48 protein-coding genes and 1 riboswitch (1 of these 49 running past the window's edge) are annotated in these 57,671 nt (G+C 40.8%); of the genes, 16 read left to right on the top strand and 32 right to left on the bottom strand.

Features of this window, described 5'->3' with window-relative positions; genetic code table 11:
- Nucleotides 1-931, top strand: partial view of a tRNA epoxyqueuosine(34) reductase QueG gene (gene queG, locus NQT69_RS13015; protein WP_256828119.1) — the 3' portion only. 203 nt of this gene lie to the left of the window's left edge; the window shows 931 of its 1,134 coding nt (coding positions 204-1,134); its start codon lies beyond the left edge, outside the window; it ends in the stop codon at nucleotides 929-931.
- Here queG and NQT69_RS13010 read toward each other — a convergent pair whose 3' ends face one another.
- The 3 genes from NQT69_RS13010 to NQT69_RS13000 form a co-directional block, all read right to left on the bottom strand.
- A complete protein-coding gene (locus NQT69_RS13010; RefSeq protein WP_256828118.1) occupies nucleotides 932-2,062 on the bottom strand; it encodes a response regulator in 1,131 nt (376 codons plus the stop codon).
- A 90-nt stretch (nucleotides 2,063-2,152) separates the two neighbouring features.
- Nucleotides 2,153-4,063, bottom strand: a complete 1,911-nt coding sequence (locus NQT69_RS13005; protein WP_256828311.1) for a sensor histidine kinase — start codon at nucleotides 4,061-4,063, stop codon at nucleotides 2,153-2,155.
- Nucleotides 4,064-4,179: 116 nt separating this feature from the next.
- A complete protein-coding gene (locus tag NQT69_RS13000) occupies nucleotides 4,180-4,668 on the bottom strand; it encodes a GNAT family N-acetyltransferase (RefSeq protein ID WP_256828117.1) in 489 nt (162 codons plus the stop codon).
- 105 nt (nucleotides 4,669-4,773) lie between these two features.
- Between NQT69_RS13000 and NQT69_RS12995 the strand changes: the two genes are divergently transcribed.
- Nucleotides 4,774-5,349 carry a glutathione peroxidase gene (locus NQT69_RS12995; protein ID WP_256828116.1) on the top strand — a complete coding sequence of 192 codons (576 nt, stop codon included), beginning with the start codon at nucleotides 4,774-4,776 and terminating at the stop codon, nucleotides 5,347-5,349.
- 86 nt (nucleotides 5,350-5,435) lie between these two features.
- Entirely contained in the window at nucleotides 5,436-5,717 is a 282-nt protein-coding gene (locus NQT69_RS12990; protein WP_256828115.1) for a peptidylprolyl isomerase, read from the top strand.
- 206 nt (nucleotides 5,718-5,923) lie between these two features.
- Here NQT69_RS12990 and tkt read toward each other — a convergent pair whose 3' ends face one another.
- Complete coding sequence (gene tkt / locus NQT69_RS12985; protein WP_256828114.1) at nucleotides 5,924-7,915, bottom strand: transketolase; 1,992 nt, start codon at nucleotides 7,913-7,915, stop codon at nucleotides 5,924-5,926.
- A gap of 276 nt (nucleotides 7,916-8,191) precedes the next feature.
- Between tkt and metK the strand changes: the two genes are divergently transcribed.
- Nucleotides 8,192-9,343 carry a methionine adenosyltransferase gene (metK, locus tag NQT69_RS12980; protein WP_256828113.1) on the top strand — a complete coding sequence of 384 codons (1,152 nt, stop codon included), beginning with the start codon at nucleotides 8,192-8,194 and terminating at the stop codon, nucleotides 9,341-9,343.
- A 161-nt stretch (nucleotides 9,344-9,504) separates the two neighbouring features.
- Here metK and NQT69_RS12975 read toward each other — a convergent pair whose 3' ends face one another.
- Nucleotides 9,505-10,164 (bottom strand): START domain-containing protein, encoded by a 660-nt coding sequence (locus tag NQT69_RS12975; protein ID WP_256828112.1) that lies wholly within the window; start codon nucleotides 10,162-10,164, stop codon nucleotides 9,505-9,507.
- Nucleotides 10,165-10,196: 32 nt separating this feature from the next.
- Complete coding sequence (locus NQT69_RS12970) at nucleotides 10,197-11,717, bottom strand: CYTH and CHAD domain-containing protein (RefSeq protein ID WP_256828111.1); 1,521 nt, start codon at nucleotides 11,715-11,717, stop codon at nucleotides 10,197-10,199.
- A gap of 208 nt (nucleotides 11,718-11,925) precedes the next feature.
- Here NQT69_RS12970 and NQT69_RS12965 point away from each other — a divergent pair, with 208 nt between their 5' ends.
- A complete protein-coding gene (locus tag NQT69_RS12965; protein ID WP_256828110.1) occupies nucleotides 11,926-12,525 on the top strand; it encodes a TIGR04211 family SH3 domain-containing protein in 600 nt (199 codons plus the stop codon).
- Nucleotides 12,526-12,584: 59 nt separating this feature from the next.
- Here the strand turns inward: NQT69_RS12965 and NQT69_RS12960 are convergent, their stop codons facing one another.
- A complete protein-coding gene (locus NQT69_RS12960) occupies nucleotides 12,585-13,064 on the bottom strand; it encodes a winged helix-turn-helix transcriptional regulator (protein ID WP_256828109.1) in 480 nt (159 codons plus the stop codon).
- A gap of 170 nt (nucleotides 13,065-13,234) precedes the next feature.
- Here NQT69_RS12960 and putA point away from each other — a divergent pair, with 170 nt between their 5' ends.
- A complete protein-coding gene (gene putA, locus NQT69_RS12955) occupies nucleotides 13,235-17,038 on the top strand; it encodes a bifunctional proline dehydrogenase/L-glutamate gamma-semialdehyde dehydrogenase PutA (RefSeq protein WP_256828108.1) in 3,804 nt (1,267 codons plus the stop codon).
- A gap of 193 nt (nucleotides 17,039-17,231) precedes the next feature.
- On the opposite strand, the gene NQT69_RS12950 is transcribed toward putA, so the two are convergent.
- Together NQT69_RS12950 and NQT69_RS12945 are read right to left on the bottom strand one after the other, a co-directional pair.
- A complete protein-coding gene (locus NQT69_RS12950; RefSeq protein ID WP_256828107.1) occupies nucleotides 17,232-18,260 on the bottom strand; it encodes a general secretion pathway protein GspB in 1,029 nt (342 codons plus the stop codon).
- 12 nt (nucleotides 18,261-18,272) lie between these two features.
- Nucleotides 18,273-19,190 carry an ExeA family protein gene (locus NQT69_RS12945; protein ID WP_256828106.1) on the bottom strand — a complete coding sequence of 306 codons (918 nt, stop codon included), beginning with the start codon at nucleotides 19,188-19,190 and terminating at the stop codon, nucleotides 18,273-18,275.
- A gap of 127 nt (nucleotides 19,191-19,317) precedes the next feature.
- Here NQT69_RS12945 and NQT69_RS12940 point away from each other — a divergent pair, with 127 nt between their 5' ends.
- The gene (locus NQT69_RS12940; RefSeq protein WP_256828105.1) at nucleotides 19,318-20,427 is read left to right on the top strand and encodes a tRNA nucleotidyltransferase; all 1,110 of its coding nucleotides are present in this window, start codon (nucleotides 19,318-19,320) and stop codon (nucleotides 20,425-20,427) included.
- Nucleotides 20,428-20,443: 16 nt separating this feature from the next.
- Here NQT69_RS12940 and NQT69_RS12935 read toward each other — a convergent pair whose 3' ends face one another.
- The 4 genes from NQT69_RS12935 to NQT69_RS12920 form a co-directional block, all read right to left on the bottom strand.
- A complete protein-coding gene (locus NQT69_RS12935) occupies nucleotides 20,444-20,953 on the bottom strand; it encodes an Lcl C-terminal domain-containing protein (protein WP_256828104.1) in 510 nt (169 codons plus the stop codon).
- Complete coding sequence (locus tag NQT69_RS12930; RefSeq protein ID WP_256828103.1) at nucleotides 20,950-22,635, bottom strand: Lcl C-terminal domain-containing protein; 1,686 nt, start codon at nucleotides 22,633-22,635, stop codon at nucleotides 20,950-20,952. Before NQT69_RS12930 ends, NQT69_RS12935 begins: the two co-directional genes overlap by 4 nt.
- 95 nt (nucleotides 22,636-22,730) lie before the next feature.
- Nucleotides 22,731-23,063, bottom strand: a complete 333-nt coding sequence (locus tag NQT69_RS12925; protein ID WP_256828102.1) for a hypothetical protein — start codon at nucleotides 23,061-23,063, stop codon at nucleotides 22,731-22,733.
- Nucleotides 23,064-23,095: 32 nt separating this feature from the next.
- The gene (locus tag NQT69_RS12920) at nucleotides 23,096-23,803 is read right to left on the bottom strand and encodes a DUF2982 domain-containing protein (protein WP_256828101.1); all 708 of its coding nucleotides are present in this window, start codon (nucleotides 23,801-23,803) and stop codon (nucleotides 23,096-23,098) included.
- A gap of 242 nt (nucleotides 23,804-24,045) precedes the next feature.
- Between NQT69_RS12920 and NQT69_RS12915 the strand changes: the two genes are divergently transcribed.
- From NQT69_RS12915 to msrA, 3 genes are all read left to right on the top strand, one after another.
- The gene (locus NQT69_RS12915) at nucleotides 24,046-25,098 is read left to right on the top strand and encodes an efflux RND transporter periplasmic adaptor subunit (RefSeq protein WP_256828100.1); all 1,053 of its coding nucleotides are present in this window, start codon (nucleotides 24,046-24,048) and stop codon (nucleotides 25,096-25,098) included.
- Nucleotides 25,099-25,101: 3 nt separating this feature from the next.
- Nucleotides 25,102-28,200 (top strand): efflux RND transporter permease subunit, encoded by a 3,099-nt coding sequence (locus tag NQT69_RS12910; protein WP_256828099.1) that lies wholly within the window; start codon nucleotides 25,102-25,104, stop codon nucleotides 28,198-28,200.
- A gap of 138 nt (nucleotides 28,201-28,338) precedes the next feature.
- The gene (gene msrA, locus NQT69_RS12905) at nucleotides 28,339-28,875 is read left to right on the top strand and encodes a peptide-methionine (S)-S-oxide reductase MsrA (protein ID WP_256828098.1); all 537 of its coding nucleotides are present in this window, start codon (nucleotides 28,339-28,341) and stop codon (nucleotides 28,873-28,875) included.
- Nucleotides 28,876-28,949: 74 nt separating this feature from the next.
- Here the strand turns inward: msrA and NQT69_RS12900 are convergent, their stop codons facing one another.
- From NQT69_RS12900 to rplU, 6 genes are all read right to left on the bottom strand, one after another.
- Nucleotides 28,950-30,785 (bottom strand): TonB-dependent receptor domain-containing protein, encoded by a 1,836-nt coding sequence (locus tag NQT69_RS12900; RefSeq protein WP_256828097.1) that lies wholly within the window; start codon nucleotides 30,783-30,785, stop codon nucleotides 28,950-28,952.
- A gap of 34 nt (nucleotides 30,786-30,819) precedes the next feature.
- Nucleotides 30,820-30,973, bottom strand: a riboswitch (cobalamin riboswitch).
- Between the two features lie 298 nt (nucleotides 30,974-31,271).
- Complete coding sequence (locus NQT69_RS12895; protein WP_087531063.1) at nucleotides 31,272-31,649, bottom strand: DUF3718 domain-containing protein; 378 nt, start codon at nucleotides 31,647-31,649, stop codon at nucleotides 31,272-31,274.
- Nucleotides 31,650-31,728: 79 nt separating this feature from the next.
- The gene (gene folA / locus NQT69_RS12890; RefSeq protein WP_256828096.1) at nucleotides 31,729-32,220 is read right to left on the bottom strand and encodes a type 3 dihydrofolate reductase; all 492 of its coding nucleotides are present in this window, start codon (nucleotides 32,218-32,220) and stop codon (nucleotides 31,729-31,731) included.
- 78 nt (nucleotides 32,221-32,298) lie between these two features.
- Complete coding sequence (gene cgtA, locus NQT69_RS12885; protein ID WP_256828095.1) at nucleotides 32,299-33,453, bottom strand: Obg family GTPase CgtA; 1,155 nt, start codon at nucleotides 33,451-33,453, stop codon at nucleotides 32,299-32,301.
- A 138-nt stretch (nucleotides 33,454-33,591) separates the two neighbouring features.
- Complete coding sequence (gene rpmA / locus NQT69_RS12880) at nucleotides 33,592-33,849, bottom strand: 50S ribosomal protein L27 (protein WP_256828094.1); 258 nt, start codon at nucleotides 33,847-33,849, stop codon at nucleotides 33,592-33,594.
- A gap of 16 nt (nucleotides 33,850-33,865) precedes the next feature.
- Entirely contained in the window at nucleotides 33,866-34,177 is a 312-nt protein-coding gene (rplU, locus tag NQT69_RS12875) for a 50S ribosomal protein L21 (protein ID WP_004587921.1), read from the bottom strand.
- A 410-nt stretch (nucleotides 34,178-34,587) separates the two neighbouring features.
- On the opposite strand from rplU, the gene ispB reads away from it, so the two are divergent.
- Nucleotides 34,588-35,559 carry an octaprenyl diphosphate synthase gene (gene ispB / locus NQT69_RS12870; RefSeq protein ID WP_256828093.1) on the top strand — a complete coding sequence of 324 codons (972 nt, stop codon included), beginning with the start codon at nucleotides 34,588-34,590 and terminating at the stop codon, nucleotides 35,557-35,559.
- A gap of 83 nt (nucleotides 35,560-35,642) precedes the next feature.
- Here ispB and mdh read toward each other — a convergent pair whose 3' ends face one another.
- The gene (mdh, locus tag NQT69_RS12865; RefSeq protein ID WP_256828092.1) at nucleotides 35,643-36,578 is read right to left on the bottom strand and encodes a malate dehydrogenase; all 936 of its coding nucleotides are present in this window, start codon (nucleotides 36,576-36,578) and stop codon (nucleotides 35,643-35,645) included.
- Nucleotides 36,579-36,802: 224 nt separating this feature from the next.
- On the opposite strand from mdh, the gene argR reads away from it, so the two are divergent.
- Complete coding sequence (gene argR / locus NQT69_RS12860; RefSeq protein ID WP_006794541.1) at nucleotides 36,803-37,270, top strand: transcriptional regulator ArgR; 468 nt, start codon at nucleotides 36,803-36,805, stop codon at nucleotides 37,268-37,270.
- Here argR and NQT69_RS12855 read toward each other — a convergent pair.
- The 11 genes from NQT69_RS12855 to ampD all read right to left on the bottom strand — a co-directional run bounded on the left by NQT69_RS12855 (nucleotide 37,267) and on the right by ampD (nucleotide 52,697).
- Nucleotides 37,267-38,166 carry a Dyp-type peroxidase gene (locus NQT69_RS12855; RefSeq protein WP_256828091.1) on the bottom strand — a complete coding sequence of 300 codons (900 nt, stop codon included), beginning with the start codon at nucleotides 38,164-38,166 and terminating at the stop codon, nucleotides 37,267-37,269. The genes argR and NQT69_RS12855 overlap by 4 nt on opposite strands.
- Before the next feature lie 36 nt (nucleotides 38,167-38,202).
- Nucleotides 38,203-39,249 carry an ABC transporter ATP-binding protein gene (locus tag NQT69_RS12850; RefSeq protein ID WP_256828090.1) on the bottom strand — a complete coding sequence of 349 codons (1,047 nt, stop codon included), beginning with the start codon at nucleotides 39,247-39,249 and terminating at the stop codon, nucleotides 38,203-38,205.
- Nucleotides 39,250-40,881: an ABC transporter permease gene (locus tag NQT69_RS12845; RefSeq protein ID WP_256828089.1), complete on the bottom strand. Its 1,632-nt coding sequence runs from the start codon at nucleotides 40,879-40,881 to the stop codon at nucleotides 39,250-39,252.
- Nucleotides 40,881-41,885, bottom strand: a complete 1,005-nt coding sequence (locus NQT69_RS12840) for a Fe(3+) ABC transporter substrate-binding protein (RefSeq protein WP_256828088.1) — start codon at nucleotides 41,883-41,885, stop codon at nucleotides 40,881-40,883. The genes NQT69_RS12845 and NQT69_RS12840 overlap by 1 nt, the downstream gene beginning before the upstream one ends.
- Nucleotides 41,886-42,771: 886 nt before the next feature.
- Nucleotides 42,772-43,461 carry a tRNA-uridine aminocarboxypropyltransferase gene (locus NQT69_RS12835; protein ID WP_256828087.1) on the bottom strand — a complete coding sequence of 230 codons (690 nt, stop codon included), beginning with the start codon at nucleotides 43,459-43,461 and terminating at the stop codon, nucleotides 42,772-42,774.
- Between the two features lie 273 nt (nucleotides 43,462-43,734).
- Nucleotides 43,735-45,162, bottom strand: coding sequence for a dihydrolipoyl dehydrogenase (gene lpdA, locus NQT69_RS12830; RefSeq protein ID WP_256828086.1), 1,428 nt, complete (start codon nucleotides 45,160-45,162; stop codon nucleotides 43,735-43,737).
- 200 nt (nucleotides 45,163-45,362) lie between these two features.
- Entirely contained in the window at nucleotides 45,363-47,258 is a 1,896-nt protein-coding gene (aceF, locus tag NQT69_RS12825) for a pyruvate dehydrogenase complex dihydrolipoyllysine-residue acetyltransferase (protein ID WP_256828085.1), read from the bottom strand.
- An 11-nt stretch (nucleotides 47,259-47,269) separates the two neighbouring features.
- Nucleotides 47,270-49,936 carry a pyruvate dehydrogenase (acetyl-transferring), homodimeric type gene (gene aceE, locus NQT69_RS12820; protein ID WP_256828084.1) on the bottom strand — a complete coding sequence of 889 codons (2,667 nt, stop codon included), beginning with the start codon at nucleotides 49,934-49,936 and terminating at the stop codon, nucleotides 47,270-47,272.
- Between the two features lie 96 nt (nucleotides 49,937-50,032).
- Complete coding sequence (gene pdhR / locus NQT69_RS12815) at nucleotides 50,033-50,782, bottom strand: pyruvate dehydrogenase complex transcriptional repressor PdhR (RefSeq protein ID WP_256828083.1); 750 nt, start codon at nucleotides 50,780-50,782, stop codon at nucleotides 50,033-50,035.
- 493 nt (nucleotides 50,783-51,275) lie between these two features.
- The gene (gene ampE, locus NQT69_RS12810) at nucleotides 51,276-52,127 is read right to left on the bottom strand and encodes a beta-lactamase regulator AmpE (protein ID WP_256828082.1); all 852 of its coding nucleotides are present in this window, start codon (nucleotides 52,125-52,127) and stop codon (nucleotides 51,276-51,278) included.
- A gap of 24 nt (nucleotides 52,128-52,151) precedes the next feature.
- Entirely contained in the window at nucleotides 52,152-52,697 is a 546-nt protein-coding gene (ampD, locus tag NQT69_RS12805; protein ID WP_256828081.1) for a 1,6-anhydro-N-acetylmuramyl-L-alanine amidase AmpD, read from the bottom strand.
- A gap of 673 nt (nucleotides 52,698-53,370) precedes the next feature.
- Between ampD and nadC the strand changes: the two genes are divergently transcribed.
- The 3 genes from nadC to NQT69_RS12790 all read left to right on the top strand — a co-directional run bounded on the left by nadC (nucleotide 53,371) and on the right by NQT69_RS12790 (nucleotide 55,568).
- Nucleotides 53,371-54,216, top strand: a complete 846-nt coding sequence (gene nadC, locus NQT69_RS12800) for a carboxylating nicotinate-nucleotide diphosphorylase (RefSeq protein ID WP_256828080.1) — start codon at nucleotides 53,371-53,373, stop codon at nucleotides 54,214-54,216.
- A 486-nt stretch (nucleotides 54,217-54,702) separates the two neighbouring features.
- Entirely contained in the window at nucleotides 54,703-55,128 is a 426-nt protein-coding gene (locus tag NQT69_RS12795) for a pilin (RefSeq protein WP_256828079.1), read from the top strand.
- 8 nt (nucleotides 55,129-55,136) lie between these two features.
- On the top strand, nucleotides 55,137-55,568 hold the full coding sequence (locus NQT69_RS12790; RefSeq protein WP_256828078.1) for a pilin: 432 nt from the start codon (nucleotides 55,137-55,139) through the stop codon (nucleotides 55,566-55,568).
- Here the strand turns inward: NQT69_RS12790 and NQT69_RS12785 are convergent.
- Nucleotides 55,549-56,157 (bottom strand): fimbrial assembly protein, encoded by a 609-nt coding sequence (locus NQT69_RS12785; protein WP_256828077.1) that lies wholly within the window; start codon nucleotides 56,155-56,157, stop codon nucleotides 55,549-55,551. The two genes, NQT69_RS12790 and NQT69_RS12785, sit on opposite strands and share 20 nt — an antisense overlap.
- A 151-nt stretch (nucleotides 56,158-56,308) precedes the next feature.
- On the opposite strand from NQT69_RS12785, the gene NQT69_RS12780 reads away from it, so the two are divergent.
- Nucleotides 56,309-57,535: a type II secretion system F family protein gene (locus NQT69_RS12780; protein WP_256828076.1), complete on the top strand. Its 1,227-nt coding sequence runs from the start codon at nucleotides 56,309-56,311 to the stop codon at nucleotides 57,533-57,535.
- Nucleotides 57,536-57,671: the final 136 nt, after the last annotated feature.

Raw genomic sequence — 57,671 nt, 5'->3', positions numbered from 1 at the left:
GCTTGTGCCAGGAACCCAGCGGGTTATTTCATTAAAAATGAATTACTTACCACCCGATGCAAGCTTTGCAAAAAACCTCAAAGACACAGATAAAGCCTATATTAGCCGCTACGCCCTTGGCCGTGATTATCATAAGCTGATGCGTAACCGCATCAAAAAACTCGGACAAAAAATAGAGCAGCATATTGGTCAATTTGGCTTTCGCCCATTTGTTGATTCTGCCCCGGTCATGGAGCGCCAACTGGCTGAGCAAGCAGGTCTCGGCTGGCGCGGAAAACATAGTCTATTAATTAATAAAGAAGCTGGCTCTTGGTTTTTCCTTGGTGAACTATTTGTAGATATTCCACTGCCAATAGATAAGCCAAACGAATTTGAAGGTTGCGGGAAATGCGTTGCGTGTCTCACACTTTGCCCTACTGGGGCAATTGTTGAGCCTTACGTGGTTGATGCACGTAAATGTATCTCTTACTTAACCATAGAGCTACAAGGCCCAATTCCAAAGGAGTATAGATCTTTATTAGGTAACCGTATCTATGGCTGCGATGATTGTCAGTTAGTTTGCCCGTGGAATCGATATGGGCAAATCACCGATGAAGCTGACTTTCATCCGCGTAAACAACTCAAAGATAAAGATCTACTCGCGTTATTTTCTTGGGATGAGGCGACATTTTTAAAAAATACCGAAGGCAGTCCAATACGGCGTATAGGCCACCAGCGCTGGCAACGTAATTTAGCCGTCGGCTTAGGTAACGCCCAATTTCAACAAACGATCATTGATGCCCTAACCGATGCACGTGAACATGCAACTGAGCTAGTAAAAGAACATATTGATTGGGCGCTTGAGCAACAGCAAAACAAAAAAGCCCAGCAACTTCGAAAAACGGCTAGGCTCATTCGCATAGTCGAAAAAGGCCTCCCTCGTGATGCTTAGCTATTTATTAACTAGCAGAGATAAGTCTTTTTCTATTTCTTTAAATGCCGCTTTTACACCCTTTACGGACTCTTCACGAGCCACTGAGTTTTGAATTGTTTGATCTACCTTTTGATAAATAAAAACTTCTTGATCTTCATCTAACCCCATACTTGGGATCCGCTCTTCTAGCTCTTCTTGTAAACGTTTAAAAACCGCTTCGTTATTTATTCTATTTTTATCAAGTAAATCAATTAACCCCTGAAACTTTTTATGTAACATTGCCACTACATCAGAAAATTTAGCTTGTTGTAGCTCTAACTGTTGCCGCGTCAATATTGCTCGTAACTGTTGCTCTGTCACACTAACCAAAAAGCAAACGTGATCACGAATACGACCATGCTTATCTGGATCATGATCTGGCATATTTAAAATCAGCATACTAATTAATTCATAGTTAACTAAAATACGGTGAGAAAACTCATGCAAGCGCCCTTTATTTTTGAGCATGTCAAAGAGCTCTATAACAATTGGCGAGCAACTCCCTGTTAAGGCAAAGTGCTGAGGAGGCTCAGGATCTAATCTAAATTCTATGTTACTTTGTAAATCAAAGCTCTGTAAACAGTTAACCAAGGCTTGACCTAAATCTTTTATATTATCGATTAAAGCAATACTCTCAATATAGTTAACTATCTGCCCCATTTCACTGCTGTTAGCCATTGCATTAAAAGCTGTGGAGGTTGCATCTTCAACTTGTTGTTCTAAATTTTCTTTTTCAAGCAATACATCATTCAAATGCACTAATTTAGCTTTTAATTCATCTTGGCTAAATGGTTTGACGATATAATCTTCGGCTCCAACTGCATAGCCTTCCATGCGCTCCTCAACCGTTCCTCTTGCAGATACAAACATAACAATGGTATTAGCAGTATTCGGGTTTGCCTTTAAGTGCTTACACACTTCATAACCATTCATTTTAGGCATACTGACATCGAGTAAAATTACTTGTGGGGCAAACTCTTCAACCATACTTAAACACTCAGGTCCGCCATTCGCGACTTGTAGTTCAAACGGTAGATCCTCTAAGATCTCTTCAATTATTTCAAGGTTAAAAGGTTCATCATCCACAGCTAAAATTCGCGTTAGGGGCATAAGACTGTCATCCAATTTATACATATATTAATAGTTTAGTCGCAATAAACATGCTTACCAGTGATACTAAGTAATTTATTTTTTAACTTCTCAATTTACCGCTGTTTTTATCGGTAATCGAACCTTAATGGTTGTACCACCCAAATCATTGTTATGAGCGGTAATCTCCCCTTTATGCAAAAGCACAAACTCTCTACATAAAGCCAAGCCTAAGCCTGTACCACCAGAACCATTATTGGTTTTACTACTTTGCACAAATTTAGAAAAAACGTGCTCTAGTTCATCTTCTGGAATACCCATTCCACTATCTATTACTTCTATTATCACGTATTCATCAGCGCTAACTAACGTTAGTGTGATACGACTCAGTGGACAGCTGAACTTAAGTGCATTCCCTAATATATTACGTAATAGCTGGTTAATTTGCTCTTCATCACAATAGGTAATCATGGGTGATTTTGGCGGCATATAGATAATTTCAATTTCTTTTTCCATCGCCGTTCCTGCAACATCCTCGATTGCAGTTTTGATAATATTGCTCAGATTGTGTGCTTGAGGATTAAACGGAAACTTTCCAACATCTAATTTAGACAGATCAAGTAAATTATTTAATAACGATAGTAAACGTTCACCACTGGATTCAATTCTGGTTAAGTATTTGAGTAATTTATCAGTAGAAAAATCACCTTTACTAAGCTTGTCTAAACCAAACCGAGCAAAACTTAATATTGAGTGCATAGGCGTTCTTAATTCATGCGACATATTCGCTAAAAACTCTGATTTACTATGATTAGCAGCTTCGGCTAAATCTTTAGCTTGTTCTAGTTGGCAGGTTCTCGCACGCACTTGTTCTTCAAGCATGTCTTTAGCTTCTAATAAAAGCTCTTCTTTTTGTTTTAAATGAGTAACATTTTTAAAAATAACAGCCAAGGCAATTTCACCATGATGGTCAATCTCATTAAATGAGCCCACTAAGGGAATACCAGATCCATCTTTCTGAGGTAAGTATAGGTCGCAGCTAAACTGACGATTTTGATTAAGAGTGGTTATTTTTTCTTTGATCTGAGTAATAGAGGGACCATCTAATAATTCGAACACCGATCGGCCCTGAAAATCTTTTGGCGCCAATGAAAATAAACGCGAACAGGCATCATTAGCTTCAATTATTTTACCACTGCGTTCAAATAACATAATTGCATCAGGAGTATGTTTATAAATGACCCGTAATAAACTATCTTTTTCAATTAACGCATCAACTGTATCTTGCAGTCGCTCAACAAGCTCTGTGTTATGGCGCTTTAATAATTCTGTTTGCCATAATTTATGGAGCGACTGTAATAATACATTTTCATCAAGGGGTTTAACTAAAACATCTTCAACACCTTGGCGAATCGCTTCAATCATAGAGACTTGATTAGGTTTAGAAGTAAAAAGCAAGCACCGGCATTGAGGCTGCGACCGTTTTATTTTTGCAAACACCTCAAGACCTGAGCCATCAGGTAAACTAAAGTCACAGAGCAATAAGTCAAACTGCTGTTTATTTGCCTGTTCTAATGCTTCATTAAAAGAAGTCGCAGACAGGGTGGGAATATGAGCGCCTAACAGGCTTTTTTCTAGCTTTTCGAGTCGCTCTGGCACATGATCCACTAACAGCACAGTAGGGAGTTGTAAAATAAAGTCTGAGCCAAGTTCCAATATGCTTTCAAGTAAGGAGCTTATTTCTTTATTTACAAAAAATGGGTAGATAACAACAGCATTGGGAATGAGCTTATTAAGCGCACTAAAAGCCGCTAACTGCTCATTATTATCAGCTTTTGGAGCCAATAATAAAAAGTTATCCTTACTTACTTGAGCAATTAGAAGTTGGGCTATATCTAACGGGGTTCCATGAGCTATCGCAATTAAATCGTAGCTCTCATAAGACTCTTCTTCATGCAACATTGAAAAATGAGTTAAATCAACTTCGCAGCCTATTAGCTCAAGCAACGCTTTGACTCGCATTGCTAATACACTGCTGCTATCGACAATTAAAATTTTTCGCACACCTTACCCACGCTTTTAAAGTGACCTTTGCAAAGCGTAGTATAAATTTTGAAATTAGCACACGTGCGAGGCTTTTAATCTAAGTGCTTACCTAATATAGTTAAACTATATAAATTACCATCCATAATAGCGACATTGGGCAACTTACCCCACGTCTCAAAATCAAACTTCTCAAACAATTTGATGCTAGGTAGGTTATGACTAAATATAAATGCTAATAACACTTTTATATTCAGTCTCTTTGCCTGCTGTTGAGCAAATAATAAAAGCGCTTTTCCCAATCCCTGCCCTTGTGCCTGCGACGTTATATAAATGCTAATTTCAACCGTACCATCATAAGCGGGACGGCCATAAAAAGACTTATAACTGAGCCAAGCAAGCACTTTCCCATCTTGCTCGTAAACATAGATAGGCCGTTTTTCGGTATGACTTTCAAACCAAGCTTGTTTGTCGGCGACACTTACAGGTTGAGTATCTGCAGTTACCATGCGCCCTGCTATGGTTTCATTATAAATAGCCACTATGGCAGGTAAGTCATTTTTATTGGCTAATCGAGTAATCATAAAATATTAACAGTTGTTGATCAGTAAATTGCATAGTAACGTATCAATAAAATTGACACTACTGCAATTAGCACTAAACAGTGATACAGGTGAAGGAAGAGCGTGATGTTTAAAAAATTAATCCTATCTACGGCAATCTTAGGTAACTGCTTTTTTGCCTATGCAGAGACTGAGAAACAATCAAGCTCAGCGAGCACTCAACGCTGTGATGACTTTACGAATGTAACCCTACGAAAATTGCGCTCGAAAGAGTCTATTAATTTATGCCAATTCAAAGACAAACCTCTGCTCATCGTTAATACTGCAAGCAATTGTGGTTTCACATCACAATTTGAGGGCTTAGAAGCCGTTTATCAAAAATACCAAGCACAAGGCTTGGTTGTGTTGGGCTTTCCATCTGATGACTTCTTCCAAGAGGAAGACGACGAGAAAGAGACAGCCAAAGTTTGCTATGTAAATTATGGCGTGACCTTTCCCATGTTCGCCCCCACTGAAGTGCGAGGCAGTGATGCGAACCCTATTTTTAAATATTTGAACGAGCAAACAAGTTCTCCTAATTGGAACTTTTATAAGTATGTGGTCTCTGCAGACCGTAGCTCTGTTGAACGTTTTAATAGTAGAACAAAGCCTGACTCAGAAAAACTTACAAACGCAATTGAGCAAGCAATTTCAAAGATTTAAATTTATACTGGTACTTTCGATTTAAATTAGACTAGAATAGAAACAAATTTGATTAAAAAAACACCACAATGTAAACGGGAGATTTTATGACAGTGGCAAGCGCACGACACATCTTAGTAGACAGCGAAGCTGAATGTTTAGATTTAAAAAGCAAGATAGAGCAAGGTGAAGATTTTGCTGAACTGGCCAAAGCCCATTCAAATTGCCCTTCAGGTCAAGATGGCGGCGCACTAGGTGAATTTGGCCCAGGTATGATGGTTCCTGAGTTTGATAAGGTTGTTTTTTCTGCGCCAATTAACCAAGTACAAGGCCCTGTGCAAACTCAGTTTGGTTACCACTTGTTAGAAGTAACCAGCCGTACTGAATAATTAAGCACATATAATTTGATAAATTTAATTACATTAGTAACCTTTTAAGCATTTAAGAGGTTACTTTTTATAATTTTCCTAATTTATTTTTCAATAAAATTACATAACCGAAGCCATCTTTAATTTTTTATATTGTTGCTAGGCACATAAAAAAGCCCGCGCTGCGTTTAACACAGTGCGGGCTTTTAAATTTTAACCGTTAAAGATTAAAACAATTCGTTTGCTTTGCTAACGATGTTTTCTACCGTGAAGCCAAAGTGTTCAAATAGCTCGTTAGCAGGGGCTGATTCACCAAAGGTGGTCATGCCGACTACTGAGCCATTTAGGCCTACGTATTTGTACCAGTAGTCAGCAATACCTGCCTCTATTGCTACGCGGCGTGAAACTGCAGCTGGTAGTACACTTTCTTTGTAGGCTGCATCTTGTGCATCAAATACATCAGTAGATGGCATAGACACAACACGTACTTTCTTACCTTGCTTACGTAGTTCAGCCGCTGAGTCTTGTGCTAATTGCACCTCAGAGCCTGTGGCAATTAAGATAAGCTCTGGCTCGCCATCACAGCTAAGTACATAACCGCCTTTTTTCACGTCGCTTAATTGCTGCGCTGAACGAGTTTGTTGAGCAAGACCTTGGCGAGTAAAGATAAGTGACGTTGGGCCGTCTTTGCGTTCAATCGCTTGTTGCCAAGCAATCGCAGACTCAACTTGGTCACACGGGCGCCAGTTAACTAGGTTTGGCGTTAAACGCATGCTAGCAATTTGCTCTACTGGTTGGTGAGTTGGGCCATCTTCACCTAAACCAATTGAATCATGGGTATAGACAAAAATGCTTGGCACTTTCATTAATGCAGCCATACGTACAGCGTTGCGTGCGTATTCCATAAACATTAAGAAAGTCGCACCGTAAGGAATAAAGCCCTTGTGTAGTGCAATACCATTCATAATCGCAGACATACCAAACTCACGCACACCATAATAGATGTAGTTACCGCTGGCATCATTTGCTTCAAGGCCTTTAGAACCTTTCCAGATTGTTAGGTTTGAACCTGCTAAATCCGCAGAGCCACCCATAAATTCAGGTAACAATGGGCCAAATGCATTTAATGCATCTTGCGATGCTTTACGTGATGCTGGATTTGCTGGGTTTGCGTCAAGCTGCTCAATATACGCTTGTGATTTCTCGCTCCAATCAGCAGGTAATTCACCGCTGGTACGGCGTTTAAACTCTGCGGCTAGTTCTGGGTGTGCTGCTGCGTATGCGGCAAATTTTTGATCCCAGCTCGCTTCAAGTTGTTTACCTTTTTCTTTGCCATCCCACTGACTATAAATATCAGCAGGAATGTCAAATGCTTCACCAGTCCAACCAAGGAACTCGCGCGCGGCTTTGATTTCGTCTTCACCCAGTGGAGCACCGTGACAATCGTGACTACCTGATTTATTTGGTGAGCCATAACCAATCACTGTTTTACAACAAATCAAGGTCGGTTTATCAGTGATGCTGCGTGCTTCTTCGATTGCTGCGCGAATTGCGTCTGAATCATGGCCATCAACGCCACTAATTACATGCCAACCGTATGCTTTAAAGCGAGCCGGTGTATCATCGCTAAACCAGCCTTCAACTTCGCCATCAATTGAAATACCGTTGTCATCCCAAAATGCAACTAACTTACCAAGGCCTAATGTACCTGCAAGTGAACATGCTTCATGAGAAATACCTTCCATAAGGCAGCCATCGCCTAAAAATGTATACGTATAGTGATCAACAATATCATGACCTTTGCGGTTAAATTGTGCCGCTAATGCTTTTTCAGCAATCGCCATACCGACCGCATTTGTGATCCCTTGGCCTAATGGACCCGTAGTAGTCTCAATACCGGGTGCATAACCATACTCAGGGTGACCAGGTGTTTTTGAATGCATTTGACGGAAGTTTTTAATTTCCTCAATCGGCAGATCATAACCACTTAAATGCAAAAGAGAATAAATAAGCATCGAACCGTGGCCGTTTGAGAGTATAAATCGATCTCTGTCTACCCACTCTGGATTAGTTGGATTGTGATTAAGATAATCGCGCCATAGCACTTCTGCGATATCAGCCATGCCCATAGGGGCTCCAGGGTGGCCAGATTTGGCCTGTTGTACTGCGTCCATTGATAAGACGCGAATAGCATTTGCAAGTTCTTTGCGAGACGGCATGAATTCTCCTACCTTTAACTGTATTTGCGCTGGTTATTGTGTGTTTAACAAGAACACCCATTCTTACTTATTGTGGGGGCTGTGTGCAATTAAAAACCTGATTAAATTGGGCATTATGAAATTTTTTTAAGAACAAAAAGTTATTAGTAATTTTATTTAGACGTCTAGGCGTAAAAACACTATGCAAGTAACCTTGTTTTAGATAAAATACGCCCCTTAATTTTTTAGCGCTAATACCGACGTTTGTGAAGCGCAATATTTGTGAGCAGAAAGACAATGGCAAAACATTTATTTACTTCTGAATCAGTTTCTGAAGGTCATCCGGATAAAATCGCGGATCAAATCTCTGATGCGGTACTTGATGCCATCTTAGAGCAAGACTCTCATGCCCGTGTTGCGTGTGAAACTTACGTAAAAACCGGTATGGTAATGGTAGGTGGCGAAATCACTACCAGCGCATGGGTTGATATTGAAGAAATCACGCGTAAAACAGTACGTGAAATCGGTTATACACATTCTGATATGGGCTTTGATGCTGATTCGTGTGCAATTTTAAACACTATCGGTAAGCAATCACCAGACATCAACCAAGGTGTTGACCGTACTAGCCCTGAAGAACAAGGCGCTGGTGACCAAGGCTTAATGTTTGGTTACGCATGTAACGAAACTGAAGTGCTAATGCCTGCTCCTATCACTTATTCTCACCGTTTAGTACAGCGTCAAGCGCAAGTACGTAAAAGCGGCGAACTTAACTGGTTACGTCCTGATGCAAAATCTCAAGTAACTTTTGCATATGAAAACGGCAAGCCAGTAGGTATTGATGCAGTCGTACTTTCTACTCAGCACGCTGAAGAAATTTCGCAAAATGACTTAGTAGAAGCTGTGATGGAAACCATCATCAAGCCTGTACTTCCTGCAGAACTTATCTCTAAAGCAACTAAGTTCTTCATCAACCCAACGGGTCGTTTTGTTATCGGTGGCCCTATGGGTGATTGTGGTTTAACTGGCCGTAAAATCATCGTTGATACCTATGGCGGCATGGCCCGTCACGGTGGCGGTGCATTCTCAGGTAAAGATCCATCAAAGGTTGACCGTTCTGCGGCATATGCTGCTCGTTACGTTGCTAAAAACGTAGTAGCAGCTGGCCTTGCTGATAAGTGTGAGCTACAAGTATCTTACGCAATTGGTGTTGCAGAGCCTACGTCAATCAGTGTTGAAACGTTTGGTACAAGTAAGCTTGAAGAGTCACGTTTAATCGAACTTATTCGTGAACATTTCGACTTACGCCCTTACGGCTTAATTCAAATGCTTGACCTTGAACGCCCTATTTATCAACCGACTGCCGTTTATGGTCACTTCGGTCGTGATGAATTCCCATGGGAACGTACAGATAAAGCTGACGCCCTTCGCGCAGCAGCTGGCCTTTAATTCCAGCCTTTGTGTGAATGTAAAAAAGCGCCAATTGGCGCTTTTTTTATGCTTATAAATCGTGTTGTTGTGTCGCGAGTTTACCTATTTATTAAACCTCGACAATGAAAAGCGTATATAAACTCAAGAAAACTCTCCTAAACACAAACACCCACTCTCTTTTAATTGCAATTACCTACCTTACTTATGTTTTCCGCCGGTATGTATGCTTTTTTAATAAGCTGCTGGCGTAACCCGAGCAGTGTTTTTAAAGCACTTTTTAAAGCGACTTTGTTACTGAGCCAGTGCGGAATTGCTCCACCAGGGTCCGCATAAACATCATGAGTAAGGGTTAAACTACGGCTTTGTTGGGTATGTTGTTCTTCTAATAACCAGCGTGCTTGTAAATCTTTGATCCTAATCACTGAGTCAACACTAGCTTTGTAATCGGGGTAAGCGCGAATTGATAACTGCGTTTGAGAAGGACTCAATCGTTGATAGCAAGAATAACTCACCATATCACGGTCAGTCACAGGCCAAGGAGAATTAAATTTTGTGTAAACAATGGTTTCGGAAGCACTGGGTCGAGATAAAACCTCAACAAAAGTGGCGTTTTCTATCCACTTAGGGGCTTGCTTTGTGTCGCTTAGTAACGCCATAAAGTCATCTGCCGTACTACCGAGCACCGTAATAGTGCCACGAACTTCTAAAATGCCGTTGTCATGTTTTTTATAATAAACACTGGCACCGTCTTGCTGTTTCCATAGTTGCCATTGCTTTTCCTGAGCCTGTAGCGAGCAACAACAAAAAACAGCAACAACGACCATAATTTTAGTTAGCATTCACATTCCTTTGCGTTGTCATTAGTAAGTAGCTATTGCCAATAAGGCAGTATTTTCAGTGATGCTTGCCGGCTTTGTTCCATAGCACCGACTAAAAACTCTGACTTTTTCTCAAGCCAATTCTGAATTTTTTCCAGTTCTTCGTCACCTTGTCCAGCACATAACTGCTTCAAATATTCCAACGTACTTAATTCATAAATACCATGAGAAATATCCAACCAAGGGATACGAAACTCGCTGCGCTCTTCTTTATCAAACAGCGCACCTAAGCAATTACCGCTCAGTAAGCTGTTTTCTAAACGTGTACGCAAATTTAAGTAATCTTGACAGCTAACAGCTTGCTGTTCTGGCAATAGTTGATGCAAGTCTTGCCAATCTTTATTAAATAATCGGCTTGCTATGTCTGCCACAGGTCTTTCAGCAGCTTGATATTCAGTTTGGCCCCAACTCTTACGCCATTGCTTATCAACAAGCCAAGTAGTTAAAGCGAGTAATAGTCGGTTATAGCGTGCACTATGAAACAGCTTATTAATATCAGTAATGCTTGGCTGTAACTCTTTTAAGTCATTGATGACTTGAGTCAACTCTGGTGCACTGTTTATTTTTTTATAATACGCATGGCGTTTAGAGGTGTAGGTTTTTAGCTGAATCGCATTTTCGACCCAGGCAAGCTCGCTTAATAACCATTTAAGCTCAACCCTTAGAGGCTCAGTCGTGCTTTTATCAACGATGTCATCAAACAGCCAAAATGTATGGCGAATTAAGCTAATACCATCTGTTACGCGTTTAAGTGTTTTTAAACTTGGTTTATTGAAGTAGCATTGCTCGTGCTTTTGCACAAAACGAATACCAAAACCCATTGCCGCTATTAATGCTTGTTCTTGCGTTGCTTGTTTAGGTAATGACACAAAGCCAATTGATTTGCTGGGTTTTAGTGGTTTTTCATCCGCTAAACGATAACCCCTTGCAGCCTTAGAATATAAACCCAAACGAATATTATTTTGTGCAACCAGTATATCTGCCAAGGCAAATAACTCGTTTCGGCTGCCTTCTATTAATTCGATTTCAAGTTCACATATTGGCTCCATTTGCCCTGAAGCCGAAATTTCGCCTTTATCTAAAACGACTTCAATTTTTGCACCGCTGTCGGTTTCGATTAACCACGTACGGCGGATAAAATTAGTACTAAAAATCGGGTATAAATTAGCTGCAATTGCACTCACTTGCATGCCATGTGGCCAAATACTACTATCAAAAGCACTAATGTCTGGACGGTTACTCTCAAGTGGTAAGTTATACTCAGGACGTTGATGTAAACCTCCCATAACTTCACCAGCAAGCTTAATTGTTTGCTCGCATTGATTATCAGCACAACGCGTTCGAAAACCAATATCAAGCGCTCTGAGCTCACGGCTAGGGGTATCGTAGTATGCATTTTGCAAGCTACGAGAAGGCTTATTTGTAACGGTTTTAGCAAATTGAGTAATTAACGCGGGGATCAGTGGAACAACGGCATCTGACACCAAAAACTTCAGTTCTATCTCAGTATCCATTAGGCTTGAGGATTACCTTTAAAATAAATAAGAGCTCAAAATAAACAAAGCAAAGCTGTAATGCAAATTTTTTAGTGAGATTTCCCCATCTCCAATGTAAAACGATTACAATATCAGCCTTGCTATTAGCGAGCTAAATCCATACTATCTCAATACTTATACGAATAAATTGCCGTAACAATCACGGTTACATTAACAGGGTAGATTGATGTTAAAACATTCTTTATTTGCTTTACTACTAAGTGCGGTTGCTTTTGCAAGCCACGCAGAAGAAGCCAATTCAGCAAGCGATGACAATACGGCTTATATTGTTGATAACCTTTATACGTTTATGCATTCGGGTTCGAGTAAAAACTACCGTATTATTGGTTCAGTCGACGCAGGTACAAAATTAACGCAGTTATCAGCACAAGAGAATGGCTTCATCAAAGTCATTGATGATAAAGAGCGTGAGGGTTGGGTTGAAGCTAAGTTTGTGTCAAAAACAGCGGGTATCCACCAGCAATACCGTACTTTGAGCGAAGAAATGTCATCGATGCAGCAGCAGCTTCGCCAAGCACAAATAGATCTGCCACAACTACAAGAACAAAATCAAATGCTCACTGACCAAAACTCAGTATTATCTGAGGAAATAGCACAGTTAAAAAATACTTTAACCAGCGAGCGTACCCAAAAGCAACAAGCAGGCGCGAAAGAAAAACGCCAACTGCTTACTTATGGCGGTGCCATTGCTTTTATTGGCTTATTTTTAGGTATTATTTTAACAATTGTGTTATCACGTCGTAAGCGCTACGACGGTTGGGCATAAGCGTTTAAATAGAAAAAGCACCTTAGGGTGCTTTTTTATTGGTACATTAAAACAAAAGGTTAATCCAACCTCAAACCTTTATCTTGTTTGATTTTTTCAATCACCATATAAGTATGGTGGGTCCCTACTCCTGGTATATCAACTAAATCGCCCAAAACTTGGCGATACTCATCCATATCAGATACCCGTATTTTCAAAAGATAGTCATAGCCACCCGCTACCATATCGCATTCAACAACCTGATCTATTTTTAAGATATGTTCGCGGAATACTTTAAATACAGCCGTATTCGATGTTACTAATGACACTTGTACATGCGCTAATAAGCTCTGATTAAGCTTTGCTTCGCTAAGCTTAGCAAAATAGCCTTCTATATAACCTTCTTGCTCAAGTCGTTTTACGCGGTCAAGGCAAGGGCTAGGGCTTAAGTTAACCTGCTTTGCCAGGTTAACATTAGATATTCTGCCGTTTTTTTGCAGAACGTCTAAAATTGCTAAATCGATACGATCAAGCATGCGTAATCTATTGGGACTTGTCATAACAGAATTTTATGCGGATAAGTTTAAGGTATGCCCTGTAAATTATCGTAAATCGACAAATTTAACCAGCATATTCTGCTGGAATTTAATTAGAATGCACGCATTAAACAACATGATAATCGAGCAGCAGATTTTTTTAGCTGCATGACTCCACACTATTGAGGTTACTTATGTTATTCAACGGCGACTTGACTACAACGTGTCCAATTCGACAAAAAATCCGTGATTTTTACCGCATCGACGAAAATGCAGTTATTGATCATATTTTACCCCTTGCCGAAGTAGGCGTAAAAGCCCGTAGTCGTGCGTGGGAACGTGCGCGTCAGATAGTTCACAATATTCGTAAAGACCAAGATGGTCAAAGCGGTGTTGATGCGCTTCTAAATGAATTCTCACTTTCGAGTGAAGAAGGTGTGGTACTTATGTGTTTGGCAGAAGCTTTGCTTCGAGTGCCAGATAAAGCGACCCAAGAAACCCTTATTCGCGACAAGTTAGCAAAAGGCGACTGGAGTTCACATTTAGGTAGCAGCGACTCTTTATTTGTTAATGCATCGTCGTGGGGTCTATTGGTTACCGGTAAAATGGTTAACTACACAGACAAAACCAAAGAACAGCAATTTGGTGTATTGAAAAAAACCATTGGTCGTTTAGGTGAGCCAGTAATTCGCAAGTCTGTGAATTTTGCGATGAAGATCATGGGTAAGCAATTCGTTATGGGTCGTACCATCGACGAAGCGATTGAACGTGCAGCAGAAACCGAGCGTAAGGGCTACGTATATTCATACGATATGCTAGGTGAAGGCGCACGCACAATGAAAGACGCTGAGCGCTATTATCAAAGTTATTTAAATGCTATTCACTCGATTGGTAAAGCAGCTAATGGCCGCGGTCCAATTAAGAGCCCTGGTATTTCAGTAAAACTCTCTGCTATTCATCCACGCTATGAGTTCACTCATAAAGAGCGAGTGATGGAGGAGATTGTGCCTAAGCTTAAAGAGCTGGCGCTTGTTGCTAAAAGTTACGATATCGGTTTTACCGTTGACGCTGAAGAAGCGGATCGTTTGGATATCTCTCTTGATGTAATTGAAGCCGTATTCAGTGATGACGACCTTGCTGGCTGGAACGGCTTTGGTTTAGCCGTTCAGGCTTATCAAAAACGTGCTATTTTTGTTATTGAATGGCTCACTGATCTTGCTACCCGTGTAGGCCGAAAATTAATGGTGCGCTTAGTAAAAGGCGCCTACTGGGATACAGAAATCAAAACCACCCAACAAGATGGTTTAGATCATTTCCCAGTATTTACCCGTAAAGCAACGACAGACGTTTCTTACAAAGCATGTGCCATAAAAATGCTTGAAGCCCGTGACGTGCTGTATCCACAATTTGCCACTCATAACGCATACACTGCGGCAACGATTCTAGAAGTTGCAAAAGGCGATCATGATGGATTTGAATTCCAACGCTTACACGGTATGGGCGAATCTTTATTCGACCAAATCGTAACGCAAGAAAAAATTCAATGCCGCGTCTACGCGCCAGTTGGCCAGCATGAAGACTTACTCGCCTATTTAGTACGCCGTTTACTTGAAAATGGGGCTAACTCATCGTTTGTAAATGCTATTGTTGATACCACAAAACCAGTAGAGGCATTACTACCCGATCCAGTTGAAACACTGCAAGGCTTACGTAACAAGTACAACACTCAAATCAAAATGCCTATTGATTTATATGGCGAAGAACGTGCTAACTCAAAAGGCATGGACTTAACCGATATTAATGCAATTACCCCGTTTAAAGAAAACCTAGACGCATGGTTTGAAGAACACAGTATTAGTGAAAGTGATGTGCCTGAAGGCGCGCTTGCGGTTAAAAATCCGGCCAATCACAAAGAAATTATTGGCCATGTTAAACTGCAAAATAGCGATGAAATGCTTACCCTGCTTGCCAATGCTGAAACCGCATTTGAATCTTGGTCACAAACACCAGTTAAAGAGCGTGCTAACTTATTACGTCGTATTGCGGATATTTTAGAACGTCACCATGATGAACTTGTGGCTATCTGTATTAAAGAAGCAGGCAAGATCACTCAAGATGGTATTGATGAAGTACGTGAAGCCGTCGATTTTTGCCGTTACTACGCAGCTCGCGCTGAAGAGTTAAGCGAAGATGAACGCTTTGAAGCCCGTGGCGTTATTTTATGTATCAGCCCATGGAACTTCCCGCTGGCGATTTTCTTAGGTCAAGTGGCAGCAGCAATCGTAACGGGTAATACTGTAATCGCAAAACCAGCTGAGCAAACAAGCTATATTGCTCTTCGCACTATTGAACTAATGCTCTCTGTAGGTCTTCCTGAACATGTTGTGCAACCGGTTATTGCTCGCGGTAGTGAAGTAGGTAAAACAATCGTGCCAGATGAGCGTATCCAAGCGGTTATGTTCACCGGCTCGACCGAAACCGGCACTATTATCTCACAAACACTCGCTGCACGTAACGATATCCAAGTGCCATTAATTGCCGAAACCGGTGGCCAAAACTGCATGATTGTCGACTCTACAGCACTGCCTGAACAAGTGGTTGATGATGTTATTAGCTCTGGCTTCCAAAGTGCCGGTCAACGTTGTTCAGCGCTTCGCGTTTTATTTTTACAAGAAGACATTGCCGATGGCGTTATTGAGATGATCAAAGGTGCACTCAAAGAGTTGCACGTTGGCGATCCTGCACTACTTTCTACTGACATTGGCCCAGTTATCGACGAAAAAGCACTAAAAACCTTAAACGACCATGTGGAGTATTTAAAAGGTAACGCAACACTGCATTATCAATGTGATATTCCGGATAACAGTGAGAATGGCGCTTACTTCTTTGCCCCTCGTTTATACGAAATCAAAGATTTATCAGTACTTAAACGTGAAGTATTTGGTCCTTGTGTACACATTATTCGTTTCAAAGGGACTGAGCTTGATGATGTTATTGATCAAATCAACAACACCGGCTATGGCTTAACCATGGGCATTCACTCTCGCATTGAAGAGCGCTGTGAGTACTTAGCTAAAATGTCGCGTGCCGGTAACGTCTACGTTAACCGTAACATGATTGGTGCAATCGTTGGTGTGCAACCGTTCGGTGGTCGTGGCTTGTCAGGTACTGGTCCAAAAGCCGGTGGCCCGAACTACTTACAACGTTTAGTGAAAGAAAAAGCGTCACCCGATAACGTACAAATGACTAACCTAACGCCAGATGAGCTTGATTTACACCACTACTCAGGTGCGACCGAGCAAGTTGAAAAACTCATGGCTAATTCCATGCGTGATGAAAAAATTTGGCGTGGCACACCATTGAACGACCGAGTTTCAGCGGTACGTCAATTACTTGCAAAAGTCGCTACCGTCGATATTATCGACGAGCTTGCCGACGATTTAGCGTTAACACTTGCCGATGCACGTGCCCAGCTTAACCGCCTAGAAAAGCACATGCGTAAATTTACCACACTGCCTGGGCCAACGGGTGAATCAAATACCTTGCACCTTGAAGCACGTGGCTGTGTAGTATGTTATGCCGATAAGAGTACCTCGTTTAATTTTTGGGCTATCTCAATCATCACAGCACTGGCAGCAGGTAATACCGTTATCACTGTAGCGTCTGAGTTATTCTATGACGAAGCTGTAGCGTTCAAAGACAAGTTTATCTCAACAGGTGTAGCCGAAGGTGTATTCCAAGTAGCTAAACCTAACCAGTTACAAGCTATATTAGCTCACCCTCACCTAGCAGGTGCGGTTGTGGCAGCGCGTTCATCACGCCTTGGTTACTTTAGCCAGCAACTTGCACAGCGCAAAGGTGCAATCTTACCGGTGATAAGTTCAGAGTACTACGATACCTTGATAAAGCGCTTAATCACAGAGAAGACTGTGAGTATTGATACTACGGCCTCAGGTGGTAACACATCACTGATGACCTTAGTTGAAGACGACGAGTAAAGTTAACGACTAACCATTTAAGGGCGCTTTTTAGCGCCCTTTTTTATATAGTTACATTATAGGAAGCTGTAAAGCTCCCAGTGAATAACGTCGGTTTTAAAGCACTCAATAATTATATGAGGAACCTAATGTGATTATTTACCCTCAACTTCTATTTTTATTTCATTTATTTCGATAACGTTAATTACCTAAATTACTCAGGCCAGTCTTGTAGGGCTTTTAAACTAAATTCATAACCATCAAAACTAAGCACACTTTGCTCTGGCGTAATTTCTAACACTTCAAAGTCGCCAAAACTATCGCCTTCATACAACTCGCGATTATTTAGCTTTATCCAGCGTTTTTCTACCGAAGAAGAATATATATGTGCTTGGTATTTGATGTTAGGCAAAATAGCCAGTAACCCATCAGGTAGCAGCTCTATCGGCTGAGCATAAGATGAATTTTTAGTGCCTTGAGTCACTTGATGTGTCTGTGTTTGCTCAGTGTCTTTTATAGCTCGAGCAAAGGCATTTTTAAGTTCACTTGGTACTGTATTTAACTCATCATCAGTCACTGTTGCAGGTTTAGTGGCTGTATTAGGCTCATTGATAGGCTTACCTAACACCTTGTACTTGCTTAAATCGACATTACTTGAGTTGGTACTAATCCCTGCTGGCTGAGTAAATTGTGGTTGTTGATTCGCCATCACTTGGTACTGCGGCACAGGGGGGGCATTATACACTTGTTGATAACCATTTGGCGTTTGTATCAGTATCGGCTGGCTTTGTGGATAGGCTGGTACTGAATTTACAGGTACTTGTACCCATTGATATTGTTGAGTTTGGTTAGGGTTATTTGTTGGCACCATCATTTGTTGAACTGGCTGATTACCTTGCAGCCCTTGCGTGCTAGGTGCTGGCTGTTCAACCGCACTATTATCAACTGGCTCATCATTAGTATCTACACTTGGCTCTTTTACAGCAGAAGTGTTTTCCTGAGCGTCAACACTGAGTTGTTCTTTAATGTTATCTACTGAGTTTTTTTCAGATTGTAACCACTTCCCAATCGCAAACCCCGCTATTAGCGTCAGCGCTAAAGCAAGAATAATACCTAATGACATAGCAATAAAACGATATCGCTTTAACTCTTGCTGTTGCTTAAGTTGCTGAGCACTTTGATCGTAAGCTGATGCTTCATCGTGGTGTTCAGATTGTTTTAATGCATCTAATAAATACGACATAATTTACCATTTCTAAAAAATAAACGACAAGCCAATACCCAAACCAAGCACAGCAATAAACCCTAAAGGTAACAGTAAGCTACTTGAGCTTTGATCTGTTTTTAACTCATTTTTAATTGCACTGGGTGGTAAAGCTTCTTCCGCTGAACGCATAACGATATCACTGTCGATTACCATTAACTGTTTTGAGAACGCCCCCATTAAACAGCGTTCACATAATAAGTTCACTAAGCGGGGAATACCTTGAGTCGCTACATACACCGTTTTCATCGCATCTGGTGAAAACAATGCCCGCTCACAACCTGCCACATACAAGCGATGTTTTATATAGGCAATTGTTTGCCCCTCAGTCAGCGGCAACAAGTGGTAACGCGCAGTGATCCGCTGCGCTAATTGACGTAACTCATTACGCTTTAGCAACGCTTGTAGTTCAGGTTGGCCCACTAGCACTATTTGCAGTAATTTCTTATGGTCAGTTTCGATATTTGTTAATAGTCTCAGTTGCTCAAGCACATCTGGTGATAACAACTGCGCTTCATCGATTAACAAAATTGTATGACCGCCCGCTTGGTGATTTGCCTCTAAGTGTTTTTTGATTGCATCCGTTAAGGTTTTTAATGTGGCATTTTGCTGATCATAGTCAATGGCAAATTCATCACAAATACTGGCCAATAATTCTAGCTGCGACAAAGCTGGGTTATGGATCAAAGCCACTTGAGTATTTTCTGGCAGTTGTTCTTGCAAGCTACGAGTAAGGGTTGTTTTTCCTGTGCCCACTTCACCTGTTAACAACACAAACCCACCCGCCTCACCTAAACCATAGGTTAAATGGGCCAGCGCCTCTTTATGGCGTTCGCTTAAAAACAAATACTGTGGGTTTGGCGCGATTGAAAATGGTTTTTCTGACAAGCCAAAATAGCTTAAATACACCCTAAACTTCCTTACTGAGTAAATCAGCGCCTATAATGGCAAAAAAATGCGCTAAGTGAAAACCTTGTTAGCGTTTTAATGGTTAAATATCGTAAAATAACCTGAACAGTTAATTTCTAGGTGAGTTATGCAAGTTTATTTAGTTGGTGGCGCAGTACGAGATGAGCTTCTTGGACGTAAAATTAAAGAACGTGATTATGTTGTTGTTGGTGCAACCCCTGAGCAACTTTTACAATTAGGCTACCAGCAAGTAGGAAAAGACTTCCCGGTATTTTTACATCCAAAAAGTAAAGACGAGTATGCCCTCGCCCGCACTGAACGCAAGCAAGGCCAAGGCTATACTGGTTTTGTTTGTGAGTTTTCTGCCAACGTAACATTAGAAGATGACCTACGCCGCCGTGATTTAACTGTTAATGCTATAGCAAAAGCTGATGATGGTACATTAATTGACCCTTACGGCGGACAACAAGATTTAGCTAATCGTATTCTTCGTCATGTATCCGAAGCATTTAGTGAAGACCCGCTACGTATCTTACGAGTTGCACGGTTTGGCGCTCGTTACCATTATTTAGGCTTTAGCATTGCCAATGAAACTCAGCAATTATTAACTCAAATGATCAACCGTGGCGAACTAAATACATTGACCGCAGAGCGTATTTGGCTTGAGTGTGAAAAATCACTCGATGATGGCGCATTTGCAGAGTTTTTAAATATTCTCGCGCAATTGGGGGCTCTAAACGCAATTAGCCCCGCCTTGGCAAAGAACTGGAACAATGAACTATACCAACAATTAAACGATCGATATGCATATGCGCAAAGCCAAGAAATAACAGATAAAGCACTGTTGTTTGCACAAGCCACCAGCTCAGTAACTGCCAATGACATAAAAGCCATTAGCGAATCGATTCGCTTACCCAATGATGTTCGCGATTTGGCATTACAACTCAACGCCCATCAAGCAACTTTAACGAGCAAAACACTCAGCGCTGAGCAATTACTTACTTGTTGTAATCAACTTGATTTGTGGCGTCGTCCAGAACGATTTACAGGGTTACTTTTAGCGTTAGAGATTGCTAACTGTGGCATTTTCAATAATAAGCAAAAGTTAATAAAAGCGACCGATGCAGCCAAAACGATCAACCCACAGCAATTTATTGCCCAAGGTATCAAAGGCGCACAGATAAAAACCGCGCTAGAAAATGCGCGGTTAGAAGTATTGCAACAATATTTTACTTAACTTAAATGCTGGCTAACTATTCTTCATAGCGTACAAAACGCAGGTAAACGTTTGAGGCTTTAGCATGTAAACTGTTAAGGCCTCTATCAAAGGTATACACCCATGCAAAACTTGGATCGGCTACTGCTGATGTATTCGTCCAATAGTTGTCGTTTTGACTGCCAATAAAAACCTCTTCATTAATACTTGGTGTTACACACTGGTGCTCTAAAATACTAGCGAGCTCTTTAATGTTTGGCACTTGCCAATCATCATAATTACCTGTGCGATCATTAACTGATGCTCTAAGTGCTTCTTGCCAAGTCGTTTTAATTGCGCTGTTGGTGCAGCTAACAGTATCAGCATCAAAGCTTTGTCCGTAACTACATGTTTGCCACATTAATCCCGTAACACTATCACTGACGGTCCCATCTGTATTTAGCGTAAAACGCGTACTTGGTGTGGTTTCGCTAATCGAATCATAGCAAGTTTGCGCTACGACTGCTGTGGATGAAAATAACAAGGTTGATATTAAAATGGCTTTCATTGTGCAGTCCCCGCGGTTCTAACTAACCGTACAAATGCAGTGTTACTTTTCGGATAAGCTAAATCGTTACCATTACTCATGTCGATAATATAGGCTTGTGACAAGCTCGTACCATCGGCTGCGGTTTGAGATGTCCAGTAAGGTAAGTAAGGTGCCTTAGTAAAAATATTTTGACTAGGTGTATTTGGAAAATAATTTTCATCTGTGAGCAATGACTGCCCTTGCTTGCTATAGTCTAATAAGGTCATTAACTCGTTATACGTTGGTACGCGCCAGTTAGTACCGCCACAATAATCTAGACCGTTAACAGCATCAACATAAGCTTGTAAACCGCAGTTTGAACTACTAGGGCAAGTACTATTAGCCGCACCTAAGCTACTACCTGTTTGTACACCGTTATCACTACTCAAGTACCAAGTATAATGATTTTGACCTTCGCGTAATTGAGTATTTGGCACCGTCCCTGTATTTTGCGCTTTAACTTCCCATATTAAACCTGTGACATTATCGCGGATACAGCTAAAATCGGTGTCGTTATCTGGTAGTTCATCAGCAAACTCATTAAGCTTGGTGAAATCGAATGCATGCTCACCAGCCCCTACTTTATCTATATGTGTAGTGACCACACGATCACGACCAACAGCCGCATCTTGACGTGGGAAGTCTGGACTTGTACATGCAACTTCTTGAGTATTGTTATAGCATTTATCCATACCTGAATCGTTAATAAAGCCTAACGGCTTAGACTCAACGGTGATATTTACAGAGTCAGTATCTGTACGTCCTTTACTATCAGTCACTGTAACTTCAAAAGTCAGCGTATTGATTGCGTCAGTATTCGGTGCAGTGAAAGAAACTATACATTGCTGTTGATTAGCTAAGCTTAAGCTTACATTCCCTGTTAATTGCTGCCAATAACATGAATAGGTATCGGTCACTGTTTCACTTGCAGTCGCATCTAAAGTAACCTGATCCACTTCAATAACGGTTTGATCAGCGCCTGCATTTGCAATAACAACTTCATCTGTTTTATTAAGGATATGCGTATACTGGGTACTATCTTCTCCGCCTTCATCATCAACAACGGTTAATTGCCAAACCAAGGTGGTATTTACATCAAGTAAAGGGTGAGTAAAACTGATGGTGTCATTATTGTTACTATCTACGGCCATGGTCTGCCCAGATAACTGTAACCAACTATAGCTATTAATTGCCCCGTTTTCATCAGGATCTATCGATGATTGAGCGCTAAGTGTGATGGTATCATTATAATCTGATGGTAATTCAGTAGGCGCAGTTTGTGTTACTATCGCTTCAGGTAGTTGATTATTTGACGCAAGCTCAATAACTAAATCATCGCTGACTAAATCACCATCAGCGGTCTGATAGTTAACACGTAATACAAGTTCAGTGTCTGCTTTAATATCAGGAGCAGTCAATGTTTGTTCCGCCCCGTCGGCAGGTAAACCGTCAATACTTGGGCCACTTACTCGCTGCCAGGTAAATGTCCCGTCAGCAGGCGAACCTAACGCACTAATAGTGAATTCACTTTTTTCAATGATTTGTTGGTCAGCGCCTGCATTAACTGACGCTCCAATATCAGGGTTTTCATTACCGCCGCCTGAGCCACCACAGGCACTCAATAAAGAAACAACGGGAAATATAACGAAAAGCATTTTCATGCACTGCGTCCTCATATTTATAGATTAAGTAGCATGGCTACTGTATAACCTATAAACCAAGCAACAACAATGCCACTTTTAATAGTAGAGTAATATTATAGGTAGCTATCTTGGTGTATGCGTACAAAAAGCTTAGTACCCACTTTGCTATAGTCTACTTTATATTCTTTGCCATCTAAAGCCTGAATAAACAACAGTCGTTTTTCTTCACCGAACACATCAACTGAATCTATATATACCATTTCTAGATAACGTTCTTTTGCTTCACGACGATTTCTTGGCAAATCTTCTTTAAATGGCTCTAAACCATTTTGGGTTACTTTAATTTTGGGGTGAATTTCAGAGTTAACGATCACTAAATCGAGTTTCTTTTCTTTGTGGATAATTGTATTACGTCCACTTTTAATAAATGATCTTTCTTGACTCATCACATCACCCTACTAACGTCTACTTAGGCGTTTTAGCCTTTTATTTGAGATTGAATAAACTGCTCTGGGTTTTGTCGCCAGCGATTTAAACGGTGACTAAAATCCCAAATATTTCTATCTAATACACTCGCTGGCAGTAGCAAGTCGTACCCTGTTAATTGCTGCAAATGACGCATTCGATTCGCGAACATTGCAATTAATCCATTAAAGTTACGACCGCTTATAGAGATATAATAATTATCCTCTACTAACCATTCTGATGGGCAATTACCATTTTTGCAATGTTTTTGAACAACCTGCATAAAAAAATGTCGCTGTTCAATCAGTAATTTACCTGCCAAACGGGCCGAAATTTGCATTAAAAATTCATCACTATCATTGAGCTTAATACCAACCGCATTAAGCTCAAGATAGTCCAGCCCCTGTTCCACTTTAGGTATACCACAATGGTGTAAGTTTGCTCTATTTAACGACCAAACTCCGTACTTATGTTGATAGGTAAGCTGTTGTTCAGTAATAATTAAACTATAAAATGGCTCTTGTGTCTTCAAAAATCCGACAAAAATAGCCACCAAACATAAACTGACTAAAAAAATTTCAATAATACTTATACTACCCGGCCTAAGCACATTGAACAGCATAATAAAAACCAGTCCAAATGCGCCCACAAGTAAGATTTCTATACCGTTCGAGGCTCCTTGTGCTCTGAGTTTTAGCAGCGTATTTGACTGTTCAACCATGTCGATAAAAAACCATATAAAAAACAAACATTATTATAGCCCATAATATCAGTTTACGAATTTTCATACAGTGCGGGCATTGTGTTTTAAACTTCATACTACTTTTTCTCTTTGCAAAACAGGGACAAACAATCAAGAACAGCCACATTTACGGCTAACCGACAAATTTATGAGATACGCGACAGTCTTTTTAGTCGGTTATTTTGTACACTATACGTAATTAATCTTCCGGTATAACTCAGATGTATTCAAAGCAATCAGGCAAGGCGCTATTTCCATTTATTATCACCCTACTCTTAGGGTTATGTGTTTATCTTTATTTACCCAGTAGTCAAGGCGAGCAATCAGCTTTTACGCCTGAAGCAACGCAAGTAACAGCTCACACTGTTACCAGTGAAGAAAATGCTGTACTTATCGAGGCTATAGGCAGCGCTCGCGCGAATCAAGCGATATATATAAAAAGCGCGCAAAGTGACTATGTGACTGACATTTTCTTTAATGATGGCGACTTAGTGAGTAAGGGTCAAAAGCTAGTACAACTACAATCTCAACAAGAGCAACTAACCGTTGAAGAGCTGGCTATTAATTTACGTGAAGAAAAACGCCAACTAGAGCGCTTAACTGAACTATCACGCTCTCAAGCAACCGCAAAATCATTATTGGAAGAACAACTTTCACGTGTTGACGCAACACAAGCGCAACTTGAAAATGCTAAAACTAAGCTAGCTGAAATGACAATAACAGCGCCTTTTTCAGGCATTTTAGGTAAACGTCAAATATCCATTGGTGCTTACGTTAGCAATAGCACAATCATTACCAGCTTAGATGATATTAGTATTATCAAAGTTGACTTTAAAGTACCTGAAAAATACCTTGCGCAATTAAGCGTAGGTATGAAAGTAATGACGCAAAATGATGCCTACCCTGAGAAGACATTTACCGGCAAAGTAACTCATGTTAGCGCGCGAATAGATGCCGTTACTCGCAGTGTTGAAGTAACCGCTAGCTTTTCAAATAAATCAGGCCTTTTGCGCCCTGGAATGCTACTTAACACCGCGTTGCAGCTTAGCTCTAATCAAGCAATGATGGTGCCTGAAAAAGCGGTGATCCCACAACAAGATAAACATTACGTGTTTCAAATTGAAGACGGCGTAGCAACCAAAGTCGAAGTGCATGTTGCAGGACGCCATAACGGCTGGGTAGCAATTGATCAAGGGATCAATAATGGTCAACAAGTTGTCACTGAAGGGATTATTAAAATTCGTTCTGGCAGCAAAGTAACAGTAAAGGGGTAAACTGTGAAAATAACTGATACCAGTGTCAAACGCCCCGTTTTTGCGATTGTAATAAACTTATTATTACTTACCTTCGGCTTGGTTGCATTTTCCATGCTACCACTACGTGAATACCCAGATATAGAGTCCCCAATAGTAAGTGTAAGCACTGACTACACAGGTGCTTCAGCTGAGATTATAGAAACAAAAATAACCCAAGTATTAGAAAATCGAATCTCGGGGATTGAAGGCATAAAAAGCATAAACTCATCAAGTCGAAACGGCCGTTCTAATATCACTATTGAGTTTAACATTAGCCGTGATATTGATGCCGCTTCAAACGATGTACGTGAGCGTGTAGCACGTGCGCTAGATAGCTTACCTGAGCAAGTTCGCCCACCTGAGGTATCGAAATCAAACAGCGATGAAAGCCCAATTGCATGGTTTGTATTAAACAGCGACACCATGGATTCTTTACAGCTATCAGATTATGCACAACGCTTTATTGTCGATCGTTTAGCCGTTGTTGATGGTGTCTCAAACGTACGAGTCGGTGGTGAGCGTAAATACGCCATGAAAATATGGCTTAATCGCCAAGCAATGGCGGCTCGTGGCATAACCTCAAGCGATATTGAAAATACCCTACGTACAGAGAATGTTGAACTCCCTGCGGGTGAAATAGAGTCAATCGATCGTGATTTTACCGTGCGAACCGCACGTAGTTATAAAGATCAACGTGATTTTCAAAACCTCGTTATTAAACGTGGGGATGATGGATACTTAGTGCGATTAGGTGAAGTGGCTGATGTGCATTTAGAAGCTGCCGATGACGAAAGCTTATTCCGCGGTAATGGCCGCAATATGATTGGGCTTGGCATTGTAAAACAAGCGAAAGCCAATACCCTAACTGTGGTTGACAATGCTCGCGCTGAACTTGAAAAAATAAAACGAAACCTACCTGAAGGCACAACTATTCAAGACAGCTATGACTCGTCAATTTTTATTAAAGAGTCAATCAATGAAGTTTATAACACACTGGCAATTTCAATGGGCCTTGTGGTACTCATCATCTTCATCTTCTTAGGTAATATACGCGCTACTTTAATCCCTGCTGTCACCGTACCGGTTGCACTCGTTGGTAGTTTTATGTTTTTACTTGCTATGGGCTACTCAATTAACCTACTGACTTTATTAGCGCTTGTATTAGCGATTGGTTTGGTGGTTGATGATGCTATTGTGATGCTGGAAAACATTCACCGTCGCATAGAGCTCGGTGAGCCCCCTTTGCTGGCGGCCTATCGAGGTGCTCGTGAAGTTGGCTTTGCTATCATTGCCACGACCTTAGTTTTGATTTCTGTATTCGTCCCATTGGTATTTATGGATGGCCGTATCGGTGCGTTATTTACCGAGTTTGCCATGGCTGTAAGTGCTGCCGTATTCTTCTCTAGCATTACCGCCTTAACGCTTTCCCCTGCATTATGCTCAAAAGTATTAAAGCATTCAGATAAGCCAAGTAAATTTAACCAAGGAATGGACCGCTTATTTAGTAAAATAGAGCAAGGTTACCAAAACTCACTGCGTTCAAATGTTAGCCGCACAGGTGGCCTAACCCTAACCTTATTGCTCGCAGGCTTTGTTAGCTACTTGTTGTTCCAGCAAATCCCTTCTGAGCTGACACCTAAAGAGGACCGTGGCACATTCTTTATAATGATGAGCCCACCTGAAGGCGCGAGCTATGAAAACAACGCCGCTAATATGGCCAAAATTGAAGAACGCTTAATGCCTTATTCGGAATCAGGTGAACTGAGCAGAGTACTCATACGTGTTCCAGGTTGGGGTGGCAGTGGTGGTGTTGCGATTGTCGGCATGGCAGACTGGGATGAACGTAAACGTTCAACTTGGGAAGTAATGGATGAAATCAGCGGTAAAATGACTGAAGTAACTGATGTCCGCGCTTTTGCTATCATGCGTCGCGGGATTGGTGGCGGTGGCTCTTCTCGCCCCATTGAATTTGTTTTACAAGGTAACGACTACGCTCAACTTGCTGATTGGCGTGACCGTATTATTGAACGCGCTGAGAAAAACCCGGGGTTAGTACGTATCGATCACGACTATAAAGAAACCTTTCCACAATTTTTAATCAGTATCGATAAAAATAAAGCTGCAGATTTAGGTGTATCGGTGTCTGATGTTGGCCGTACCCTTGAAACAATGCTCGGACAACGCCGTGTTACTACCTTTATCGACCGTGGTGAAGAGTACGACGTAATATTAAAAGGAACCAAAGCTGACTTTACAGATCCAACCGACATTTCAAATATCTACTTAAAATCTCGTAGTGGTGAATTAGTACCATTGGATAGCTTGATCAGCTTAAAAGAAGAAGCGACAGCATCTCGCCTAAATCGTTATAACCGTATGCGTGCAATAACGCTCAGCGCAAACCTTGCTGATGGCTATACGCTTGAACAAGCACTTAACTTTTTAAATCAAGTAGCAGCGGAAGAAAATGATATAGATGGCGCTATTGATTACAAAGGTGAATCTCAGTTATTTTACGAAGGTGCTTCAGCAATGACTTATGTATTTATTTTAGCCCTAACCGTTACCTTCTTAGTATTAGCCGCTCAATTTGAAAGCTTTATGCACCCATTTGTGATCATGCTAACAGTGCCTCTTGGCTTAATGGGAGCGATGTTTGGCCTTTGGGCAACTGGACTCACACTTAATATTTACAGCCAAATAGGCATTGTTATGCTCATTGGTTTAAGTGCTAAAAATGGTATTTTGATTGTTGAATTCACCAATCAGCTGCGTGATAAAGGAGTCGAGTTTAGCGAGGCAATATTACAAGCCGCGACACAACGTCTGCGCCCTATTATTATGACCTCATTAACCACGGTGATGAGTGCTGTACCATTAGTGCTTGCCTCAGGTCCAGGCGCTGAAAGCCGTATGGTAATCGGTGTTGTCGTATTTACTGGCGTTATAGTTGCGACGCTACTCACTTTGTTTGTAGTACCTGCAGCATACTATGCCCTTGCACGTAATACACAATCTCCTGAGTTTTTACAGCAAAAGCTCAACCAACAAGCAGCTGAAAAACCACTAAAAGAGCTTTAAGTAACTTATAGCGCTGTTGCACTAAGCAGCAGCGCTTGCCCCTTTTCCTCCCCCTGATTCAGGAAATAAAACCCCCTCTTAGCCGTTCTTCTGCTAGGCTAGAGCATCTGCGTAATTTAAGTTTTTTGAAGGACATCTATGAGTAAAACAATTGACACTGCAACCTTTGGTGGTGGCTGTTTTTGGTGTATTGATGCTGCATTTAGGCGTGTAGAAGGTGTTACCCACGTAAGCTCTGGCTACACAGGGGGCGAAACTGATAATCCAACCTACCAGCAGATATGTACAGGGCTGACAGGCCACGCAGAAGTAGTCAATATTGAGTTTGATCGCAGCCAGATAAGCTATGAGCGCTTATTAGCTATGTTTTTCACCTTGCATGATGCAACGCAATTAAACCGCCAAGGTAACGATATTGGCACCCAATACCGCAGCGTTGTGTATTATCACAATGATGAGCAACACACCCAAACCATGGATTATATTACCAAGCTACAAAGTCAGATACGTGAGAAAATAGTAACAGAAGTGAGCCCTGCGACCACTTACTACCCTGCTGAGCAATATCACCAAGACTACTATGAGCAAAACCCCGAACAAGGTTATTGCAGCATATTAATAGCCCCCAAATTACAGCGTTTTGAAAAAGATTTTAAGCTATATTTAAAAAACTAAGATAGTTTAAATAATGAAAAGCCCGCGATGGCATACCATCGCGGGCTTTTCATTTAAATACGCTAATTAGGCAATTAGAACTGATAGCTTGCACCAACAAAAAAGCGGCGATCTGCCGTGTTATAATAAAATACCTCACCGGTAGTATAATCCATGCTTGAATCAACGGCGTTATATTGCTTATCAAATAAATTTTCAACACGTGCAGAGAATGACAAAGAGTCATTTAGCTGGTAGTTTGCGGTCAGATTCCATAGCGTATATGAGCTCAGTTTCGTCACTTTACCTTGACGATCACTACGGTACTGCATATTGAAGCCAGCATCAAAGTTATCCCACTGTTTAGCAACCGACCAATTAATAGTTCGTGGGGATACATAAGTTTGTGCAACCCCTGTTTCAGTGTTTTCTGCATCTAAATATGTAAAATTAAGTTGGTTGTCAAAGCCAAATAATTGATTTGAAAAACTAAATTCCACACCTTCATTGCGTGCCTCGTTAATATTGGTAGGCTGCCAATTACCAGCGGCATTAGGTGCCCAAGCAATTAGATTTTCAATATCATTTCTAAAAATGGAGACGCTAACGGTTGCTTGGCTAAAGCTAAGGTTTAATCCAAGTTCCTGATTAACCGAAGTTTCAGGAACTAGATTCGGATTCCCCGAAAGTGGGTAATATAAATCATTGAATGTTGGGGCTTTAAAACCAGAGCTCTGGCTTACTCTAACCGTTGCGTTTTTGTGTAATCGATATCCCGCTGCAATGGTGTAAGTGGTTTCGTCGCCAAAATACTGATCGTCATCATAACGTAGTGCTATATTACCTAATACCTTCTCATTATCGTAGTAAGCGCCAACAAAGCCTGCGAACACTTCACGACTATCTTTACTGTAATCACCCGAAGTTCCTGAGATATCATCTTTATACCAATTCACCCCACCAGAAACATCAAACTCATCATTAATTGAATACAAACCATTGTAATCAACTTGCTGACGTTTAGTTTCAAAAGCATCTATAACTGTCGCCCCAGTATAGTCTACACGAGAGTTATCAGAGCCATCGTTAGCTAAAGCAATATCAATTGAATGAGAGTGTTGCCCAAAAGATTTTTTCCAACCAAGCCCTAACTGGTAATTTTCAAAGTCATTATTTTCGACAGTACTGTCTACAGGTGAATACGCACTATCATATTGCGCATAACCTTCACTATATTGGCCCCGTGCAATTAGTTCGCCCATTGATTCATTTACATATCCAATGTTAAAACCTATATTTTTATTTTCATAACCGTCTTCGTCAGGCGCTACACCTTGCAACACATCAAACCCATCTGTTTTTTCAATTCCAGCATTAAATGAGGCTGTAACGGCATCAATAACTGTTGTGCCAGCAACTTGGTAGTTTTGATATGTATCAGAACCAAAAGTAGCGTCAAATATTAGGGCTTGAGATTGTCGAGTAATAATATTAATCACACCAGCTAATGCATCAGAACCATACACTGCAGCACGCGAGCCTTTAATAATTTCAATGCGTTCAATAGAATTAAGGGGGATGTTACCAATTGACTTATAACCTAACGTTGCAGAACCAGTGCGGATACCATCAACTAAGATGAGTGTATGACGTGAACTTGAGCCTCGCAACGATACACCGGAGTTTTGCCCAAAGCCTCCATTAGCGTTAACCTGAAAACCAACTTGCGTTGCAAGTAAACTAGGTAAATCGCGTACATTACTTGCCTCAATTTCACTGCGCTCAATAACAGCAACACTAGCAAGCACATCATTAATTGATTGCTCAAATTTATTTGCGGTAACTGTAATGCGTTCAATTGGTTGCTCTGCAGACGCAGAAAAAGATAACGCAGCAGTGACAGCTACGCCTAGAGTAGATTTTTTTAGCATGATATCCCCTGACCCGTGCCCACCGCACAAGCAATAGTAAATTTGTATCAAGGCCGGTCTCCGGACTCTGTACTTGATCAGTACATTACCGTTGCGGGGGCAGTGTTGGGATTATGCTCATCATGACCATGCACCAACTTCCCGATTATCCTGCTTTAAATTTCATTACCTTGAAATCTATACTTGGTGTATTTAGCAGGCACCTTAAAAATAGGTCGTTATTGTGATTATTTTAACGCTGAAAGTCAATGGACGGCTATACATCTAAAGCTAATTGGCCTATCTCTTCAAAAGTGCGAGTTGGGCTATTTCTTATAAAGAGTGCGAGTTGGCGAGTTGGCGAGTTGGCGAGTTGGCGAGTTGGCGAGTTGGCGAAAAAGATTAGCGTGACTTTACTTTTAAACAACTAATTCGAGATGATTATTATCTTTTAATACTAAAAACAAAAACCGCACAAGTGCGGTTTGTTTATTGAATTTATTTAGCTTATAAACCAGCGCGATCTTTAATTACTGGAATAAGTGCAGAGCCACCATGACCATTTGACTCAGCCCAAGCAATATCGGCACCATCTGATAATGAGCTTTTAGATAGGTTTTTAACTACATACTCACCCGCATCAACTGCATTACTAGCAATTGCATGGCGTAATAAATTGTTACCGTTACAAAGTACCGCATCGTAGATATTACGGATTTTTACACGTGAGCTCTTTAATTTACTACGAAGACGATTTTTATCGTCGGCAGCAATATACTCACAGATTGATACAGCTAACTGATCATCAGCTTTAACCGGTGCTGAAAATGCAACCGAACCAGAAATAACAGCAGTAACAACTAGTAATGTAGATAATTTAACCATTGGACACCCTTGAGTAATACTTTTTACCTATGCTTGTTGGTTATTATTGTACCAACCTATAAGTTTAAGCGCAATAATGTTACTCAACTTTATCCAAGGTTACGAATTTATACTGATGTAAATTTTTCTCATCGGGCTGATAACTTTGCTCTTCTACTAGCTGCCAGTTAGCAACTTTTTCATAATCAGGGAACTGCGTATCGCCTTCTACGGCTAAATCTATAAAGGTTAAATAAAGGGTATTGGCTTGATTTAAAAACTGTTGATAAATATTACCACCGCCGATAATCATTACTTCTTCACAGCCTTTCACCAGTAATAATGCCTCTTCTGGCGAGGTGACGACTTCTATCCCCTCTGCACTGTAATGTGCATTGCGACTGATAATAATATTTTTTCTACCTGGTAAAGGACGCCCTATCGACTCAAATGTTTTACGACCCATAATCACCGGCTTACTCATTGTCACACGCTTAAAGTGTTGTAAATCAGCAGGTAGATGCCACGGCATTTTATTGTCTTGACCAATAATGCGATTGTTAGCCATTGCCGCAATCATTGAAATTTTCACATTAATCACCTAATACTTTATTGCTAAACAAGAAAAAAGGAGCGTCAGCTCCTTTTCAAATAAATCCATGCACTACGACTAGCGTTCGTAGACGACTTCGACATCGTAGTCATCTTCGTCCCAGTCTTCCCAATCATCATCATCACTATTTTTAGTTGCATCTTTATGGTAAGTATCCCATTTAAATTCAACTTCTTCGTCTTCAATTGGTTCGAACTTTTCTTTAGGCATAGTATCAAGCAATGCCATTATATCATGACATAAGGCTTGCGTATTTTGCTTATTCGCCGCTGAAATACGGTAAATATTCGTTTCTTCACCTAACTCTTCAGCAATTTGCTCACACAGAACTTTTGCTTCGTCTTCTGGCAGTAGGTCAATCTTATTAAACACCAACCAACGAGGCTTCTCAGCAAGTTTGGGGCTGTATTGATGCAATTCATTAATAATAGCAAATGCGTTATCAACAGGGTTAGAACCATCGACTGGCATAATATCAATAATATGCAATAACACGCGACAACGTTCTAAATGCTTTAAGAAGCGGATACCTAAACCAGCGCCGTCCGATGCACCCTCAATTAGACCTGGGATATCGGCAATTACAAACGATTTATTTGCGTCCGGACGCACGACCCCTAGATTAGGAATAAGCGTCGTGAATGGGTAATCAGCTACTTTTGGCTTTGCCGCTGAGACACTGCGAATAAATGTTGATTTACCCGCGTTTGGTAAACCAAGCAAGCCCACATCAGCAAGTAGCATTAACTCAAGCTTGAGCATACGTACTTCACCAGGAGTGCCTAATGTCTTCTGTCGTGGTGCACGGTTAGTGCTTGATTTAAAGCGTGCGTTTCCTAAGCCATGAAAACCACCTTTAGCCACAACCAAGCGCTGGCCATTTTGTGTTAGATCACCCAAGGACTCTTGAGTCTCAACGTCAGTTACTCGTGTCCCCACAGGAACTTTGATAAAAAGGTCATCCCCTTTTTTACCAGTACAGTTACGGCTTTGACCATTAGTCCCGCGCTCAGCACGGTGAAAACGCTCAAACTGATAATCGATTAAGGTATTTAAGTTTTCATCTGCTTGTAGATAAACACTGCCACCATCGCCGCCATCGCCACCATCAGGGCCACCGTCAGGGACATACTTTTCACGACGGAAAGACACGATACCACTGCCACCGTCACCAGCTTCTGCGCGAATTTCTACTTCATCTACAAACTTCATGATTACTCACTTTAGGATTGGCTTGTTAATAACACTATTATATACCCAAGCCAACTTAATTGCAGGCTTGGGTATATATTCTTAAGGCTTAAAACAAAAAACCCCGCAAAAGCGGGGTTTTTTAAGAACCGGCTCTGATTACTCAGATACGATGCTTACGTATTTACGGTTTAATGGACCTTTTTGTTCAAACTGAACTTTACCATCTGCTTTTGCGAAGATAGTGTGGTCTTTACCGATACCTACGTTTGTGCCAGCGTGGAAACGAGTACCACGTTGACGTACAATGATGCTACCCGCTAGAACTGATTCGCCACCAAAACGCTTAACACCTAGGCGTTTGCTTTCTGAATCGCGACCGTTACGAGTACTACCAGCTGCTTTTTTATGTGCCATTTCTAAGTACCTCTAATTAAGCGCTAATGCCAGTGATTTTAACTTCTGTGAACCATTGACGATGGCCCATTTGCTTACGAGAATGCTTACGGCGTCTAAATTTAACAACCTTAATCTTCTCACCGCGACCATGTGAAACAACCTCAGCTGTTACTTTACCACCGTTTACGAACGGTACACCGATCTCGATTTTCTCACCATCAGCAACTAAAAGTACTGAATCAAATTCAACTGCTGCACCAGTTTCAACGTCTAATTTCTCAAGACGAATTGTTTGACCTTCAGTCACACGGTGCTGTTTACCACCACTTTGGAAAACCGCGTACATAATTAACTCCGTCTGTGCGCCCTCAAATCGACGCAACTAAAATATTCTTCAATAGGGCGCGAAGTTTACGCTAATGCATAAAAACTAGCAAGCCTGTTTTTTAATTAAATGAATAAAAAATAGCTGCATTGAGAGCAATTCAATATTTTCCCCTATTTTATATTAAATTACCGGTATGCCAAGCGCTTTTTAGTTCAAGATGACAAATAAATTACATCAAGACTGAAGCGGCTTTAAAGAATAAAAAGTAACCATGTGAATTACCACTATATTTAACTTATCTGTGGGGAAACGGATTAAATAAGTACTTTAAACCTATTTTTTCAGCGAATTGTCACAAAATATCGAGTGAGCGCGTTTTTTGTTGTACAATCTGCAGCGTATACCCATTAAAATTGGCTCGGAGATCAATGGATATAAAAGCTATCCAGGCGTTAATCGAAAACGATATGAATGACGTCAACCAACTTATACACGCACAAATGCAGTCTGATGTGGCTTTAGTTAATCAACTAGGCTTATATATAGTTAACAGTGGCGGCAAGCGTGTTCGTCCTATGTTGGCTATTTTGGCGGCAAAAGCACTAGGCTATAAAGGCAATGACCACATTACCTTAGCAACTATCGTTGAGTTTATTCATACCGCAACTTTATTACATGATGACGTTGTAGATGAATCCAACTTACGCAGAGGTACGCCAACTGCAAATGCTGAGTTTGGTAATGCTGCAAGCGTGCTTGTGGGTGACTTTATTTATACACGCTCTTTTCAGCTAATGGTGGGCATTGGTAAAATGCAGGTCATGCAAATATTAGCTGATGCAACCAATGTCATTGCTGAAGGTGAAGTCTTGCAATTAATGAATTGTAACGACCCCGATACCACTGAAGACAGCTATATGCAGGTCATCTACTCTAAAACAGCTAAACTATTTGAAGCAGCTACAGGGCTTGCCGCCGTTATTACAGAGCAAGACGAGGCAACACTTAGAGCACTGAACCTTTATGGAATGCACTTAGGCACAGCATTTCAATTAGTTGATGATGTACTCGATTATAATGCAGATGCTGAGCAGCTAGGTAAAAATATTGGTGATGATTTAGCGGAAGGCAAACCGACGCTGCCACTTATATATGCAATGCAACAAGGTAATGCAGAGCAAGTTCAGCTCATTCGAGATGCAATAGAGCATAGCAATGGCATGGATCACTTAGACGCGATTTTAAGTGCTTTGCGTGAAACTAACGCGCTAGAATTTACCATGAGTAAAGCAGATGAAGAAGCAGATAAAGCTATCGCCTGCTTATCAGTACTGGCTGATTCGCCTTATAGAGAAGCATTAATAAGCCTAGCCCGTATTGCAGTTGACCGCAGCCATTAAACTAACGATAACTTCGAGCATAAAAAAAGCCTGCAATTGCAGGCTTTTTTATTATCGCCAATCACTTGGCAATAATAACAAGATTATGCGTTGATGAAATCAACACCTTCTTGGATGTCTTTTTTTAGCGTATCTAGCATATCGTTTTTAGCTTGCTGCTCAAACGCACTTAACTCGCCGTAAGAAAGAATTTCTTCTACGCCATTTTTACCTAAACGTACTGGGTGTGCAAAGTATTCTGCATCGCCACCTTCAACTGCAACATATGCGTAGTCTACAACTTCTTCACCTTGTAGGCCTTTAACTAAAGACATACAAAAACGAGCTGCAGCTGCACCCATAGATAATGTAGCTGAACCGCCACCCGCTTTAGCGTTTACTACTTCAGTACCTGCATTTTGGATACGTGGAGTAAGTGCTGCAACTTCTTCATCAGTGAAAGTAACACCTTCAACTTGAGAAAGTAGTGGCAGAATAGTTGTACCTGAGTGACCACCAATGACTGGTACTTTAACAGTAGCAACATCAACACCTTTAAGCTCAGCAACAAATGCTTCAGAACGAATTACATCAAGTGTAGTAATACCGAAAACACGGTTAGCATCATAAGTACCCGCTTTTTTGAATACTTCAGCAACGATTGGCACAGTTCCATTAACTGGATTAGTGATAATACCTACTAATGCTTTAGGACAGTTAGCAACGATTCCTTCAGCTAATGTTTTGATGATACCAGCATTTACGTTGAATAAATCTGCACGGTCCATACCCGGCTTACGCGGCATGCCTGCAGGGATAAGTACGATATCACAACCTGTTAGCGCTTGATCAAGTGCATCAGCACCAAAACCAGTTACTTTAACATCTGTTGGGATGTGAGAAAGATCAACAGCAACACCAGGAACAACGGGTGCAACATCATAAAGTGATAATTCAGAACCAGCTGGTAAACCTGTTTTTAATAATAAAGACAACGCTTGACCGATACCGCCTGCAGCACCTAATACAGCAACTTTCATTGGAATTCTCCGTAATTTAAGGTAGAAAATATTTGTGGCACTAAGATAAAGAAATTAGCGCCTAAAGACAAATTTATCCTGCTTATTTTGCATATAATTTCGACCATAGTTGTAAATTTAGTCATATTCCAGGTTCGAAGAGTAAGCTAAGCTAAACAACTACTGCATAAATATTCATTTTTGTGTAGAATTTAGGTCATCCAATAACAAAGCAGAAAAATTACATGCAACCACAAGATAAACAAGAAGCGCTAGTTAAAGCCTTTAAGTCACTTTTAAAAGAAGAAAATTTTGGCTCTCAAGGCGAGATTGTTGATGCCCTAAAAGAGCAAGGCTTTGATAATATCAGCCAAAGTAAAGTCTCTCGCATGTTAAGTAAATTTGGTGCAGTACGAACCCGTAACGCCAAACAAGAAATGGTTTACTGCTTACCTGCAGAAATGGGCGTACCAACCGCTAAAAGCCCACTGCGCCAGTTGGTTATTGACATAATGCACAATGAAATGATGATCATTATTCGTACCAGCCCTGGAGCCGCGCAGTTAATTGCTCGTTTGTTAGATTCTTTAGGTAAAGCCGATGGCGTACTGGGGACTATTGCCGGTGACGATACCATTTTTATTGCTCCAGCTAAGATTTCTGAAATAGACGTAACCTTAGAACGCGTTCGAATCTTATTTGATACAGTTTAGAGCTGTTTTAAAAAGTTAATTGATGGGGCGAAAAAAGCAGAGCCCATATCAGCTTGAGTAAAATCAAGCCAATGGTCGTAACAATCGCCCTGCCCTAACCGACTTTTTAATACTTTTTCGAATGCATTACCTTGTGCTGCACAGCAAATAGATAACACCCCTTGTTCGTAAACATCACCATAGGGCATACTTTGGCTTAGTAGTAACGGTTGGCCTTGCTCATCTTTAAGTTCAGTGCGCGTGGCATGGCTAGTATCAACACTTGGCTCCAGTAAGTTATTATCCAAACGACTTCGCCCCATAATTTGCTCTTGCTCTTGTAGCGATAAATGCTGCCACACACTTAAATCGTGCTTATAACGCTGAACATGGATATAGCTGCCCTGATCTTCAAAGTGACTGGGATTATTGACCAGCGCTGTGACCCTTTTTTGTCGGCCATGGGGGGTATTACCACCTAGGATAAAGCCATTAAAATCGCGGCCATCTAAAAATCGAAAGTTTCTTATTTGCTCTACCAGTTCAACATCGGGCGCGAACAACTGCAATATTTGCAATGCAAAAAGGTGGTTAACATCTTCCCTGTCAGAGCGTATTTGCACGAATAAATCAAAAGGTTGAGCCCCCATAACATGATCATTATGGGTGATATTAGGAAAGCTTTGTAGCTGGCTAGGGATAAACTCAGGCAATATATGGGGCCAATACTGAGCACCTACTGCAACAAAGCTAGATAGCATTGACTCAGAAAACTGATCAGCAAACTCATCTTGAATCGCACTAACCCGCTTTAATTTTTTGCGTAATGACTCATCATGACCATCAAATACATTAAAAAACAAATGCAAACCGTGTAAGTTTGCTTCAGCACAAATCCCTGATTGCGCTTGCGCCATGGAAGATCCTTAACTCTAATTTGGACACAGCTTTAATTATTTATCAGCGAAAAAATTTACCGTGTGTGGTTTTATTTTTATAGTCACTAGCTCATTTAAATTAAATGACTGCGCTAGCTCGGCAGCAACTTCAACTTCTTGCCCATCTATCATCACTTTATAAACATAGCTTGTGCCAATAAAGCGCCGATTTAATACCTTAACTGTTTGTTCACTTTGCTCTGACGCTGCAGTTAAAACAAGATGGTGTGAGCGAACATATAACTGCCCCTGCGCTGAGTTATGGCGATTAGCAATCAACGATGTTACCAAACCAAAGCGCGTTGAGTATTCAGTTGCTGTTAATACTTCTGCGCTTAAGTATATGCCCTGACCTAGAAATTCTGCAACTACCTTTGAGTTTGGTGCAGTAAAAAGCTGCTCTGGAGTGCCTTGCTGAGCAATTTTTCCGCGATGCATGACCGCAAGTGTATCAGAAAATGCAAACGCTTCTTCTTTAGAGTGGGTAACAAACACAGCAGAGACCTGCTGACTTTTGATAATACGACGAATATCTGCAATCAATTCAAAACGTACTTGAGTATCAATATTCGAAAAAGGCTCATCAAGTAATAATAAACTTGGTTTATAAGCCAATGCTCTGGCAATCGCTACACGTTGCTGTTGACCTCCAGATAACTGGTGAGGGAAACGCTTTGCACACCCTTCGAGTTGCACTAATCCTAACATTTCCTCCACACGCAGCTGCTTTTGGGCTCTAGTCATATTAGTTAAACCAAAAGCGATATTGTCAGCAACTGTTAAATGCGGAAACAGCGCATAGTCTTGAAACATCATACCTATATTACGATGCTCCGGTGCCACAAATAATCCAGCACCAGAGACAAGTTTAGCGTTAATATAAACTTTGCCTTGCTGCGCGGTAATAATTCCTGCGATAGCTTTTAAAGTGGTTGTTTTACCGCAGCCACTGGCACCAAGTAAACACACTATTTCGTCGTTTTCGACCGTTAAGTTTAACCCTTCAATCACCGCGGTTTCATTATATTGATAAGATAAATTATCTAAGACTAAGCTACTCATTTAACTGCGCTGCTCCATTGAGCGATTAACAAAATATAAAGGCACTAAGCCAACGACAACAATAGCAAGCGCGGAGATAGAAGCCAGCTCTAACTGCTCATCACTCACATATTGAAATACATGAGTTGCAAGGGTTTCAAAATTGAATGGCCTAAGCAGTAAAGCTGCCGGTAACTCTTTCATACACTCAATAAACACCAATAGGCCTGCGGTTAAAATACCCCGACGTAATAAAGGAATATGTACTTTGCGTAACGTTTGCCCATGGCTTTTACCCATAGATTGACTAGCCATATCCAAAGAAGGACTAATTCGCATAAAACTGGCTTCGATGGCACCATGAGCAATAGCATAAAAACGCACAACATAAGCAAAGATTATGGCAAATAACGTACCACTGAAAAGTAAACCGGGTGCAATTTCAAGTGGCTCTAACAAAGCATTGAGCCGATCATCAAGCACGGTTAAAGGCAATAAAACTGCAATTGCTAAAACAGTTCCAGGTAAAGCATAACCTGTACTTGCTAAACGCCCTGGTACAAGCAAATATTGTTGTTTGCCAATACGTTGATAAAACACTATAAGTAAACTTAAAATAACCGTGACCACAGATACCAACCCCGCCACTTTAAAGCTCTGCCAAGCATATAAAAAGAACGCATCATTCCATGCTTGCGCGGCATAAGCGATAGCATATTTTAATAACACTGCAACGGGCAAAACAAAGGCAAAAAATAATACAGCGCAACAAAACGAGGTTGCCCACCATGCAGATTTACCTTTTAAGACATAAAGTGTCTCACTGTTTATACCTGATTGACGTTCAAATACAGCTTGCTTGCGGCGACTAAAGCGCTCAATGGTTAAAACTAAAAACAGTATGAATAACATAATGCCTGATATTTTTGCGGCTGCGGTTAATGAGTAATAACCCAACCAAGTATCATAAACAGCCGTTGTTAACGTACTTACTGCAAAGTAATTTACTGTAGCAAAGTCAGCCATTGTCTCCATGCTAATTAAGGTAAGCCCTGCCACAATTGCACCTCGTGCAAGGGGTAAACTTACCCGATAAAAGCTTTGTATAGGTGTTAACCCCATAATCTGACTGGCCTGTACCAATTTAAATGACTGCTCTCGCAATGCAGTTTTAAATATTAAATAGAGGTAGGGGTAAAGCACCAATGCAATCATCATAATTGCTCCCTCTAATGTGCGCATATCAAAAAACCAATAATCATCAGGGGATTGCCAACCAAACCAATTTCGCAGTGCTATTTGTATGGGTCCTGCGTAATCAAATAAGTCCGTGTAAACATAAGCAATGATATAGGTTGGCATGGCAAGGGGTAGCATTAATGCCCATTCAAAGTGCTTACGGCCTGGAAAATCGCAATAGGCCGTGAGCCAAGCCAATGGCAGCGCAATGGTACAACTTACTGCGCATACACCCAAAATAAGTAACAATGTATTGCGAGTGTAGTCCCACAACACCGTACTCCAAAGGTGGCTAAAAACGTCAGAATCGCCTTGCAGCGACTCGAAAAGTAAAAAGCATAATGGGGTTACAAGCGTGATGCCAATAACCCATGCAAAAAGCTGCCATTGAGACAGCGAAAAATTAAAACTCATTAAAGGTCGAACTTCACCTCATCAATCAACTTAAGCGCTAATGGACGATATTTGCTGATCTCATCAAGTGGTAAGCTATCTTCCTTAAAGTTACCCCAAGATGCGACTAAGCTTGATAATTCCACACCTGGTTTAACCGGGTATTCCATATTAACCGAGGCATACATGTTTTGTGCCTTATTGTCGGTCATATACTCAATCAGTTTCAAGGCATTTTCAGGGTTTTTAGCGTATTTGGTAATAACGACACCCGAAACATTTATATGAGACCCTCTATTATCTTGGTTTGGAAAGTTAATATTTACCGCATCTGCCCATGGTTTTTGTGCTGGATCTTGGATCATTTTACCAAAGTAATAACTATTGCCTAACGCTAAATCGCATAATCCTTCTTTAACTGCTTTTACTTGAGCACGATCATTGCCTTGTGGTTTACGTGCAAGATTAGCCTTTACTCCCTCAAGCCATTGCTTAGTTTTAACTTCACCATGATGCGCTATCATTGAAGCCACCAACCCCAAATTATACGGATGTTTACCTGAGCGAGTGCACAGCTTCCCCTTATATTTAGGATCAGCTAATTCTTCATAGTTTAAATGCGCTAATGCGCCAATTTGCTCTTTAGATGAGTAAACATTACGCACCCGTTTAGTCAGAGCAATCCACTGACCTTGCTCGTCGCGAAATTTAGCCGGCACATTACTATCAACCGTTTCACTGTTAATGGCTTGGGTTAAGCCAAGTTCATCAAGCTGAACTAAATCACTAAAATTTGATGTTAGTACTAAATCTGCTTGGCTATGTTTGCCTTCACGCTTAACTCGCTCGATCAACCCTTTTTTAGCGAATACCACATTGGTTTTTATCCCCGTTTGCGCAGTGAAGTCATCCAAAATAGGTTGAATTAAAAACGATTGACGAAAAGAATAGATATTAACGGCATCATCAGCTAGAGCAGGAGCTGTAACTGTAAGTCCAAGCAAAATCGCGAATGTTTTTTTCATAAGTATTATTCATCTAAATAGTAATTATTATCACCAAATAATACCTTTTCCCTATTAAAAGTGCACCCATTATCTAAGCCAAAGTGATAACTGGAAGTTATGTGTGAGATATCTCTCACGGTACTGGTAGTTAATGAGTAAAAAAACCAAGAGAAAACACACAAAAACAACTTAAAAACTTGATTATTAACACATTTAAATAACTTATACTATTCACCTTTAATTTTGTATGTCTTTTTATAGCTATTTTGTTTGCTTTAACCCTCTATACTTACTTCATCGGTTAAGCAAACAGGCTTAAATGAGTAAACGGACAAGGAATGATTACTCAGCAACCTCGGATTAGGTTACGTTAGGAAAATAAGGACTCACGGACAGGCTCAGGATGAGTAACACAAAGGATAGTACACACATGGACAGCGTCAAGATGATGCGAAAAGGACGAACAACAAGGCTCACAGAGAGTTGTTAGACAGGAAGTTACAAAAGCGGAACAATGGACAGGCCTTAAGGGCAACGCAATGGAACTGTTTTATAAATGGATAGCATCAGGACGGTGCGTAAAGGAATAGGTAATAGACATTACCAATAGGGAAGAACGGATACTACTTGGAGACAGGCCCGGATAGCCTAAATTACGCAGAACGAATAAGTAACAGCGTAATCACATGGATTAGTAAAGATTAGGAGTTGATTGAGTTCAATTGCAGGATGCAGAAAATTAGAAGATTCCGCAAGCGCGACTAGAGATAGTTCGCGCTTTTCTTTTGCCTGAAATACGGTGTTAAAAAACTTAAGCATTTGGTGCTTAATACATTTTTAATAAAGAGTGGACTTCCCATCGTTTGCTAGACACCTAATAATGTACCGCGTTTAAACTCACAGGTTATTGCGGCTGACCTTTGTTGCGCTTACCCAGTAAATAGGCATCACGAAACTTCATAAAATGTTGTTCTAGTTTATTTGATGCATCGAGTTCACCTGCCAATGCTAACACCATAATTGCGACTTCAGCGGTGCCAAGCTGATGTGCATGAGGTGCAACCCGTAAACGGTAATCCGACAGTTTTTCTGCAGTAATCGATAAAACAGGTAAATTATCTAGGTATGGGCTTTTACGGATCATTTTTTTCGCTTCACGCCATGTACCATCCAAAAAGATAAATAACGGGCGCTTGCTTGGTTGCGGTTTAACCTCCGTTATCACTCGACTAGCATCTTCAACATCTGTGGCAGGAAAAATCACCATAGGCTGATATTGAGGATCGTTTAACAAGGCTAAAAGCTCACGCTCAGGGTCAGTTCTGTTCCAGCGAAATGCATAATTATCAGGCACTATTTCAGCGATTAAACGCCCCGTATTAGAAGGTTTAAAGCTTTCATTATGATACATCAGCATGCAAACAGCTGCATTACACTGCGCCTGCTCAACGCCTTCACAAATACAATAATGTTTTGCAATTAAGCATTGCTCACAACGATCCATTTTACCACCACGAGCATTAAACTCACGTCGAGATTCGCTAATTTGCTGCGCTCGTAAGGCAAGTACTGAGTTAGAAGAGCGGTTAGTCACGAGTTTTTTACCTAAAAATTGATCGGCGCGTATTGTAGCTAAAATAATAGTGAATAGATATCAATGTAGCGGTAAGCCGTAAGCCGTAAGCCGTAAGCCGTAAGCCGTAAGCCGTAAGCCGTAAGCCAATGAGCTTGAGTGTAGCAAGTTATTATGTCAATACTAAAAAGTACTCGGGCAACTTAAAACTTATAGCTTAAGACTTTACAGCTTTTACTAACAAAAAACCCAAGCACAGGCTTGGGTTTTTGAACAATTAACTACAAGAAGAACTTACTTCTTCTTTTTAACTGCTTTTTTGTTTGGTAAATCAGTGATTGAACCTTCAAAGATTTCAGCAGCAAGGCCGATTGATTCGTTCAATGTTGGGTGAGCGTGAATAGTAAGTGCTAAGTCTTCGCCATCTGCGCCCATTTCAACCGCTAGGCCGATTTCGCCAAGCATTTCGCCTGCGTTGATACCAACCATAGCACCACCAATTACGCGGCCACTGTCTTTATCAAAGATAAGCTTAGTTTGACCTTCAGTACGAGCAGATGCAATTGCACGACCAGATGCAGCCCACGGGAATACCGCAGTTTCGATGCTTAAGCCTTGCTCTTTTGCTTCTTTCTCAGTAACACCAACCCAAGCGATTTCTGGATCAGTATAGGCAATTGAAGGAATGCATTTAGGGTCAAAGAAGTGTTTTTGACCAGAGATAACTTCAGCAGCAACGTGTGCTTCATGAACCGCTTTATGCGCAAGCATAGGCTGACCAACAATGTCACCAATTGCGAAAATATGATCAACATTTGTTTTAAGTTGCTTATCAACATTGATAAAGCCACGCTCATCAACGTTAACGCCCGCTTTGTCAGCATCAAGTAGTTTACCGTTTGGTGTACGGCCAACAGCAACAAGTACTTTGTCGTAACGTACTGGCTCTGCCGGTGCATTTTTACCTTCAAACGTTACATATAAACCGTCGTCTTTTGCTTCAACGCCAGTCACTTTGGTAGAAAGCATTACGTTGAACTTTTTGCTCACGTATTTTTGGTAAATCTTGATAACGTCTTTGTCAGCTGCTGGTACTAATTGATCAGCAAACTCTACTACGTCAATATCAGAACCAAGCGCACGGTACACAGTACCCATTTCAAGACCGATGATACCACCACCTAATACAAGTAGTTTTTCTGGTACATCTTTAAGCTCTAGTGCACCAGTTGAATCAATTACACGGTCATCTTCAGGAATGAAAGGTAAATTAACTGGTTGTGAGCCCGCTGCAATAATAGCGTTATCGAAAGTAATTGTTGTTTTGCCGTCTGCGCCTTCAACATCAAGAGTGTTGCTGCCAGTGAATTTACCGTACCCGTAAACCACTTTAACTTTACGCATTTTAGCCATGCCGTCTAGGCCGCCAGTTAACTGACCAATTACAGACTCTTTCCAATCGCGGATTTTGTCTAAATCGATTTCAGGCTTACCAAAAGTAACACCATGAGATGACATTTCAGCTGCGTCATCAATTACTTTAGCTACGTGTAATAGTGCTTTTGAAGGGATACAACCTACATTAAGACATACACCGCCTAATGTATCGCGAGATTCTACTAATGTAACTTCTAAGCCCAAGTCAGCAGCACGGAAAGCCGCAGAATAACCACCAGGACCACCGCCTAATATAACAACTTGAGTTTTTAATTCGTTGCTCATGCTTTTACCTTAATTGTTTGAACGGGACACTGCCCTAAAGTTTAACTGCCATGTTTCTGCATGGGCAGAAAGCCAGAGCAGATCAAAAATTTATGCAAAATATACCAATAGTGTATCATTGCAAATGGTAAAAATCCCAGCTAAAAACAACTGGCTGGGATTTGATTCTATTTATTTAACTAGATGCATCAATTAGTGCATTACATTACTAACTGGCGTATATCGCTCATGTAACTTGCAAGAGTTACAGTAAAGCGTGCCGCTAGTGCACCGTCAATCACCCTATGGTCGTATGACATTGAAAGTGGAACCATTAATTTAGGTTCAAACTCTTTGCCATTCCATTTTGGTTTCATTTCAGATTTAGATACACCTAAAATAGCAACCTCTGGCGCATTAACAATTGGCGTAAATGCAGTACCACCGATACCACCAAGGCTTGAAATAGTAAAACAACCGCCTTGCATATCAGATGCTGTTAACTTACCTTCACGCGCTTTAACAGATACTTCCATTAATTCACGCGATAGCTCAATGATGCCTTTTTTATCTACATCTTTAAATACTGGTACAACTAGACCATTTGGCGTATCAACAGCAACACCAATATTGATGTACTTTTTAAGGATTAAGCTTTCGCCATCTTCAGATAAAGACGAGTTAAATGTAGGGAAGTCAGCCAATGCTTTTGCTGCTGCTTTCATTACAAATACTAAAGGTGTAATTTTAACACCCAGCTTTTTCTTCTCTGCTAGCGCATTTTGCTCTTTACGGAACGCTTCAAGGCTTGTGATGTCGGCTTCATCAAACTGGGTAACGTGAGGGATTTGCACCCAGTTACGATGTAAGTTTTTACCCGAAAGCTTTTGAATGCGAGATAGTTTCTTCTCTTCGATTTCACCAAATTTAGCGAAATCAACTTTTGGCCATGGGATTAAACCAAGCTCACCGCCACCTGCATTGCCACTACCCGCTGATAACTGACCAGACTCAACTTGCTTAACTAGGTTTTTAACATAGTTTTGCACGTCTTCTTTAACAACACGGTTTTTACGGCCTGAGCCTTTTACGTTCGCAAGGTTAATACCAAACTCACGAGCTAAACGGCGAACAACTGGCGATGCATGAGCATAGGCACTGTTGTTTTCAAAGCTTTCATTACTGGCTTTTGCTGATGCTGCTTGCGCTGGTGCAGGTTTTGATTCTGCTTTTGGCGCTGGCGCTGATTTTTCTACAGCTGCAGCAGGCGCGCTACCGGCAACTTCAAAAACAAAAATAAGTGAGCCAGTCGATACTTTATCGCCCGCTGCTACTTTTATTTCTTTTACTGTGCCCGCAAACGGCGCAGGCACTTCCATTGCCGCTTTGTCGCCTTCAACGTTTAAGATTGATTGATCTTCTTCAACCTTATCACCGACCGCAACCATGACTTCAGTTACTTCAACTTCGTCACCGCCGATATCAGGCACGTTGACTTCTTTGCTACTTGACTGGGCGCTTGCTGCTGGTGCAGATTCTTGCGCTGATTCGTCTTGTACAGGTGCTGCTGACTCACCACCAGCGATTTCAAAAACAAACACTAAAGAGCCTGTTTTTACTTTGTCGCCAGTCGCAATTTTGATTTCTTTAACGGTACCTGCGAACGGTGCTGGTACTTCCATAGCTGCTTTGTCGCCTTCAACGTTTAAGATAGATTGCTCTTCTTCTACGCTGTCGCCAACTGCCACCATGATTTCTGTAACTTCAACTTCATCATCACCGATATCTGGTACGGTAACTTCTTTGGTTGCTGAGCCTGAAGAGGCAGCAGGTGCTGCATCTTCAGATTTAGCAGAAGTTTCTGGCGCTTTTTCTTCGCCAGCACTTTCGCCTTCAAAAATCATAATTAAAGAGCCTGTGGTAACCGTATCACCTTCGCTGACTTTAATTTCTTTTACAGTACCTGCTTGTGCAGCTGGTACTTCCATTGATGCTTTATCGCCTTCAACAGTAAGAAGTGATTGGTCAACTTCAACAACGTCGCCAACACTTACTAAGATCTCGGTTACTTCGACTTCATCGCCACCGATATCTGGTACATTAATTTCAATACTCATTGCAAAACCTCTTAAGCGTACAGTGGGTTAAGTTTGTTAGTGTCGATGTCGAACTTCTTAAGTGCGTCAACAACCACTGACTTTTCAACTTCACCACGTTTAGCAAGTTCAGATAACGTAGCAACAACAACATAACCTGCGTTAACTTCAAAGTGACGACGTAAGTTTTCACGGCTGTCTGAACGACCGTAACCGTCAGTACCTAATACTTTGTAGTTGCTGCTAGGGATGAATGAACGCGCTTGCTCAGCGTAGTTTTTCATGTAATCCGTTGCTGCAACTGTTACAGAGTCATTCAATACGCTAGTGATATAAGGCGTTTTTTGCTCGCTTTCTGGGTTAAGCATATTGAAACGCTCAACATCTTGACCATCACGAGTAAGCTCATTGAATGAGGTTACTGAGTAAACGTCTGATGCAATACCGTAGTCATCACTTAAAATGGCTGCTGCTTTACGCACTTCAGTCATGATAGTACCTGAGCTTAGTAGTTGTACGTTGGCTTTTTTACCTTCGTAGCTTTCAAGCTTATAAATGCCTTTACGAATACCTTCTTCAGCGCCTTGTGGCATTGCTGGTTGCGCGTAGTTTTCGTTCATCAGCGTTAGGTAGTAGTAAATGTTTTCTTGATCTTCACCGTACATACGACGAATACCATCTTGAATGATCACCGCTACTTCGTACGCATAAGTTGGGTCATAAGAAATACAGTTAGGAACTGTGTTCGCTAGAATGTGGCTGTGACCATCTTCATGCTGTAGACCTTCACCATTAAGCGTTGTACGACCTGCTGTAGCACCTAATAAGAAACCACGTGCTTGTTGGTCACCTGCCATCCATGCCATGTCGCCAACACGTTGGAAACCGAACATAGAATAGTAGATATAGAATGGGATCATTGGTAAGTCATTCGTGCTGTAAGATGTTGCCGCAGCAACCCACGATGACATTGCACCTAACTCATTGATACCTTCTTGCAATACTTGCCCTGAAGTGGCTTCTTTATAGTAAGAAACAATATCACGGTCTTGTGGCGTGTAGTTTTGGCCATGCGGGTTATAAATACCGATTTGGCGGAATAAACCTTCCATACCAAATGTACGTGCTTCATCAGCAATGATTGGTACGATGTTTTTGCCAATACCTTTGTCTTTTAGTAACACGTTAAGTGCACGCACAAAGCCCATTGTTGTTGAAATATCACGCTTTTGCTCTTCAAGTAATGGCTTGAATGCTTCTACTTCTGGTAGCTGTAGCTTTTCAGAGAAGTTAGGAATACGTGTTGGCGTGTACCCTTCTAAGTCTTTACGACGTGCGTGTAAGTACTTGTACTCTTCAGAACCTTCTTCAAGCTCTAAGTAAGGCAAGTCTTTAATCGCTTCATCAGATACAAGATCTTGTAGACCTAAACGCGAACGTAAGTGCTCAACGTGAGTCATGTCCATTTTCTTAACTTGGTGCGCGATGTTTTTACCTTCAGCCGCTTCACCCATGCCGTAACCTTTTACAGTTTTAGCTAGGATAACCGTTGGACGATCTTTCGTTTCTTCCGCTTTTTTGAATGCAGCGTATAATTTAGATGGCTCATGACCACCACGCTTAAGCGCAAAGATTTCTTCGTCTGTCATATCAGCAACAAGTGCTGCTGTTTCAGGGTAACGACCAAAGAAGTGTTCACGTACGTAAGCACCGTCTTTCGCTTTATATGTTTGGTAATCACCATCAATGGTTTCGTTCATCAATTGTAAAAGCTTACCTGTGGTATCTTTAGCAAGTAAGATATCCCAACCACTGCCCCATACAACTTTGATAACGTTCCAGCCAGCACCTTTAAATAGACCTTCAAGCTCTTGAATGATCTTACCGTTACCCATTACTGGGCCATCTAGGCGTTGTAAGTTACAGTTGATTAGGTAACAAAGGTTATCTAGCTTTTCACGAGCCGCAAATGAGATTGCACCACGTGATTCTGGCTCATCCATTTCACCATCACCTAAGAACGCATATACGCGCTGGTTTTTAGTGTCTTTTAAGCCACGGCCATCTAAGTATTTTAAGAAACGCGCTTGGTAAATAGACGCGATAGGACCCAGACCCATAGATACTGTAGGGAACTGCCAAAACTCAGGCATTAATTTAGGGTGTGGGTATGATGGTAAACCATTACCATCTACTTCTTGGCGGAAGTTATCTAGCTGAGCCGCAGATAAACGACCTTCAACAAATGCACGCGCATAGATACCTGGAGAAATATGACCTTGATAATAAACTAAGTCACCACCGTCTACGTCGTTAGGTGCTTTAAAGAAGTGGTTAAAACATACTTCATAAAATGCAGCAGAAGACTGGTAAGACGCCATATGGCCGCCTAAGTCGAGGTCTTTTTTCGATGCACGCAATACAATCATGATTGCGTTCCAACGAATAATAGAACGAATACGGCGCTCAAGGTTTACATCCCCTGGGTATGCAGGTTCTTGATCTACCGGAATCGTATTAACGTAGTTTGTGTTGATGCCTGTAGGCATATCAACACCGTCTAAACGGGCTTGCTCTAATACTTGCTCAAGTAAAAACTGAGCACGCTCAACACCTTCTTCACGCACAACTGATTCAAGAGCTTGTAACCACTCTTGTGTTTCTAGCGCGTCTACGTCAATTTTATTGACTTCAGACATACGGAGGTTTCCTTATGTTTAAAATACGAATGTTTTTAATTAATACTGTGTATTGTGTGTTTCAATACCGTACTTGCTTAAATTATTATCTTTATACTAATTTTGTTTAGTGCGTCTTAAACTACGTTCAATACGCGAGTGCTCTTTACCTGCTTCAAGTAGCGCTTCTTCAATGAAGGCTAAGTGAGCATTACTGGCAAGACGAGCTTGTTCAGGATTCCCTTCAATAACTGCATCCATTAATAAACGGCGATGCTCTGCTAACTGCTTACTAATATGCGGCTTTTCTAGCAATACCGTTAAATTCTGTAATACATTTTGTTCAAGTAGCGCTTGCATCCCGCGCACTAAATGAAGCAACACCACATTATGTGATGACTCTGCAACACTAAAATGAAAAGCATTAATTGCTTTCGCTTTTTGTTGTAAATCATCTTTCGCTAGGGCAATACATTCAAAACTTTGTTTTACTTTTTCAAAGTCTGTGCTGGTGCCACGCAGCGCTGCATAATAAGCTGCGATGCCCTCTAAAGCATGACGAAACTCTAATAAATCAAACTGTGATTCAGGGTGCTTACTGATCAAATCAAACAGAGGATCGGTAAGTCCTTCTTCAAGCTGATTTTTTACAAACGTACCACCACCTTGGCGGCGCGTTACTAACCCTTTAGCCTCTAGCTTTTGAATCGCTTCACGCAATGAAGGGCGAGAGACTTCAAACTGCTTAGCTAATTCGCGCTCTGGCGGCAATTTTTCGCCCGGTGCTAATGATCCCTCAAGAATCATATTCTCAAGTTGCTGTAAAATAACATCCGACAGTTTTGCTGCTTTAATCTTTAAAGACATTAATCAACGTCCGCATTGTAATGGCCACTGATGACTAACACGCCAACCTGTGCCTATAGCTGAAACCAAAAGGTAAATTGGTCATACCAAATTTGAGCCATACGTTATCAAAAAGCAAGTTTACTGTCAATTTCATGAGCAGCCCGCATACAAAACTAGCCTAACGCATTTAGCTCAAAGATTAAACAGTAGGTGATAACCGCTGACTTTGGGAAGGATTTTTAATAAAACACGAAATGGTCTGACCAGACAACATCCCTTGAGAAGCGGGCGATTTACTATCAATAAATAACTTAAAAATTTTTGCACAAAGAGAAGTGAATGAGAACAAAATGAGAAAAACCACAGGAGTCAGGCTACTAATTGTAGGAGAGCGCTTTAGCGCCGATTGGCTTTAACACTGAATCTCAAACCGCATCACGGCCAAAGCCTGTTCCCACAAAAATATGTTTTTACACCGTTCGTATCTAGGCTTTAACTTTTAACCATTTCTTTACGCCAAACCACCAAACAAGGTGAGCAAAGCAATAAGCACTAAATAAAATAACACGTTACGTTTAACCAGCTTCATCATACAGGTTGCCTCAACCGCACAGCCAAAATGTTGTTGCTCAATTTGCTCTGCAGCCAATGCCGTATTCGTCACTACTTTTCGATTACTCACCGAAAAGTCAAATGCATAACGCAGTAAGCAACTGGTACCTTTATTAAAGTTACCAATAACTAAGTAACCAAAGCTGGTAATTCGAGCCGGTAACCAATCAAGCCAAAATAATAACGTATGAATTAATTTAAAACGTGAAACGTAAACGACTTTTTTGTCATCACGCACTAAATCTGCGTAAGTACGCACGAGTGCATAAAGCACAGCACCGGGGGCACCTAAAATAACGAACCAAAAAATGACCGCGCAATAAAAGCGAAAATTAATCCACGCCAATGTTTGCCCAAACGTTTCGCCATCGGGCTCATCTTCAGTTTTGTTTTGACCCATTTGCAGAGCATACAAACTTGCCGCTTCATGGTCTTCTCGGGTAAGTGCATTTAAATACGCCTTATATAAAGCTCGATGTTTAGCACAACCAAAGCAAACCAATAACACCACAATATTGACAGCAAGTTGCCAAAGCACAAAGTCAGAAAAGGTATAAACCAAAGCGATTGCTATAACTGGCAGAATTAACCAAATTAAAAAACCGTGGGCAGAATTAAACAGGCCTTTTTCACTTAGCTGCTTATTAGAGCGTGTTAAATAGCCCTGTGCATAATGGCTAATTTGCCAATAGTCTGAACGAGCGCCTAAACGCTCTAAAATTAATGCGATAATAATAGAAATTAGAATCATAGCAGTCTCTTTGCATAAAGCAGGTTAGAAAAGGGCAGCAAAGTAATGTTGCCAATCAAAACTCTCACCGGGATCTGTTTTGCGTCCTGGAGCAATATCACAGTGCCCGACTATACGAGCCTTTGTTATTGCCGGATAGTTATTCATCAATAACTTAGTTAATGATTGTAATGCATTATATTGCATTTGGGTATATCCGCTAGTGTCAGTTCCTTCAAGCTCAATCCCGATACTAAAGTCATTACAACGTTCGCGCCCTAAAAACTCAGACTTACCAGCATGCCACGCACACTTACTAAAAGGCACATACTGCACTATTTCGCCAGTGCGTTTAATAAAACAATGCGCAGATACTCTAAGCCCTTGTAAATCACTAAAGCTTGGATGAGCGTGGCAATCAATATTGCCCATAAATAAATCATCTACAAAAGGGGTATCAAACTCCCCTGCAGGCAATGAAATATTGTGAATGACCAATAAAGAAATTTCTTCACCGCTTGGGCGCTCATCAAAGTGTGTGCATGGTCGTTGAGTCGCCGTATCAACGACGCCAATAGAGTTTATTATCATAATGTGTCAGTAAATATAGGTATACTCAAATGCTAATAGATTTCAAAACAGAATAATAGTAAAGTCATTTAAGCCTGCGACTACTTGTTGCATGCATCACATTCCTCTGGGCAGTTATTTATGGCGAAAAGAAAAAAGCCACGGGCTTCGAGTAATGAGCTCCGAGCGATCAATACACCCAGAATCTTTAGCTTTAACGCAAAACCTCAAACATCATCACGGCTAAAGCCTGTTCCCACAAAAATCACACCTATGCACCTATAGGAGAGCGCTTTAGCGCCCATTAGCTTTAACACAGAACCCCAATATCATTACAGCTAAAGACTGTTCCCCACAAAAATTACACCTATGCGCCTGTAGGAGAGCGCTTTAGCGCCGATTAGCTTTAACACAGAACCCCAATATCATTATAGCTGAAGCCTGTTCCCACAAAATTACACCTATGCACCTGTAGGAGAGTGCTTTAGCGCCGATTGGCTTTAACACAGAACCTCAATACCATCAAAGCTGAAGCCTGTTCCCACAAAATCACACCTATGCACCTGTAGGAGAGTGCTTTAGCGCCGATTGGCTTTAACACAGAACCCTAATACCATTACAGCTGAAAGCTCTTCTCTTCACTACTCAAACATAGTAAAATTTTGCCAATTTCCTAATTATAATGAGCTTTATAATGTCTATTCCGCACAGCCTTTTAAGCCAACTGGTTAAACTTGCCCTTGATGAAGACCTTAATTACCAAAGCGCTGAACAAGGCGATATTACCGCTGCCTTGATCCCACAAACACAACTAGCAAACGCAAAAGTAATCACCCGTGAAGACTGTGTATTTTGCGGTAAAGACATTATTTTAGAAGTTTTCAAACAAGTCGATCCAAGCGTAACAGTTAATGTACTGGTAAATGATGGGGATAGTATAAAGGCAAACGACACATTATTTACTGCAATAGGTTCGGCTCGCGCGATTTTAACCGCGGAGCGTACCGCACTTAATTTTGTGCAAACATTATCTGGCACAGCAACCACTACGGCACACTATGTAAAAGAGCTTGAAGGCACAACAACGCAATTACTCGATACCCGTAAAACCATACCCGGTTTGCGCGCATTACAAAAATACGCAGTGAAATGTGGTGGTGGTGCCAATCACCGTACTGGCTTGTTTGATGCATTTTTAATCAAAGAAAACCACATTGCAGCCTGTGGCGGTATTGATAAGGCAGTTGCGCAAGCTAAATTAAATCACCCTAACAAACCTGTCGAAGTCGAAGTTGAGTCACTCAATGAGCTAGATCAAGCTATAGTAGCCGGTGCTGATATTATAATGCTTGATAACTTTACACCTGAACAAATAAAACAAGCGGTCACTGTAACTAACAAACGGGCAAAACTGGAAGTGTCTGGCAATATGACCATTGAAACCCTTAGAACCTACTCACAGGCTGGTGTTGATTTTATCTCAAGCGGAGCACTTACAAAAAATTTACAATCAATCGACTTATCAATGCGGTTTGAGTAATTATTCTTTAAGTCACGAATTTTATATTTACCTAATCCGTTGACAAATTGTACAAAAAAGCATTAAATAAGCCGAAAGGCTTATTTTGTTACAGAATGTAAATTTTGCTACCCACTTTTATAAAAAATAATGTTAGCATAAGCCAAAGGAGCTAGGTTAAATACAAAAACCAACCTTAAAGTTACAATTTGTATTTTACACCAATAGCTATCAATACAATTTAAGACTGTAACAACATAAATTATCTTTTTTATGATAGGAAAGTTCTTAAAATGACGCTAAATGCTGTTTAAATGGCTTTCAAAACGTGATTTTAGTGCTAAAGTAATTCTAACAGGCTACTTTTCCTTAGTTTAGGTTAGGTATACACATTAGAAAAACGATTTTTAAAAAAACCGTAAGATAAGCAAGTTATATTAGCCAAGGCACACACCATCACTAATAAACTGGTTAACTTACAAACATACTATCCTTTAGGAGAGGAACATGGAAAAAATGACACAACAAAGTCAAAAGGGTTTTACCCTGATTGAATTAATGATTGTTATCGCAATCATCGGTATTCTTGCTGCTATCGCATTACCGCAATATCAAAATTACACTAAAAAAGCACGCTTTTCTGAAGTTGTACTTGCTGCATCTTCGGTAAAAGGCTTAGTAGATGTGTGCTACCAAACCCGTGGAGCTGGAGTATTAGCTAGTTGTGATGAAGCTTCTGAAATTGGTTTAGACGCTGCTGGTGCGCAAGCAGGGGATCATGTTGCTACAGTTGCAATCGCAGCTAATGCTGTTATAACTGCAACAGGTGCAGCAACTGTTGATAGCGCAACTTATATTTTAACCCCAACAGAGTCTGCAGGCAGTCTCACATGGGCACAAACAGGTACATGCATCGCTGAAGGTGTCTGTTAACCTAATAAATGAAAAACCTTTCAGGCTTCTCATTAATAGAGCTAATGATTACCATCGCCATTATGGGGATTTTGGTGTCATTAGCTCTTCCTGCCTATAATAATCACTTCAAACGATCAAAGTTTACAGAGGTCATCCTAGCATCGAATGCCTTGCAAAGAGCTATTGAAGTGTGCTTTTACACCAGGGAAACGTTAAGTAATTGTGATTCATTTAATAAGATAGGCGTACAACAAACAGACTTTACCTCATCAGCTTTTATGTCCAATATTGAATTATCAAATACTGGAGGTAGCTATAAAATCACCTCTACAGCAAGCAGCGAAGCCTCAATTTCAAGCTCTGGCGATACATATATAATGGTCGCTAGCGTTAACTCAAACCAGTTACTATGGGAATTATCTTCCACCAGCACTTGTATCAGTGAAGGGACTTGTTAAACGTAAGTACACCATTTATTTTTGTTACATTAACAATTCCATTCTTGGTGATTACCCCACATATAGTTTTGCACTCAGTTACGAAATCTGTTGGTTGAAAAAACTCATTCATTTCTATTGGTGGAATCGATTGCTCTATTAGCTTGCCATACAATGCACGATTTTTAGTACCAACAGCTGGTTCATTAAATAAATAAAAACCCTCGAGGGTATATTCACCTCTAGCATCGCCTTTTGATATTGCAAAATAAGATGTTTGCCATTTCACAATATAAGCTAAGCGTTGACTGTCTATTTGCATAACCCCATAACTTAAAGAACTTAATTGCAAAAAAACAATAAGTATTAGGTTAGTGATATTTTCTTTTCTTGTTTTTATTGGTGATAATAACCAAAGACAAAGCATCGGACCTAAAATTAAATCAATTGATAGAATGATTCCAGCGAGTCCAACTAGATCTGTTAAGTAATGTCTGCCAGCATAGAACCACTGAGAATAAATATAAAAACCAGCAACAGATAATACAAGAAACCCGAGTAAAAAATGTAAACCAGACCATTTTAGTTTTCTTAAGTAAATAGCACTCATTAACGCATTACACTCCAACTAAAAGTAAATAAGTTAAATTTTGTCTATTTAATCAGCTTAAGTTTATCTAATCAATTGTTTTAGCAGTTAAAGCTGGCTACTATAGAGTATAATATTTTTTTATTTCCTAACTGTAATTCGGGATAAAGCAATGGCTAAAGACACAGATAAAAAAGGACAAGACACCTTTGAATGGGTAGGTGTAAGCGCCCGTGGTAAACGCTTGGAAGGCGAAATGAATGGCGCGAGTATTGCTTTAGTTAAAGCCCAGTTACGTAAACAAGGTATAACTCCATCCAAAGTCAAACGAAAAGCCAAGCCACTGTTTGGCGCCCGTATGCAAAAAATAACACCAAAAGACATTGCCTTGGTTACCCGTCAAATCGCCACTATGTTAATGGCAGGTGTGCCACTGATTCAAGCCATTGAAATGATAGGTACTGGTGCAAGTAATAAAAGCGTCGGCAAACTAATGGAAACCATTGGCGATGAGGTAAAAGCGGGGGGGACTTTATCAAACGCATTACGTAAACACCCTCGCTATTTTGATGATTTGTATTGTGATTTAGTTGCCTCTGGCGAGCAATCTGGCGCGCTTGATAAAATATTTGACCGTGTCGCGCTTTATAAAGAAAAGTCTGAAGCATTAAAATCAAAAATTAAAAAAGCTATGTTTTACCCGATTGCAGTTTTAGTTGTCGCACTTATTGTGACCTCTATATTGCTAATTTTCGTAGTACCACAATTCCAAGATATTTTTAATGGGTTTGGTGCAGAGCTGCCCGCATTTACCTTAATGGTTATTGGTATATCTGAGTTTATGCAGGAATATTGGTGGATAATACTCATCGCACTTGTCGGCTTTGGTTATGCATATAAAGAAGCCTTGCTTAAAAGTAAAAAACTGCGCGATGCAAACGATAGAGCAATATTAAAACTGCCGGTAATTGGTATGATTTTAAATAAAGCCGCTGTAGCCCGATATGCTCGTACACTTTCAACTACATTTGCTGCCGGTGTGCCCTTAGTTGATGCGCTTGATTCTGCGGCAGGTGCCTCGGGTAATGCGGTTTACCGTTATGCTATTTTAGACATTAAAGCAGAGGTTAGTTCAGGTAACCAAATGAACTGGGCAATGCGTAATTCAAAGATATTCCCCGATATGGTTATTCAAATGGTCGCCATTGGTGAAGAATCGGGCTCGCTTGATGGTATGCTGGCAAAAGTAGCCACTATTTATGAACAAGAAGTGGATGATGCAGTAGATGGTTTATCAAGCTTACTAGAACCCTTAATAATGGCAGTACTTGGTGTGCTAGTAGGTGGTTTGATCATCGCCATGTACTTACCAATATTCCAGCTTGGTGCGGTGGTATAGCGGCTGTAAGCTGTAAGCTGTAAGCTGTAAGCTGTAAGCTGTAAGCTGTAAGCTGTAAGCTGTAAGCTGTAAGCTGTAAGCTGTAAGCTGTAAGCTGTAAGCTGTAAGCTGTAAGCTGTAAGCTGTAAGCTGTAAG

It is taken from the genome of Pseudoalteromonas shioyasakiensis, assembly GCF_024518675.1.
GTDB lineage: Bacteria > Pseudomonadota > Gammaproteobacteria > Enterobacterales > Alteromonadaceae > Pseudoalteromonas > Pseudoalteromonas shioyasakiensis_B.
Note: the sequence above shows the minus strand (reverse complement) of the source record. Positions and strands in the feature narration are given on the sequence as shown.

What these genes read in the sequence shown, in the direction of transcription:
- NQT69_RS13010 (WP_256828118.1), bottom strand. Translation starts at nt 2,062, where the DNA reads ATGCCCCTAACGCGAATTTTAGCTGTGGATGATGAACCTTTTAACCTT.
- NQT69_RS13005 (WP_256828311.1), bottom strand. Translation starts at nt 4,063, where the DNA reads ATGCGAGTCAAAGCGTTGCTTGAGCTAATAGGCTGCGAAGTTGATTTA.
- NQT69_RS13000 (WP_256828117.1), bottom strand. Translation starts at nt 4,668, where the DNA reads ATGATTACTCGATTAGCCAATAAAAATGACTTACCTGCCATAGTGGCT.
- NQT69_RS12995 (WP_256828116.1), top strand. Translation starts at nt 4,774, where the DNA reads ATGTTTAAAAAATTAATCCTATCTACGGCAATCTTAGGTAACTGCTTT.
- NQT69_RS12990 (WP_256828115.1), top strand. Translation starts at nt 5,436, where the DNA reads ATGACAGTGGCAAGCGCACGACACATCTTAGTAGACAGCGAAGCTGAA.
- tkt (WP_256828114.1), bottom strand. Translation starts at nt 7,915, where the DNA reads ATGCCGTCTCGCAAAGAACTTGCAAATGCTATTCGCGTCTTATCAATG.
- metK (WP_256828113.1), top strand. Translation starts at nt 8,192, where the DNA reads ATGGCAAAACATTTATTTACTTCTGAATCAGTTTCTGAAGGTCATCCG.
- NQT69_RS12975 (WP_256828112.1), bottom strand. Translation starts at nt 10,164, where the DNA reads ATGCTAACTAAAATTATGGTCGTTGTTGCTGTTTTTTGTTGTTGCTCG.
- NQT69_RS12970 (WP_256828111.1), bottom strand. Translation starts at nt 11,717, where the DNA reads ATGGATACTGAGATAGAACTGAAGTTTTTGGTGTCAGATGCCGTTGTT.
- NQT69_RS12965 (WP_256828110.1), top strand. Translation starts at nt 11,926, where the DNA reads ATGTTAAAACATTCTTTATTTGCTTTACTACTAAGTGCGGTTGCTTTT.
- NQT69_RS12960 (WP_256828109.1), bottom strand. Translation starts at nt 13,064, where the DNA reads ATGACAAGTCCCAATAGATTACGCATGCTTGATCGTATCGATTTAGCA.
- putA (WP_256828108.1), top strand. Translation starts at nt 13,235, where the DNA reads ATGTTATTCAACGGCGACTTGACTACAACGTGTCCAATTCGACAAAAA.
- NQT69_RS12950 (WP_256828107.1), bottom strand. Translation starts at nt 18,260, where the DNA reads ATGTCGTATTTATTAGATGCATTAAAACAATCTGAACACCACGATGAA.
- NQT69_RS12940 (WP_256828105.1), top strand. Translation starts at nt 19,318, where the DNA reads ATGCAAGTTTATTTAGTTGGTGGCGCAGTACGAGATGAGCTTCTTGGA.
- NQT69_RS12935 (WP_256828104.1), bottom strand. Translation starts at nt 20,953, where the DNA reads ATGAAAGCCATTTTAATATCAACCTTGTTATTTTCATCCACAGCAGTC.
- NQT69_RS12930 (WP_256828103.1), bottom strand. Translation starts at nt 22,635, where the DNA reads ATGAAAATGCTTTTCGTTATATTTCCCGTTGTTTCTTTATTGAGTGCC.
- NQT69_RS12925 (WP_256828102.1), bottom strand. Translation starts at nt 23,063, where the DNA reads ATGAGTCAAGAAAGATCATTTATTAAAAGTGGACGTAATACAATTATC.
- NQT69_RS12920 (WP_256828101.1), bottom strand. Translation starts at nt 23,803, where the DNA reads ATGGTTGAACAGTCAAATACGCTGCTAAAACTCAGAGCACAAGGAGCC.
- NQT69_RS12915 (WP_256828100.1), top strand. Translation starts at nt 24,046, where the DNA reads ATGTATTCAAAGCAATCAGGCAAGGCGCTATTTCCATTTATTATCACC.
- msrA (WP_256828098.1), top strand. Translation starts at nt 28,339, where the DNA reads ATGAGTAAAACAATTGACACTGCAACCTTTGGTGGTGGCTGTTTTTGG.
- NQT69_RS12900 (WP_256828097.1), bottom strand. Translation starts at nt 30,785, where the DNA reads ATGCTAAAAAAATCTACTCTAGGCGTAGCTGTCACTGCTGCGTTATCT.
- NQT69_RS12895 (WP_087531063.1), bottom strand. Translation starts at nt 31,649, where the DNA reads ATGGTTAAATTATCTACATTACTAGTTGTTACTGCTGTTATTTCTGGT.
- cgtA (WP_256828095.1), bottom strand. Translation starts at nt 33,453, where the DNA reads ATGAAGTTTGTAGATGAAGTAGAAATTCGCGCAGAAGCTGGTGACGGT.
- rpmA (WP_256828094.1), bottom strand. Translation starts at nt 33,849, where the DNA reads ATGGCACATAAAAAAGCAGCTGGTAGTACTCGTAACGGTCGCGATTCA.
- rplU (WP_004587921.1), bottom strand. Translation starts at nt 34,177, where the DNA reads ATGTACGCGGTTTTCCAAAGTGGTGGTAAACAGCACCGTGTGACTGAA.
- ispB (WP_256828093.1), top strand. Translation starts at nt 34,588, where the DNA reads ATGGATATAAAAGCTATCCAGGCGTTAATCGAAAACGATATGAATGAC.
- mdh (WP_256828092.1), bottom strand. Translation starts at nt 36,578, where the DNA reads ATGAAAGTTGCTGTATTAGGTGCTGCAGGCGGTATCGGTCAAGCGTTG.
- argR (WP_006794541.1), top strand. Translation starts at nt 36,803, where the DNA reads ATGCAACCACAAGATAAACAAGAAGCGCTAGTTAAAGCCTTTAAGTCA.
- NQT69_RS12855 (WP_256828091.1), bottom strand. Translation starts at nt 38,166, where the DNA reads ATGGCGCAAGCGCAATCAGGGATTTGTGCTGAAGCAAACTTACACGGT.
- NQT69_RS12850 (WP_256828090.1), bottom strand. Translation starts at nt 39,249, where the DNA reads ATGAGTAGCTTAGTCTTAGATAATTTATCTTATCAATATAATGAAACC.
- NQT69_RS12845 (WP_256828089.1), bottom strand. Translation starts at nt 40,881, where the DNA reads ATGAGTTTTAATTTTTCGCTGTCTCAATGGCAGCTTTTTGCATGGGTT.
- NQT69_RS12840 (WP_256828088.1), bottom strand. Translation starts at nt 41,885, where the DNA reads ATGAAAAAAACATTCGCGATTTTGCTTGGACTTACAGTTACAGCTCCT.
- lpdA (WP_256828086.1), bottom strand. Translation starts at nt 45,162, where the DNA reads ATGAGCAACGAATTAAAAACTCAAGTTGTTATATTAGGCGGTGGTCCT.
- aceF (WP_256828085.1), bottom strand. Translation starts at nt 47,258, where the DNA reads ATGAGTATTGAAATTAATGTACCAGATATCGGTGGCGATGAAGTCGAA.
- aceE (WP_256828084.1), bottom strand. Translation starts at nt 49,936, where the DNA reads ATGTCTGAAGTCAATAAAATTGACGTAGACGCGCTAGAAACACAAGAG.
- pdhR (WP_256828083.1), bottom strand. Translation starts at nt 50,782, where the DNA reads ATGTCTTTAAAGATTAAAGCAGCAAAACTGTCGGATGTTATTTTACAG.
- ampE (WP_256828082.1), bottom strand. Translation starts at nt 52,127, where the DNA reads ATGATTCTAATTTCTATTATTATCGCATTAATTTTAGAGCGTTTAGGC.
- ampD (WP_256828081.1), bottom strand. Translation starts at nt 52,697, where the DNA reads ATGATAATAAACTCTATTGGCGTCGTTGATACGGCGACTCAACGACCA.
- nadC (WP_256828080.1), top strand. Translation starts at nt 53,371, where the DNA reads ATGTCTATTCCGCACAGCCTTTTAAGCCAACTGGTTAAACTTGCCCTT.
- NQT69_RS12795 (WP_256828079.1), top strand. Translation starts at nt 54,703, where the DNA reads ATGGAAAAAATGACACAACAAAGTCAAAAGGGTTTTACCCTGATTGAA.
- NQT69_RS12790 (WP_256828078.1), top strand. Translation starts at nt 55,137, where the DNA reads ATGAAAAACCTTTCAGGCTTCTCATTAATAGAGCTAATGATTACCATC.
- NQT69_RS12785 (WP_256828077.1), bottom strand. Translation starts at nt 56,157, where the DNA reads ATGAGTGCTATTTACTTAAGAAAACTAAAATGGTCTGGTTTACATTTT.
- NQT69_RS12780 (WP_256828076.1), top strand. Translation starts at nt 56,309, where the DNA reads ATGGCTAAAGACACAGATAAAAAAGGACAAGACACCTTTGAATGGGTA.